Below are 57,671 nucleotides of genomic sequence, written 5' to 3' on the forward strand. Positions count from 1 at the left end.
GCAAGTGATACAAGAGCCGTTGAGAGTAGTGAAGCTCCTTCTTTTTTATTGATAGGGTTGTTTTTATGTTTGTTGGCTATGTTAATTGGCTGGTTTCCTCGCTTCATTGCTTGGCCATTGGCAGTTCTTATCGGTATATCAGGACTAGCGACGACGGTGCGATCCGTTATGCTGTATCGGGAACGTAGGCATCAGCGATCTTCAAAGTAACCTGCTCGTGGCTGTGGTGACAAATCCTTCTAGTTTAGTGTGCGGCTTCCCAATTATTGCCGGTTCCTACCCGAGCGACTAATGGGATTCTTAATTTTGCCACACCAGCAAAGAGGTGCGGCAATATGTTTTGCATCGCCTCTAACTCTGCTTCAGGTACCTCCACTACCAATTCATCATGTACCTGCATGATCAGCCGGGATCTCATGTGATAGTTTTGCAACCATTTTTGTACAGCGATCATGGCTAATTTCATTAAATCGGCTGCTGTGCCTTGTATGGGTGCATTAATAGCAGCGCGTTCGGCACGCGTACGACGATTGTAGTTTGCTGAATCAAAATTGGTTTGATAAATACGTCGCCCGAATAACGTATCAACATAGCCATGTGTAGCGGCTTGTTTTTTTGTTTTTTCCATATACATGGCAACTTTCGGATAACGTATAAAGTAGCGATCAATAAACTCTTTGGCTTGTGCTTGTTCAATATGTAGTTGTTGAGCCAGCCCATAGGCACTCATACCATAGATTAAACCGAAGTTAATACCTTTAGCATAATTACGTTGTGCTTTGGTGACAGATGTAACAGGAATACCAAATATTTCACTAGCAGTTGCTTCGTGAATATCTTGTTCCCGAATGAAGGCTTCACACAGATTATTGTCTTCCGATAGATGCGCCATGATGCGTAGCTCAATTTGCGAGTAGTCAGCTGATACAATAAAAAAACCATCAGGCGCGATGAATGCTTCTCTTACGCGACGACCAGCAGTGGTTTTAACCGGAATATTTTGTAAATTTGGATCATTACTTGCCAAGCGCCCTGTTACAACGACGGCTTGTGCATAATTGGTATGAATGCGTCCGGTTTTGGGATGAATTAATAAAGGCAGTTTATCGGTATAAGTGGATTTAATTTTAGCAAGCGTTCGATATTCTAGGATGCGTTTAGCAATGGGGTAGTCAAGCGCTAGTTTTTCAAGAGCTGATTCATTGGTGGAATAGTCACCAGTTGGTGTTTTTTTAAGCCCTGTTGTTGCGATACCGAGTTTGTCAAATAGGATAACTTGTAGTTGTTTGGGAGAATTGATATTAAAAGGTTGTTGTGCTAAGTCATGAATTTGTTTTTCTAAATCAAGCATCTGTTCGCCTAATTCATGGCTTTGTAAGGCAAGTTGTGTTTTATCTATAAGGACGCCATTACGCTCCATCGCAAATAAAATATCGGATATAGGTAATTCAATATTGTGGTAGAGCGCCTGTTGCATTGGCAATAATTTAGGCTTGAAAATGTGACAAAGCCGCAAAGTTATATCAGCATCTTCCGCTGCGTATGCTGTGGCCTTATCAATTGGTACAGCGGAAAAAGCAATTTTTTTTGCTCCTTTGCCACAAAGGGTTTCATAGGGGATAGTTTGATAATGCAAATGGCGTTTTGCTAATGCATCAAGATTATGTGGTAGGTGGCTTTCTAGGACATAGGAAGCTAGTAAGGTGTCTTCTGCAATACCTTGCAGCGTGATGCCATGGTTAGCTAATACATGTCGATCATATTTGAGATGTTGTCCTACTTTTTTGTGCAGAGGGCTTTCTAGCCAAGGTTTTAATTGATTTAAGGTACTATCCAGTGCAAGTTGTGGTGGAGCATCTGTATATTGATGCATCAGAGGCAGATAATACGCTTCATGGGTGTGATAGCTAAAACTCATACCAACCAACTGTGCCGACAAGGGATTTAGGCTGGTTGATTCAGTATCGAATCCGACAAGATCTGCTTGCATTAAATCGGTCAGTAATGTGGACAATGCTTCTTGTGTTAGGATGCACTGATAGGATGTTGATGGAATATCCGTAGCATGAGAAATAGTCTGTTCGGGTGGCTGGATTTTAGCTAATAGTGACTGAAAACCATGTTGTTGGAATAGTGTTGCCAATGCTTTATAGTCAGGTGGCTGACGATTGAGACTATCCATGCCATGGGGTAGTACCGCGGATAGGTCTATATCGCATTGGATGGTAATGAGTCGCTGAAAAAGGGGTAACTGAGTTAGCGTTTTACGTAGCGCGTTTCCGACAGCACCTTCAATAGACGATGCAGCGTTTATAATACCCTGTAAATTGCCGTAAGTTTTGAGCCACTTGATCGCGGTTTTAGGCCCACATTGCGGAACGCCTGGAATGTTATCTGCTGTGTCGCCAATAAGCGTAAGATAGTCAACGATCTGTTCAGGTAAAACGCCAAATTTTTTCTCAATACCGGCCTTGTCCAACTGTTCCGCATGCATTGTATTGATCAAAGAGACTTGTGGATTAACAAGTTGCGCAAAATCTTTGTCGCTTGTTGCAATAATTACTTGCCATCCCAATGCGGTTGCTTGTCTGGTTAATGTACCAATCACATCGTCTGCTTCGACATGGGGCAAGGTAATCACTGGCCAACCCATCGTAGAGACTAAATGATGTACGGGTGCAATTTGAACCACTAAGTCACTTGGCATAGCCGCCCGCTGGGCTTTGTAGGGCGGGTATAGTTCGTGGCGAAACGTTTTTCCCCATGTATCAAATACACAAGCACTGTGGTCAAATGCTATCGTTTGTGATAGTTGTTGTAGCATGTTAACGATACCGTACAATGCACCTGTTGGTTCATGATCAGGTGAACGTAAATCGGGCATCGCATAAAATGCTCGGTATAAATAGGAAGAACCGTCAATAAGGAGCAGAGTGTGCATAATAGGTGATTATAAAATTGGTAAGGATCGCTGTACCAGTGATACATTGTTTAGTTACTATACCCCACTTTAACGGTTCATATTGATGACAGGTTAGTATTCATGTCAGTTTACACCAGTGTGTTATCAGAAGAGCTTGTCAAATGGCTGGATTCTTACGAATTATCTGGCTCAGTGCTACTTGAGCCTATTTTAGAAGGCATTACCAACTCTAATTATTTTGTCATATTGCCTGACCGAAAGCTCGTGCTAACCTTGTTTGAGGTTATTACACAAAAAGAGGCTGTATTTTATCTTAAGTTGATGCATTATTTGACTTCACAAGGTGTGCCATGCCCCCTGCCTTTAAAAGATAAATGGGGGCATTTTGTTTCCATGCTTGCCAATAAACCTGCCTGCCTAGTGACTTATTTACCGGGTAAAGCAGTGGATCAACCTAGTGTTGCGCAATGTCAAGCTGTGGGTAAGCAGTTAGCAGCAATGCATATCACAGGCCAAGCTTTTCCCCATCGCATGATCAATTCTCGAGGGCTGGCTTGGTGGAATCAGACTGCTCAGCGTCTTTATCCATTGTTATCAACCAGTGATGCCAAACTACTTTGCGAAGAAATTGATTTTCAAAATGAACACCAAGCATTGGCGCTTCCAAAAGGTATTATCCATACTGACCTTTTTAAAGATAATGTATTGATGGATCAAGACCAAGTGGCTGGATTCATTGATTTTTATTATGCTTGTTACGATTATTTGCTTTATGACATCGCTATTACGCTTAATAGCTGGGCTGGTTTACCAACAGGTGATATTGATGAAAAAAAAGCACAAGCACTCTTAAAAGGTTATCAAAGCGTACGAACCTTACATCAAGCAGAAATAAAGGCTTTGCCAGCTATGTTACGTGCTGCTGCTTTACGTTTTTGGTTGTCGCGTTTACACGATGCGTTTTACCCGATGCCCGGTGAGATGACTCATACCAAAGATCCCACAATTTTTCGTTTCATGCTATGCAAGCATCGTTTACGTAGCAAGTTTTGGCTGTGAGATACTTTCTTTAACACTGTTTAATGGATTTTGAATATTACGATGATGACCATGGCTGACTTTTGAAATGACCAGTAAAGAAAAAACACCCACCAAATCAGCGTGCGGTTATTTTTTACATTTTTCTAACCTTTTTCAAAAATACTCAAAATCACATGAGTGAAAAATAAATATAAAACAGAAAAAATAAAAAATCCCCCATCTTGTTTTTATCGTCTATTGCATTATGTATGTGAACCAGTAAAGTAATAGCATAAGTGTAGAAAGTTGCAAATAAAATACAGATCTTTTAAAAGTCTATTTCACTGTTCCTTTTTTTTAATAATCTATTTTGCTACTAATCCAATCCGATCCTGCTTTTCGCTGACAAAGCCGAAAAAACTTTCATGACAACTGAAAATTTGACCAGCAATTTTAAATGTGTCAAGGTGATACAGGGAAACTGCAAAAAATATTTCAAGCTATACAACACTTCAATCAACATATTCCATTACTTGAAATAATTAGGGTACAGTAGTGGTATGATTGTATACCTACTTTGGTTTATATTTTTTTAGTGAAAGGTTATATGATTATGGCACATCAATTACCCGCTCTTTCTTATTCGTTGGATGGGTTAGCCCCCATACTTTCCAAAGAGACATTGGAATATCACTATGGCAAACATCATCAAACATATGTTACTAATCTCAATAATATGATTAAAGGCACGGAATTTGAAAACGCGAGTCTAATAGATATTATTAAGCAATCATCGGGCGCTGTATTTAATAATGCTGCACAAATCTGGAATCATAATTTTTATTGGAATAGTGTTTGTCCTAAAACAGGCAGTGGTGTTCCATTTGGTCAGCTTTTTATTGCTATTGAAGCAAGATGGGGCTCTTTTGAGGGTTTTAAGCAAGCATTTAATGCCTGTGCACTGGGTACGTTTGGTTCTGGATGGGCGTGGCTTGTCAAAAATCCAGATGGCAAATTAGATCTGTTGTCTACTTCAAATGCAAATACGCCACTTACTACAGACAAAAAGCCTTTATTGACTTGCGACGTGTGGGAGCATGCCTATTACATTGATTATCGTAATAGCCGACAAAATTATCTTGAAGCTTTTTGGCAAATTGTTAATTGGGATTTTGCAGAGCGTAATTTTTCTCTTTAAATATTTGTTGTTGGTATGCCACATGATCCGTCTTAGCAGGTCATGTGGCATCATGTTTAAGTATCCTTTGTTCATTTTACTAAGTATTTGGCATGTATAGTATGGATCCATTGGAAGTTAAAAAATTCGATCAATTAGCCCATGATTGGTGGGATCCATCTGGTGTTTTTTGTACGCTGCACACTCTTAATCCAGTGCGCTTGCAATATATGCAACGTTTTGTAAGTTGGTCGAATAAAACCGTATTGGATGTTGGATGCGGTGGTGGTATCTTGTCAGAAGCCATGGCTACACAGGGCGCCAGAGTAACTGGTATTGATTTATCCAGGTCATCCATTGCCGTGGCAAAACGCCATAGCCGAAAGATGACAAATTCTATTGATTACCGGTGTATGGCAGTTGAAACATTGCTTAAGATCATGCCAAAGTCTTTTGATATTGTGGTTTGTATGGAAATGTTGGAGCACACAACCGAACCACAGCATGTGGTACAGGCATGTGCTCGTTTGACCAAACCAAATGGTTGGGTATTTTTTTCAACAATTAACCGCAATTTGCCTGCATATTTGGGTGCTGTACTGGTTGCTGAATATGTGCTTGGATTATTGCCAAAGGGCATGCATCGCTATGAGCGTTTCATTACTCCTGCTGAGTTAATGGATATGGTACGCAATACGAGTTCACTCATATTGCAAAACTTATCCGGTTTATTTTACAATCCCTTTAGTCGGTATTGTCGTTTTACCGAACGACCTACCATCAATTATTTTGCAGCATTAAAGAATGGTAAATAATCTCATTATATTAAAAGATTGATTGTCCTTTTTAGCTTCTTACCCCCTGACTTAATCCCATTTCTCCCTTAAACACTTGATCTTGGTTTAATAAGATTTGCTGAAGGTTCGCTTTGATACGCATCACGGAAGATACGCCATGCTGTAATTGATAGTCTAGATTGACTTGTGTTGAAAATGGTACAGCAATGCAGTTTGTAAACATAATTGATCGCTCGTAGTATAAGTGAACTCACCTTGTGTGCAGAAGTCCTCTAGAATGGATGGAGCAATCAGGGTAAAGGTTGTATGTTCTTGGTATTGTTTTCAATAACGGTGATATGGCTCGATGATCCAAAACCATAGTCTAAGGCAACGCAGGAAATCAAGGTACCCAACTTGCTTGGCAATAGAATAATCCAACGTGCCTTTGTAAAACTGCGCTGATGAAGTGTTTGTTTTGCTAAAAGGTATCCTTATAGTGCCGATAGCCTAAATCAAAAGTAGGGCTAAAGGTTAAAACCACAAACATTTTTTCCAATTTTTTCCTCAAAGCACTCAAAGCAGTAATGCTACAACCAATCACCAATAAGTTACCCATTAATATCAGATAAATAATTTTAATTACTAATGAAGTTTTTCGAGGAAAGGGGTCATTAATAAAAAAAACTTTGGTAGCGTGGGAGTATAGTAATTTTACAGCCTCTTTTATAAGCGATTGGTAGCTGATTGTACAATGCAGTTAGGCACGCTGCTGATAGATCCAGCGCCCATTGTTACCACGACATCATTTGCTTCCACCATATCCAATATTTGATCGGGGATTGCTCGGATGGATTCGATAAAAAGTGGCTCAACTTTACCTGCCACGCGAATCGCTCTTGCTAAGGCTCGGCTATCCGACGCAATAAGTGGCATTTCGCCTGCCGCATATACTTCAGTTAATATCAAAATATCGGTACGTGACAACACGTGCACGAAATCTTCGAATAAATCTCGTGTACGTGTATAGCGGTGCGGCTGAAAAATTAGGATTAAACGTCTGCCAACAAAAGCATGCCGAAGCGCTAAAATAGTTGCCGAAATTTCAGTAGGATGATGACTATAATCATCGATCAACGTAAAATACCCGTTGTGAACTGGTAAGTTGCCATAGGATTGAAAACGTCTACCCACTCCTGAGAAGCTTTCAAGCCCAATTTTAATGATCTGTTCATCAACGCCACACTCTAAACCCACTGCAACGGCTGCTAGTGCATTCAGTATATTATGGTGCCCTGGCATATTGAGTGTTACAGGAAAACAGGGATCTTTTTGGTTGTCAAATAGACCTTGTATTACTACATCAAAACGTGTTTGCATACCTATTGTACGGATATTTTTTGCACATAAATTCGCTTGGCTATCTATACCATAAGTTGTGATCGGTTTTGCTATACTGGGTAATATTGATTGAATATGTGGATCATCTAAACAGAGTATTGCGCGTCCATAAAATGGCAAACGGTTCAAAAAATCAATAAAAGCTTGTTTGAGTTTATCAAAATCATGGTGATAGGTTGCCATGTGATCTGAATCAATGTTTGTTACAACAGCAATAACTGGCGTTAAATATAAAAACGATGCATCCGATTCATCCGCTTCCACTAACATAAATTCTCCAAGCCCTAACTGTGCATTGGACCCAGCTGCCAACAGTTTTCCACCAATGATGAAAGTCGGATCCAAATTGGCTGCTGCTAATACCGACGCGGCCAGACTGGTAGTTGTTGTTTTGCCATGCGTGCCTGCAATCGCAATGCCCTGCTTAAAACGCATTAATTCGGCTAACATCATGGCGCGTGGTACAACGGGAATGTGTGCATGGATTGCTGCGCATAATTCAGGATTAGTTGGCTCAATAGCGCTAGACACCACAACTACATCCGTAGGTTCCAAAAGTGTTGTTCGATGACCAATCACAATGTGAGCGCCCATTTTAATCAACCGCCCAACCAATGGACTATCTGAAATATCCGAACCCGATATGGTATAACCCAGCTTTAGCAATACTTCAGCAATGCCGGACATGCCAATACCACCGATGCCGATAAAATGGATATGTTTAATTTTATGTTTCATCATCAAAACTTTGTAATTAACTAAAGCGCTCTGTCATCTTTATCTGATTTTGCAATATCAACCAAGCATCGCTTAGCCTTTTTTCTAAGGCGGTAATAAGGATTCACAAATATCGGCGATGCGCTCGCACGCATTGATTGAGGCAATGCTACGTGCCGCATTGGCCATTTTTAGGCATTGTGCTCGGGTTAGTTTGTTGAGCCATTGCGCCACATTGTGTGGTGAAAATTCTCTCTGCGGTACAATATGCGCCGCACCTGCAAGAGACAGTAATTGGGCGTTACGTGTTTGGTGATCATCTGCTGCAAAAGGATAGGGCACCAATAAACTCCCTACCCCTGCTGCCGCTAATTCTGCAACAGTTAATGCACCTGCTCGACATAACACAATATCAGCTTTGGCGTACTCATCTGCAATATGATCAATAAAAGCACGGCAGTCTGCCTCAATGTTCAATTGTGCATAGCGATTATTGAGCGCATCAATTTGTTGAACACCTGCCTGATGTACAACATGTAAACGTTGCGCGTCAGGCAATAATAAGGCAAGCGCTTGCGGCAAAACGTCATTGAATATTTGAGCTCCTAAACTACCGCCGATCACCAGTAGGCGCAAAGCGCCTTCCCTAGCCTGAAAACGCTTGTCTGGATTGGGCAGTCTTGCAATAGCTGATCTAACCGGATTACCCACGCAACCTTCAGGGTCAGAAAATACGCCTGGGAAAGCATATAACGTGCGATGGGCAAAATAAGATAATACTTTGTTAGTCAAGCCAGCAACGGCATTTTGTTCGTGAATCACGAGGGGCTTACCCATTAAACGTACTGCAACAGCACCTGGAAATGCCGCATACCCGCCAAAACCAATGGCTACATCAAATGGGCGTTTGATAAAAAGCTTTTGTGCATCGTAAATTGCTCGCGCAACAGTAAATGGTGCGAGACATTGTCGCATCAAACCATTGCCTCGTAAGCCGTGAATTGTGATGGTTTCTAGTTCAATACCATGCTGAGGGATCAGATGATTTTCCATTCCCATTTTGCTACCCAGCCATACCGTTTTCCAGCCACGATTACGTAATGTTTCGGCAACCGCTAAACCAGGAAAAATATGTCCACCAGTGCCACCCGCCATAATCATCGCCGTGTAGGTTTTCATGATGAAACCTTGTAGTATCCATGCATAATGCGTTTATTTTCCCAATCCACCCTCAATACTATACAAAGCGCCACTAAATTAGCAACGAGAGCTGATCCACCAAATGACATCAATGGCATCGTCATACCTTTTGTTGGCAAAATTCCCATGCTAACGCCCATATTAAGAAACGCTTGTAACCCAATCCAAATACCAATGCCCTTAGCAACCAAAGCACCATAATAACGCTCTAGCTTTCTGGCTTGTTCTCCAATACGAAAAGTGCGCCATACAATCCATGCATAAGTTGTAATCAGCAAGCAAACCCCAATCACACCAAATTCTTCAGCAATGACAGCCATAATAAAATCCGTATGTGGTTCAGGTAAATACGCTAATTTTTGTATCCCACCACCTAATCCCATGCCAGACCACTTGCCTAATCCAAAGGCAATAAGCGAGTTGGTTAACTGATAACCCTTATCATAAGGGTCATCAAAAGGCGCAATAAATCCTAATACCCGACGCATCCGATAAGGTTCAATCAGGATAAGCAAAATTAATGTCACGAGTGCCAACAGTATTGAACCACTAAATACCCAACCATTTACACCGCCTAAAAATAGTAAACAAAAGATGATGACTATAATAACAACCAATGCACCAAAATCAGGTTCGAGTAAGAGTAATACCCCAATAAGCAACATCGGCGCAATGGCTGGCAAAAACCCTCTTTGGATATTATCCAATACCGTTTGTTTTCGTATCAAATAACTTGCTGTATAAAGAACACAAGCAAATTTCATCAATTCAGAAGGCTGAATGTGAAACCACAATAATGTTATCCAACGACGTGAACCATTGACTGTGTGCCCGATACCTGGCACCAAAACCAATACAAGCAATAACAACGCAACGCCAAAAATAGGCGTTGCGTATTGTTCCCAAATCCGTAATGGTACGCAAAACGCAATCCAACCGATGGTCATTGCTATGACAATGGACACGGCATGGTAATATAGGTAGTAGTAAGGATTACCAGTATGAGAAAAATGTTCAGCAACAGCAATTGAGGCAGAATACACCATCGTTAGGCTAAATAACAAAAGACCAAGCACAACAAAAGTCAGGGCTTCATCATATTTTTTAGTGTGGACAAGTGGTGGTTTTGTCCATATTTTTTTTAGCAGGTTGTACATATCGGTTTCAGGGATGACACCGCATCACGGAAGACTTGTGCACGATGGGCATAGTTATTAAACATATCAAAACTAGCACAAGCAGGAGAAAGAAGAACCGTATCACCCGCTTTGGCTAAGTTGGTAGCTACCCATGTTGCTTCTTCCAATGTTTGGCAATGTTGAATAGGTAAGCGAAGCCCTGCAATGGCTTCATGAATCTTCTGCGCATCTTCTCCAATTAATACAACCGCTCTGCCGACCTTTTGCAATGCGTTGTTGAGTAGGGAAAAGTCCTGCATTTTGCCTGCTCCTCCTGCGATCAGCACCACCTTTTTTGGCATACTCAATAGTGCCGCTTCGGTAGCAGCAACGTTGGTACCTTTTGAGTCATCAATGTAAGTTATCCCATTGATTTGATCAACCCGTTCAATGCGATGTGGCAAACCGCGAAAAGTTTTGAGACCAGTAAGTAATGGCGCACGAGGCAAGCGTAGTGCCTCACACAACGCTAAAGCAGCCAAAGCATTAGCCGCGTTATGTTTACCCAGCATTAGCAGTGCTTGCGTTGATAATAGAGATATGCCATCTGCTATGAGCACATCCCCTGCTGATACATGATAGTCCGCGTTTTGCCGCAGAGAAAATTGACGGATAACCCGCCCTTTTCTTTGCATCGCAAGACATAATGGGTCATCGGCATTAATTACCTGTACGCCTTGTCCATTAAAGATATGTGCTTTACTTGCCGCATAATGTAATAAGTCAGGATATCGATCAAGGTGATCTTCAGCAATATTCAACACAACTGCTGCATCAGCGTTTAAGGACTGTGTGACATCCAACTGAAAACTTGATAGTTCCAATACCCAATATGCTGGCATTCTGCCTTGCAGTTCTTTATCCCACAATGCCTTCAATATCGGCAACCCAATATTGCCTGCAACGACTGTATCACACTGGCAAATCCGACAGAGATGACCCACCCATTCTGTAACCGTACTTTTACCGTTTGAACCTGTAATTGCAATTACTTTTCCCGAAACATGATGCGAAAAAAGCCGTGCAAATAATTCAATATCGCCAAGAATGCTACCACCTTTTTGGCGAAAAGCCATGATATCTGGGTTAGCAAGCGGCACCCCTGGACTAACAAGCACATAATCGGCTTGTTGCCAGTAACGATCTGCTAAGCGTTCTGTGTAAAGTGGTACGTTGGGTAATAACTGGGCAAATAACTCGCCTTTTGCTGGTATTTTTTGGTGATCAAACGCTACGACCTCTGCACCATGTTGTACGAGGTAAAAAGCACTTGCTAAGCCTGTATCTCCTAAACCCAGTACAATAAATTTTTTTCCAGCAAGCATGATTTATCGCAGTTTTAATGTTGTTAAACCGATTAGCACCAAAATCATGGTGATAATCCAAAAACGGACTACAATTTGTGTTTCTGTCCATCCCTTTAACTCATAGTGATGGTGTAAGGGTGCCATTTTAAAGATACGGCGACCCGTCAATTTAAAAGCGGTTACTTGTAAAACAACAGAAACCGCTTCTATTACAAATAATCCACCCATAATCAATAGCACAATTTCCTGACGCACGATCACAGCTACTACGCCTAGTGCAGCACCAAGTGGCAATGCGCCAGTATCGCCCATAAAAACTTGAGCCGGATAAGCGTTAAACCATAAAAATCCCAAACAAGCACCACAGATCGCTGCACAAAAAATTACCACTTCATGTGCGCCGGGCACGAAGGGCAATTGTAGATACTGAGCAAAAACAGTATGCCCTGCAACATAAGCAAATATTGCAAAACCAGCCGAAACTAAGACGACAGGTAGTGTTGCTAATCCGTCTAATCCATCGGTCAGATTAACAGCATTTGATGTACCAACAATCACTAAATAGGTTAATAAAAAAAAACCACAGGCACCCAAAGGATAGTTAATATGCTTGAAAAAAGGCACAATAAATTCGTAGGAGGCAGGTAATTTTGCGGTATAAAAAAGAAATATAGCAGCGACAATAGCCAAAACAGATTGCCAAAACATTTTGGCATAAAATGATAGTCCACTGGTATGGTTATGCTTAATTTTGTGCCAATCATCGTAAAAACCTAATGTACCCATACCAAAGAGTATAGCAAGCAATAAAGCAATATAATGATTCCCTAAGTCAGCCCATAGCAAAGTGCTTACCACAATGCATAACAAAATCAAAGCACCGCCCATGGTTGGTGTGCCCGTCTTGACAAGATGCGATTGTGGGCCATCTGTACGAACAACTTGACCGACCTTAAATAGGGTCAGCTTACCAATGACATGCGTTCCCAATAATAGCGAGATAAAAAGAGCCGTTAAGCAAGCCATAACTGCCCGCAATGTCGTATAGTTTAGTACACCAAGACCGCGTATTTGCCCACCCCATAAATTCGCTAACCATAAAAACATCGCCGTTCACCTAGTGTATCGTTCGTTGGGAAAAATATTGCACGACACGTTCCATTTTCATGGCACGCGAACCCTTGACTAAAACCGTACTTTGTTGATTAATCAATACTTCTAAACCCTGACATAAGGCTTTAATTGTCTCAAAGCAAAGCGCATTTTTGCCAAATGCTTTGGCAGCGCTTTGTGATAAAGTACCCAGTGTCAGTAGGTAATCGATCCCTTTTGCTTTGGCATAATATCCAATATCTTCGTGTTGTTGTTCAGCTTTTTCGCCTAATTCAGCCATATCACCCATGACCAAAATACGCGGTGTGCATCCGTTTGATGCTAATACATCAATTGCTGCTTTCATCGAATCCGGGTTAGCATTATAGGTGTCATCAATCCACAATCCACTGGCCATCTGCATACTATTCAAGCGTCCTGGCGTACCTAAAAATAATGATAATCCTTGTGTAATGGTCAACAAAGGAACCTGCATTACGAACGCTGCAGTTGCCGCAGCTAATGCATTATAAATATTATGTGCGCCTGGCATACGAAGCGTTACTGATGATATGCCTTGTGGCGTAACTAGGCTAAAGGTGCTGCTTAGCCCATTTAATTTGATATGGTCAGCATATACATCACCCTGATGTAACCCAAAATGGTAGCAAGTGTGCCCTTGTGCTTTGTGATCAAACAAAGTGGTATAGGGGTCGTCAGCAGGCATAATCGCAATACCAGAGCTATCTAGGTTTTCAAATATTTCAGCTTTTGCTGTTGCAATATCTCGTAGACTTGAAAAACCACCGCTCATGTGCGCATGTCGGGCATTTAAAACCATGGCAATTGTAGGATGAGTCAATTGTGCTAAATAAGCAATTTCCCCCGCATGACTCATGCCCATTTCAATCACCGCATATTGATGAAATGACGTCAAACCCAACAAGGTAAGTGGCAACCCAACATGGTTGTTAAAATTGCCTGGCGTTGCCCATACTGCATCGGCGCTACTTTGCACACTTAAAATTGACGCTAACATATTTTTAACTGTAGTTTTCCCGTTAGACCCGGTAATACCTACAACAGGTATTGCATGTAATTTTCGCCATTGTTGAGCCATACGACCCAATTCATGGTAAGTGTCAGCCACTGGTAATACAAACTTATCAAAGCAAGAGTAGCCTTGATTAACCATCGCACCGATTGCACCTTGTTTGAAGGCTTGTCGAACAAAATCATGGCCATCAACATGCTGTCCTTTTAGCGCGACGAAAAAATCCCCTGTTTGCAATATACGTGTATCCGTAACAATTTTTCTGACAGGCTGATCCCAAGCAATGTGACTACTGACTTGATCATGTGCAATCAAACGCGCAATCCATCCCATCGTCATCATGACTGCGTTCCCTGATACAATAATTGTTCAGCAATGTTAAAATCGGAAAAAGGCAGTTTATGGCCACCGATATCTTGGTGCTGTTCATGACCTTTTCCGGCAATCAGCACAATATCCTTTGCTGTTGCATGACGAATCGCCCACTCAATTGCCAAGGCACGGTCAACTTCAATATGCGACACATGATGCATACCCGATACAATATCTTGCACAATATGTTCTGATACTTCAGTGCGTGGGTTATCACTTGTTACAACAGAAACATCAGCATTTTTTTCAACAACGTGACCCATCATGGGTCGTTTGCCATGGTCTCGATCCCCACCACAGCCAAAGACACAGTACAGCTTGCCCTGTTCTGTCCGTAATTCAGATAATGATTTGAGGGCTGCTTGTAATGCATCGGGTGTGTGTGCGTAATCAATCACCACGAGTGGTTTATTTCCTCCACCCAATCGCTGCATACGACCACAGACTGGCTCCATAAGGCTGAGCACATCACGCGCTTGAGATAATGGCACATCATCCACACACAATGCAGCAAGACAAGCGAGTATATTGGAAATGTTAAAGCGCCCAATCAAGGAATTAGCAAGTTGAATATCACCCCATGGTGTATGAATATCAAGTACCATTCCCCCTTTAGAGACGTGGCAAGCAGTCAGATGAATATCACCTTGTTCCAGACCATATGTTAATAATTGCACAGCTTGTTGCTTAAGTTGTGCAGCTAATTGATAACCAAACTGGTCTGCTACATTAATAATGGCATAACGCAAGCTTTCCCAATAAAATAGCAGGCTTTTTGTGTAACCATAAGCTTGCATAGTTTGATGGTAATCAAGATGATCCCTTGTCAAATTTGTAAAAATCGCTGTTTCAAATGGCACACCATTCACGCGCCCTTGATCTAGAGCATGAGAAGAAACTTCTATTGCTACAACTTTTGCTGATTGATGTGCAAAATGTGCTAATAATTGCTGCATGGTAATTGCGTCCGGCGTCGTATACGTGGTGTTGGACAATTGGCTTAAAAAACCATTACCTACTGTACCGATAAGCGCTGCTTTCTTTTCCAAGATACCATAGGCTTGTGCTAACCAATGTGTAATGGAAGTTTTGCCATTTGTGCCTGTTACGCCGATGATCCGCATGGCTTGGCTAGGATAATGCAATATATCTGCAACAATCATGCCAGCTTGTTGAGCAAGCTGCTTAACAGGCAAGTGATCAACTAACCAATTGGAGTTCCAACAAAAACCAGCATCATCTTCCCAAAAGACAACCGATGCACCTTGTCGAACCGCTTCGGCAATGTAATGTCTACCGTCAGTATGATGACCTTGATAGGCCAAAAAAAGATCACCCTGCTTGACCAATCGGCTATCTGCCGTTACATGATTAACTTTATGGTAAAAAGGTCGGTAACGGGTCAAGTCGCATATCGGTAGCGGTTGTAAGCGACTTTTCACATGCTTCCTTTCTTTGTCAACAAGCTAGTCAGCAACAGTCAGTAGATTATTTATAGACATATCAGGCGCTACGTCAAAACTACGCAAACAGCCATTCATAATGCGCGAAAAAATAGGACCTGCCACTGTTGTGCCGTAATAAAATCCAGCATGTGGCTCATCAATCATGACCGCGACAATAAAACGCGGTTTTGATAAAGCGGGCGCAAAACCGATAAATAAACTAGCATGTTTGTTGGGTTGATAGACACCGTTTTCAAGCTTACGTACCGTACCCGATTTTCCGGCTACGTGGTAACCCGATATTTGTATACTAGGCTGCCCAACAATGGTCAGCATTTGTCGCATTTGTCTGGCTGTACTATTAGCAATGACTTGCTCTCCCTCAGCTGGCATCGATACCTTAGCAAAAGAAACGGGCATTAACTTACCGCTAGTTGTAAAAATGGTATAGGCTCTGGCCATTTGTAATAAACTGGCCGCGACACCATACCCAAAAGACATCGTTGCTTGTTCTATAGGTCGCCAATTAACTGGGTTGCGTAGCCTGCCTGCGCTTTCCCCTGGAAAACCTGAATCCAATGAACGACCAAAACCGACGGTATGATAAAAATGCCACATCTCACGTGAACTAAACATGAGTGCAAGTTTGGAAACACCAACATTAGAGGATTTTTGTACAATGTTAGCCACATCCAAGCTGCGATGGGTTTTAACATCCCGCACCACAGCGCCATTAATAGTGTAGCTATTGGTATTCAGTACAGTATGTGGCGTTACTTTTCCGCTATCAATAGCCTTTGAAACCAAGATTGGCTTAATGGTTGAGCCTGGTTCTGTAAGATCAGTAATTGCACTATTGCGCCATTGTAGTGAACGCGTAGTTTGGCGATTATTAGGGTTATAAGAGGGATAATTTGCCATGGCTAAAATTTCGCCTGTTTGAGCATCCAGCACAACGACACTACCAGATTTGGCCTTGTTTTCTACTACGCCACGCCTAAGCTCACGATAAGCTAAATACTGGAGTTTCTGATCCATGGACAAGATAAGTTTTTGCCCATTTTTTGGTAATGTCACATCGGTCAAATCATCAACAATATGACCTAGTCGATCTTTAAGCACAACCCTTTTACCATTTTGCCCGGCTAGCTTATCGTTGTATGCCAACTCTAGACCTTCTTGACCTATTTTATCCACTCCTGTAAAACCGACTGCATGTGCGAATAATTCGCCGGTTGGGTAAAAACGCCGATACTCAACTTGACTGGCAATACCTGGAATACCCAATTGCATCACTCGGTTAGCAAGTTCTGGTGCAATGTGACGTTTGATGTAAACAAATTCTCGCTTTTTATCAGCCAATTTTGCCTGAATAGTGCTCGGCAAGATGTTAAGTAAATGCGCTAATCGCTTTAATTGTTGATGTGACACTTTTTCCATGCTTGACGGGCTAGCCCAAATTGATTCCACACGTGCACTCACTGCTAACAAGGCACCATTTCGGTCTGTAATAACACCACGCGTTGCATGTAAAGTCAGCTCACGACAAAAACGTGCCTCCCCCTGATTTTGTAAGAAATGCCCATTGCACAACAAAATGTAAAAAGCGCGAACCAATAACACTAAAAACAATGCGATAAAGATAAAGAGAACAATACGAGACCGTTTAGACTGTTTATCTAATGGTGCAGGCTGTTTGCCGCTATAGCGAAAGTTTGTGTAAGTATAGCTACTCATTGATCAAGCTTTTATTAGCATTAATAACAACCGTTTCTTCTTTGCTTGGTATGTGCATACCTAAACGTGTGGTTGCTGCTTTATCCACTAAGTTATGTGCTCCCCAAGTACTTTGTTCCAGCTGCAGTTGTTCATACTCTGCATTGAGTTGTTCTATTTGGTTTTGTATCCTATCTAATTGGCTATAAATGGAACGCGCTTTATGCTGTGTAGTCACTACCCAAAGTGCAAAACCAACGATAGCAATTAATAAAACACCATTCAATTTCTTCAAGCCATCTACTCTCTTAACAAAGCGTGGCTACGCCTTGCAACACGAAGTACAGCAGAACGCGCCCGCGGGTTCTGCTGTACTTCTTCTTTGCTTGCATGCTTGACACGATCAACGCAGTCCAATAATGGTTGGGCTAATTCATGACTCCTTACTTTGACCCAACGGGGTAAATGATCAGCCCGGCTATAACAACGCATGAATCGCTTAACGATGCGATCTTCGAGCGAATGAAAGCTAATCACTACGAGTTTTCCACCACACTTTAATCGCCGCACTATTTTCGGCAATACGGTCGCTAGAGAATTTAGCTCATCATTGATGTAAATTCTTAATGCTTGAAATGTCCTTGTTGCAGGATGCTGTCCTGCTTCATAATGTTTAATTTGCTTCGCAACCAATGTTGCTAACTGACCCGTTGTAGCGATAGGGGACACAGCACGCTGTTTGACAATCGCACCAGCAATAGATTTTGCAAATCGCTCTTCTCCATAAGTACGAATCACCTGCTCAATATCTGATTGCGTGGCGTTTGATAACCATTCGGCTGCCGTCATGCCACTACTCGTATCCATACGCATATCAAGCGGTGCATCAAAACGAAAACTAAATCCACGCTTTGCATCATCTAATTGCATTGAAGACATTCCTAAGTCATAAAGCGCACCATCAATTTGGTCTATACCCATACGATCTAATACCAACTCAACATGCACAAAATCACTATGTACCATATCAAATCGTCCATCTTCCTTAGACAGTGCAGATCCAATAGCAACCGCATACGGATCTTTATCTAACGCAATAAGACGTCCCGATGCACTCAATCTGTCTAATATGGATTGACTATGCCCACCATATCCAAAAGTGTTATCTAAATACACACCTGCTTTTTTGGTAATCAATGCGTTAGCCGATTCGCTACACAACACACTTTGATGGTGTAATGCCTGATCATTCATAATGAAAACTCATCCAGTGCCATGTTTAAAACTTTTCTGTCTAGAATCAAAGCCGCTTCCGTCTCCGCTTTCCAGTCTTGTGCGTTCCATAACTCAAAACGGTTACCCATTCCAACAAGTCCCACTTCTTTGTTTAAAAAAACCAATTCCCGTAAACAAGTAGGAATCAAAATACGTCCAAAACCATCCATTTCCAAGGTTTCAGCATGCCCAAGCATTAAACGCTGATAAGCTTTAAGCATAGGGTTGCCGACGGGTAACGCAATGAGTTTTTGCTCAACAAGTCGCCATTGTGATTCTGGGTAAATCAAAAGATGGTTTTTTGCTTCTAGGGTAACCACTAACGTTGGGCTAAAATTTGTCAATAACACTTCTCGATGTTTAGCGGGGATCGCTAAGCGCCCTTTATTATCCAAATTGAGAATATTTACACCGCCAAACATGTCATGAACCTCATTGACTGAAGTTGGTCAATACATGCCCCACCCTAAAAAAAGTAGTACGTGCATATTTTACCCACTTTAATCCATTTTTATCCACTTTATGCCACTTTTAGAGAATTAGGCAATATTTGTCAAGCAAAAAATAGCTCTTATGCTGAAAAAATAATGGGACGTGACATGCGAAACCATCTGTGTGCGCAAAAATAAGCATTGTCAGCAACAAGTTTTGTGCTAATTTCATCCAAATGGTATGTTGAACAACTTATGTTACAGTGTAGTCAAAATATACAAAGTAAGTAGCGCAGAAAGAAAAACTGATCAGCAATGATTGCAGTAGTTAAAAAGTACTGCATAGGAAAATCAACGTGCTGCTATTCTTGCATAACAAGCTTTTCCCAAATTATCATTTACAATGTGTCTCATCTGAATTGACTCTTAGGGTTTTTTGTTATAGTTAGCGGTTCGGGTGCATTCATTAAAACTTAAAAAAACTGAGGCTCGTTTTGGTTTATTATATTTTTACGATACGACCAATCCTCTATTACTATGTCTATTAATCTAGCAAGACGTTTTGGTGGTATTGCCAAACTATATGGCGAAGAGTGTTTGGCACAATTTGCTCAGTCCCATGTATGCGTCGTTGGTGTAGGAGGTGTTGGCTCTTGGACAGTTGAAGCGCTTGTCCGTAGTGGAATTGGCGCGATTACCATCATTGATTTGGATAATGTCAGTTAGTCGAACTGTAATCGACAGCTTTCTGCATTAGACCCGCATTTTGGCAGGGCTAAAGTAGCGGTCATCACAGAACGTATGCACGCTATTAATCCACACTGTCGTATCAATGCTATTGAAGAATTTATTAATGCGGATAACTTATCTGAATTGCTCAATGAGCGCTTTGATTACCTCATGGATGCGATAGATCACACTGCTACTAAGGCCGTTTTAGCTACTTGGTGTATTCAACAAAAACTCCCTTTCATTGTATGTGGCGGAGCGGGCGGAAAAATTCAGCCACAGTGTGTTAAAGTCAGTGATTTAAGTGCTGTGCAGGGCGATCGTCTATTGGCAAACTTGCGCTATACCCTCAGGAAATATTATGGATTCAGTCAACCGATCAAGCAACCATTCAATGTACTTTGCGTTTACTCAGATGAACCTGAGCGCCATCCATTACAACGTACATCCAATAAGGCTTTAAGTGGTTTATCTTGCTCAGGATATGGTTCCAGCATGGCTGTTACAGCTACTTTTGGTTTAATTGCTGCGGCGACTGTGATTAATACTTTAGCTGGCTATACATCGCACATAATAGCTCGGCAACACGCATGAGGAATCAACCATGACAATTAAAACTGATATGTTACAAACCAATAGCCCAATGCCTCTTATGGCGAAAGTTACTTTATCTTCACAGGAAGAAGCTTTAGAAAAAGCGCTACGCCCAAAACAATTTAATGAATATATTGGCCAAACAAAAATTCGAGAGCAGCTTGAAATATTTATTACTGCCGCTAAAAATCGTGGTGAAGCATTAGATCATGTATTGTTATTTGGACCACCTGGCTTAGGAAAAACCACTTTAGCGCATGTTATCGCACATGAACTAGGAGTGGGATTTCGCCACACATCAGGACCTGTCTTGGAAAAAGCTGGTGATCTGGCAGCATTACTGACTAATTTAGAAGCACATGACGTGCTATTTATTGATGAAATACATCGATTACCCGCTTGCGTTGAGGAAATTTTGTATCCAGCACTTGAAGATTATCAGTTGGATATTATTATTGGCGAGGGGCCTGCGGCGCGCTCTGTTAAAATTGATTTACCTCCTTTTACACTTATTGGTGCTACCACCAGAGCTGGCATGCTTACTAATCCATTAAGAGAAAGATTTGGCATTGTTTTTAGGTTAGAATTTTATGCAGAAGATGAGTTATCACGCATCGCAACACGATCTGCCAAACTGCTCGCTACGCAACTGGACAAACAAGGTGCTACGGAAATTGCAAAACGATCACGAGGCACCCCTCGCATTGTTAACCGCTTACTGAAAAGAGTGCGTGATTATGCCCAAGTCCGCGCTGATGGCATTATTACATCAAAAGTAGCCCATGCAGCACTTGCTTTACTTGAGGTCGATGAAGCCGGGCTAGACATTATGGATCGCAAGTTATTGCAGTCCATCATTGAGAAATTTGAAGGCGGACCTGTCGGGTTGGATAGCCTGGCCTCTGCTATTGGAGAAACCAGTAATACCATAGAAGATGTCATTGAGCCGTATTTAGTACAGCAAGGCTATCTGCAGCGTACTTCAAGAGGTAGACTTGCTACAGCCCGCGCTTATCAACATTTTGATTTACAAACTACAAATACAGCAACAACTGAGGATTTATTTGGCTAGCAGTGATTGGGCTTGTTATAAATCTATTGGTATCGAGTTGCCATCATACTAAGACTTATGGGTTTAATATAGCTTGCCTGACCTGCTGTACCGAATGCTTCATAGCGCCCAATACACAGGTTACGCATCGCTTCTTTAGATGGACCAAGATATTTTCTTGGATCAAACTCTTCGGGATGACAAGATAAAAAACGGCGAATGGTGCCTGTACTTGCCAACCTAAGATCTGTATCAATATTCACCTTTCTCACACCGTGCTGGATACCACGCACAATCTCTTCAACTGGTACACCATAAGTGTCGGGTATATTCCCACCAAATTCATTAATAGTTGCTAGCCATTCTTGGGGGACAGAACTAGACCCATGCATGACAAGATGTGTATTCGGAATTTTTTGGTGAATCTGTTTGATCAAATCAATTTTTAATACTTCTTGGGTAGGTTTTTGCGTAAATTTATAAGCACCGTGACTTGTACCAATAGCAATGGCCAAAGCATCCACGCCCGTAGCCTGTACAAAATCTGCCGCTTCATCCGGATCAGTAAGTAACTGGTGATAGTTGAGCGATCCGCTAGCTCCTATGCCATCCTCTTCGGTAGCGCAACCTGTCTCTAAAGATCCTAAGCAACCAATCTCGCCTTCCACTGATACACCACGAGCATGCGCAAAATTCACCACCTGACGGGTTACTTCAACATTATATGTATAATCAGCAACAGTTTTACCGTCAGCTTTCAATGATCCATCCATCATCACTGAACTAAAACCATGTTGAATGGCCTGCTCACATATTTGGAAACTGGTGCCATGGTCTTGGTGCATGACTACTGGGATATGTGGAAATGTTTCGATCGCAGCTAAAATGAGATGTTTTAAAAAAAGATCTCCTGCATATTTTCGAGCGCCTGCCGATGCCTGTAGAATAACTGGCGCATCGGTCGCATCAGCCGCTTCCATAATCGCCTGTATTTGCTCGAGATTATTAACATTAAACGCAGGCACTCCATAGCCTTTTTCCGCTGCATGGTCTAAAAGCTGTCTTAAAGATATCAATGCCATGAAGTCCTCCGAATACACTGCCAATTAATAAAATTCAAAATAGTCATTAATCATTAAACCGAGCTGATAATATCGCAATAGCAGGTAGCGTTTTACCCTCTAAAAATGCTAAAAATGCACCGCCACCTGTTGAAAGGTAACTCATTTTATCAGCCACCTTAAACTGGGTAACAGCAGCAATTGTTTCTCCTCCCCCGGCAATAGAAAAAGCATCGGATGCCCCAATTGCTTCTGCCAAAGCTCGAGTACCGTGACTAAATGGTGCGATTTCAAATACACCAATAGGACCATTCCACACAATCATTTTAGCTTGCCTAATCAATTGAAGTAACAACGCTATGCTACGCGAACCAAAATCAACGATTTTATCTTCTGGCAAGATATCAGCAATATTTTTAAGCACTGCCGTTGCATCAGCCGATATATTTTTCGTGACGATAACATCGCTCGGAAGCGGAACCAATCCATGGCGACGCTGCATATTATCCATAATACTTTTTGCTTCATTTAGATAAGCTGATTCGGCCAATGATGCGCCAATATCATAACCTGACGCCAATAAAAAAGTATTGGCAATACTGCCTCCAACCACCAATTGATCAACTTTGTCAGCCAATGCGTTGAGAATAGATAGTTTCGTTGATATTTTAGCGCCTGCCACAATTGCCAAAAGCGGGTGTGCAGGCTTTGATAAAGCAAGGCTCAGCGTGGCTATCTCTTGATGTAATAAAAAACCTGCGCAGGCAACAGGCGCAAATTTTGCCACCCCATATGTTGATGCTTCAATACGGTGTGCAGTACCGAAAGCATCGTGAACAAATACATCGCATAGCTTGGCATAGCGTTGACTTAGATCTGGATCATTCTCTTTTTCACCTATATTCAAGCGCACATTCTCCAGCATGACAACGCTGTTAGGTGCAAGCTGGATAGCTTCGGACCATTGCTGAATGATAGCAACAGGTCGCTGTAAAAGTTCACTGAGACGCTTAGCAATCGGTAATATGCTGTCTTTTGTCTTGGGTGAGCCCTCAATGGGACGCCCTAAATGGGTCATGATAATGACAGCAGAGGCATTTTGTTGTAAACAATATTGTATAGAAGGTAGGGAAGCACGAATACGGGTATCGTCACTAATGGCACCGTTGTCTTGCAATGGCACATTCATATCAACACGAATCAAAACCCGTTTGCCTGCCACATTGAGTTTTGCTAATTGCAGATAAGGCATATTGTTACCTTTGCAACCAAAAGATAGTTTGTTAGTTACACCGCAAACATCGCTTGTGCAGTATTAAGCATCTGGCAACAAAATCCCCATTCATTGTCATACCACAATAATACTTTCACAAGATTGCCACCCAAAACTTTGGTAAGGGTTGCATCAAAATGTCCCGCTTCTTTAGTATGGTTAAAATCACTCGAAACAAGTGGTAAATGATTATAGCCTAGTATTTTTTTTAGGGTGCCTTCTGCGGCTGATTGAGCAATCGCATTGACTTCTTCAACCGTAGTTACGCGTAAAGTTTCAAATGTAAAATCAACCAGCGAAACATTAATGGTGGGGATGCGCACCGCAAAACCATCTAATTTACCAACCATTTCAGGCAACACCAATCCCACTGCTTTTGCAGCACCTGTTTTAGTGGGGATCATATTTTCCACTGCAGATCGTGCTCGACGCAGGTCTTTGTGACGTATATCGGTTAATGTTTGATCATTCGTAAAAGCATGAATCGTTGTCATCAACCCTTTGGCAATACCAAGCTGATCATGAAAAATTTTAACAGCAGGCGCTAAACAGTTTGTGGTACAACTTGCATTGGATACCACACACATTGCTGGTGTTAATATAGTGTGATTGACGCCATAGACAATGGTCGCATCAACATCCGCATCGCCTGGCGCGGAAATTAAAACTTTTTTTGCGCCGCTGTCAAGATGAACAGATGCTTTGGCTTTGCTGGTTAAAGAGCCAGTACATTCCAGCACTAAATCAACACCGAGTTGTGCCCAGGGTAATGTTGTGATGTCTCGCGTTGAAAAAAATGGAATGGCATCACTATTAACCACTAATTGGTTATCAACATAACTAACTTTTTCAGCAAAGCGCCCATGTACCGTATCAAATTGCGTTAGGTGTGCATTAACCTCTAAGCTACCTGATCCGTTAATCGCAATGACATGAAATTGTTTTTGCAACTTGTACTCATAAATTGCTCGCAGAATCTGGCGACCAATTCGGCCATAGCCATTAATTGCAACACGAATCGCCATGTTAACTCCTGTTAGCGGTGAATGATTAAAACCTTCAACAATCCTATCAAATAATATCGCGCACAGCTTTTACAATATGCACAACATCCAATGCAAATTCTTTGAATAATTCAGGTGCTTTGCCTGATTCACCAAAAGATCCAATACCAATAACCGCTCCTTTTAGCCCCACATACTTTCTCCAAAAATCTGGGTGACCTGCTTCAATGGCGACGCAGGGTAAATGAGTAGGCAATACAGATTCTCTATAGATTGGATCTTGCTGGTCAAATATCGTAGTTGATGGCATCGAAACAACCCGTACAGCAATGCCCATGTTAGCCAGTTCAATTTTTGCCGATAGAGCCAACTGCACTTCAGATCCCGTTGCAATCAATACCGCTTGCAACTGATTGGCATCACTTAGAATGTAACCACCTTGTCGAATCAATTGAATTCGTTCTGGCAAGCTGTCAATAAAAGGGAGATTTTGCCGGCTAAATATCAAGCAACTAGGCTGATCACGTTGACTCAACGCTTCAATCCAAGCAACCATCGACTCAAGCGTGTCACAAGGTCGCCAAACAACCATATTAGGAATATAACGCAAGGTAGCAATTTGCTCAATCGGTTGGTGAGTGGGTCCGTCTTCACCTAAACCAATCGAATCATGCGTTAGCACAAATATTGGATTAATTTTCATTAAAGCAGCCATACGTAGAGCATTGCGTGCATATTCGCTGAACATTAAAAATGTGCCACCAAATGGCTTAAATCCACCATGCAAAGCAATCCCATTAATGATGGCAGCCATACCGAACTCTCGTACACCATAATGAATATAATTACCGCTGGGTTGTGTAGCATTTAACACCACTGCCTCTTTCCATTTGGTCAAATTAGATTCGGTCAAATCGGCTGATCCCCCTAGTAATTCAGGGAGTTTTTCGGATAAAAAAGTGATAGCATGTTGAGAAGATTTACGGGTTGGTAGTGTTTGTGCATCCCGACAAACTTGATGCAATTTTTCGTTCGCATCATTTAACCAGTAATCGGGTAATTGATCCGTTATTCTTCGTTTAAATTCTTTCGCAAGCACGGGATATATATTGTCGTATTCAGTAAAATTAACACACCAATCGTTTTCATGTTTTTTGCCCAATTGACGTGCATCCCACATATTGTAAATCTCATCAGGAATCACAAAGGGTGGATAAGACCATCCTAAGTTCAAGCGCGTATTGTTGACCTCTTCTTGCCCAAGCGGAGCGCCGTGGACATAGCAAGAACCAGCCTTGTTTGGCGAGCCATAACCAATCGTTGTTTTGCAACAAATTAGTGTAGGGCGCTTGGTTTCTTTTTTGGCTTGTTTGATAGCATGATTAATTTGAAGAGGGTCATGACCATCTACACTACGAATGACTTGCCAATGATAGGCTTCAAAGCGTTTGGCGGTATCTTCATTAAACCAACCAACAACTGGTCCATCAATAGAAATACCATTGTCATCCCAAAAAACCACTAATTTATTTAATTCAAGCGTACCAGCTAACGAACATACTTCGTGGCTAATACCTTCCATGAGGCAGCCGTCTCCTGCAAATACCCAAGTATAATGATCGACAATAGGATAATTGGGTCGGTTAAATTCGGCGGCCAATCGTTTTTCAGCCAGTGCCATTCCAACTGCATTAGCAATTCCCTGACCTAATGGTCCTGTCGTTGTTTCAACGCCAGGCGTTACCCTATACTCAGGATGACCCGGTGTTTTAGAGTGAAGCTGTCGGAAATGTTTAATATCGTCAATAGAAACGTCATAACCCGTCAAATGCAGCAAGCTATAAAGCAACATCGAACCGTGACCATTTGAAAGAATAAAGCGGTCTCGATTACACCATTGAGGATTTGATGGGTTATGTTTTAAAAAAAGGCGCCACAATACTTCAGCAATATCAGCCATACCCATTGGCATTCCTGGATGACCTGAATTCGCTTTTTCCACAGCATCTATTGAAAGAAATCGAATTGCATTGGCTAAATCATCCCGCGTGACCATTGCACAACCTTCATAAATAATTGTGATGTGAGCATTGTTGGCATCTTATCAAATTTCGCTGCAATTGCTAATGAATTCCCATAGCTTTTATCAATAAATTTTTTAGCAAAATAGATGTTGGGGTATCGTGCGATAATAGTGTGGTTAGCAACTTATGAAGCTAACTTAAATTAAGAAGGCTCCAATTATCTTCATTTAAGATGATATCTCTCGCTCTTGTTTTAGGATAAGACTGGTAAAATTTGACTACACATTTTAGTAAACACTGCAATAATTTTCTTGGCAGCGTACAATCACCCTTTTTAAAAAACCGCACACTGAAAATTTAAGTATTCATGTTTAAAAAGATTCTTGCAATGTTGTCGGGGTTGATGTTTGGCGCCGGTCTACTTTTTGCTGGCTGCTTAACCATTGCCATCCTCATTGTTTACCCGCAACTGCCAGACCTTCATGTTTTGACAGAATACCAACCTAAAATCCCCCTTCAAATTTTCTCTGAAGATAATCAGCTTATTGGGGAATTTGGCGAAGAGCACCGTTCATTTGTCAACATTCAAACTGTGCCCAGTATGATGAAAAACGCTATCCTCGCCGCAGAGGATGAGCGTTTTTATCAGCATAATGGTATTGATTATATTGGTATATTGCGCGCACTATTTAGCAATATCATGCTCGGACATACACATTCTGGTGCCAGTACAATTACGATGCAGGTAGCAAGAAACTTTTTTTTATCTCGAGAAAAAACGTTCATTCGTAAATTTCATGAAGTGTTACTTGCTTTTAAAATAGAGCGATCCTTAACTAAAAACCAGATTTTAGAGCTGTATATCAACCAGATCTATTTGGGTCACCGTGCCTATGGCTTTTCAGCAGCAGCACGCACCTATTTTGGCAAACCATTGGATGCTTTAAGCGTAGCACAAATGGCTATGTTAGCGGGTTTACCAAAGGCACCATCGTTATACAATCCGATTACGAGCATGAAACGCGCTAAGCAACGCCAGCATTATGTTTTAGACCGTATGTATGAACTTGATTTCATTGATGAAATCACCTATCAAGCAGCACTCAAAGAGGATGTTAAGCCAATCCGATCTCCCGAAAATACCTTATTACCAGGACAGTATATTGCCGAGATGGTTCGCCAAATCATGTATGATTATTACGGGGAGAATGCTTACACAAAAGGATATCGTGTTTACACAACAATTAATAGCAAACATCAAAAATGGGCATTTGATGCGCTGCGAAATGGTTTGATGAATTTTGATCATCATTTTCCTTACCGAGGCCCTATTTCGCATATTGAATTATCTGCTTTAAGCGGTAGCAAGGAAGATCAAGAGGCATTTTTGGATCAGCAATTATCACAGTGGCTGGATGATGGTGATTTGCAACCTGGCGTGGTGTTGAGTGTTCGCCCTTCGTTAGTCAGCGTTTATTTACAAGGAGGTCAAGTTGTTAAAGTGTATGGTAAAGGACTAGCCTATGCACATTCAGCAATTGGTACCAAGGTATCTGCACAACGACGTATTTGTAGCGGTTCGGTTATATATTTGCGACCTCATCCAGGTGGTTATTGGGAAATTACACAAATGCCAGAAGTCGAAGGTGCTTTTGTATCTATGGATACAAAAAGCGGTGCGATCAAGGCTTTGATAGGTGGGTTTAATTTCTTCCGACGTAATTTTAATCATGTCACCCAAGCTTGGCGTCAACCCGGCTCAATTTTCAAACCCTTTATCTATTCTGCTGCTATCGAAAAAGGTATGACGGTTTCCACGCAAGTTAACGATGCCCCACTATCTATTCCCAAAGCCATGTCTGATGGCTCAGCATGGGAGCCCAACAATTCAGATGGACGGTTTGGTGGTCTCATGACGCTGCAAGATGGGCTGACACGTTCTCGAAACTTGGTATCAGTACGCGTACTGATGGCTATTGGGCTAGATTATAGCCGTCAATACATTCAGCGCTTTGGTTTTGATTTGCAACATCATCCTGCTTCATTATCTATCGCGCTAGGTGCCGGGTCAGTGACCCCATTACAAATGGCTGAAGCTTATGTAGTATTTGCTAACGGTGGATATCGTGTTAAAAACTATTTTATTGAACGCATAGAAGACGCAAAAGGCCAGATCTTACTACAAAGAACGCCAGAAGGAGCTGTGCGAACTGTTGATGCTAGGAATGCTTACATCATGACGCATATGTTAAGTGATGTCATGCGACATGGAACGGCAGCTAGTGCCATGAGTCTTGGTCGTCGAGATTTAGGTGGCAAAACTGGAACCACCAATGATTTTAAAGATTCTTGGTTTGCTGGATTTAATCCTGACCTTGTTGCTGTGGCTTGGGTGGGTTATGACCAACCAAGAAGTTTAGGCAGGCTTGGATTTGGTGGTATTGCTGCTTTACCCATCTGGATTCGCTATATGTCTGATGCACTTAAAGGCCAGCCAAATCGAGCCTTACCAAAACCATTGGGCATAGTTACAAAAGGCGATGGTTTTTATTATCAAGAGTATCAACAAACTAACCCTAAACTGCATATTGATAATAGGGGAGTCGTGCCAGAAGAAAAGCTCGAGCTTGATCATACAACCGATGCTCTCAATGAGTTGTTAAACAATCTTAACCTAGCGCCCGAGTTACCAGCATCAAGCTTGGCTGAAGAAATTATACCTAATACTATTGAGCCACCGCCACAATAGATGCCATTACAAATCATGCAATATTTCGCGCATCCATTGTGGCACGACTGCAAGGAGGCGACCCATCCAATCTGGCAGCTTGATGCCAAAAGTAGAGTTGAATAAGGTTGTTGCCAATTCAACTGTATGGGGACGCTTTGCACGCTGCGGTTGTATTGAGGTTGATAGCGGATAAAGATGACCTAACACATAGCCTTGCGTATCATGATGTTTGGCAATATTCAGTACCTTTTGTGCATAATCAAACCGGCTCGTTTTGCCTTGTGACGATAAGTGGTAAAGACCATAAGGAAATAAAGATGGCTCTTGCGTTTGAATATACTGTTTGAGTACCTGGCAGGTTGCTATAGCCACATCAATCGTTGCAGTGGGTACCCCAAATTCATCGTCAACAGCATATATCGCTTGATTAAGATACGCAGATTGTAAAATTATCTTAGGAAAACTCCTGCCTTGAGAATCAAATAACCAACTGGTGCGAAAAATAAGATAGCGATCGGTGTAAATGGATACTAGTTTTTCACCCGCAAGCTTACTTTTTCCGTAGACAGATAATGGATGCGTCCTATCTGTTTCAAGGTAAGGGGTGAGTTGCTGCCCATCAAACACATAGTCTGTCGAATAATGTACAAAAAGAGCACCATAATGCGTAGCCAACTGAGCCAGCACGCCAACGGCCTCTGCATTAGTCCAATGCGCCAAAGCAGCATCCGATTCAGCTTGATCCACATTCGTATAGGCTGCTGCGTTGATGATAATATGAGGTTGTATGCGACGCATGAGACAGCGCAATGCATGGCTATCCGTAATATCACATGTGATGCGATCTATTGCTGTAACTTGACCTAATAAATCCAAGTAACAACAGAGCCTCTGACCGAGCCTACCATTTTTACCGAATAAGATAATACGCGTCATACCAATTGGTTGCTTTCCTTATCCTATTGCGCAGGATAACGAGTGACTGTTTCACTTTTCAATCCGGTAATACAATAATCTCCCCATAGTGCCTGTAAAGCCGACACGGCAGATAATGCTGCAGTTTCAGTGCGTAGTACGCGAGGACCCAAGCGAACGGCTAACCAGCCATTTTGAATAGCCAATTGTTGCTCTTGCGGATCTAAGCCTCCTTCCGGGCCTACCATCATCCAAATTTTACTAGGACGCTCATCAGATGGCATAGTGGTTGCATCTGGCGATAGGAGCCATTTAGTGGATACATCACTTCTTAACCTGTTTACCCATGATGAAAAGGACTGCACAGGATAGATTGTTGGAATAATATTTCGGCCACATTGCTCACAGGCGGCAATGATAATCGCTTGCCATCTTGCTAATTTTGCCACCAAATCTTGTTGTGACTGTTTACCTATAGAGCGCTTCATGAGGAGTGGCTGAAATGCACATACACCCATTTCTACCCCTTTTTGCAGTGTAAAAACCATACTCTCTGAGCAAGAAATCCCTTGCGCCAAACCAATCCACAAGGGACATTCACGATCAATATGCTGTGGCGCACCAACCTGTGCCCAGGCTGTTTGGCGTGTTATATTTTCAAGCGTAGCGGGGTATTCGTAGCCATCTCCGCAAAATAGCGCTAATGTTTGACCAGCTTTTAAGCGTAACACATGGATATGGCGAACAACCGATTCAGGCAGTTGCCACTTTCCAATGCGAGGCGAGGTTGCAACATAGAACCTAGGCATGATAGGTTAAGTTAAAAGCTAAGCAGATTTAACAGTCTTTATTCACAGGCTGTAGTACATTTCAAACTCAATAGGATGTGTAATGGTACGCAGCAAGTTTACTTCATCAGTTTTAACTTTGATATAAGCATCAATAAAGTCTTGACTAAATACGCCACCTTGTAATAAGAAAGCGTGATCCTCAGCCAGTGCACCCAGTGCTTCTTCCAACGAGGCGCATACTGTTGGGATCTGTTTATTTTCCTCAGCGGTAAGCGTATAAAGATTCTTGCTTGTTGCTGCACCGGGATGAATTTTTTGTTTAATGCCATCCAGCCCTGCCAATAGCAAAGCGGCAAAACACAAATAAGGATTTGATAACGCATCTGGAAAACGCACTTCTACACGACACGCGCTGGAATTTGTTGCATAGGGAATGCGAATAGCAGCTGAACGGTTAGAAGGTGCGTAAGCTAACTTAACAGGGGCTTCGTAATGTGGCACAAGACGCTTATAAGAATTGGTGCCCGGATTGGTGATAGCATTAAGTGCTCTAGCATGCTTAATAATACCACCGATATAGTAAAGTGCAATATCTGACAAACCGCCCGGTTGATCGCTTGCAAACAAATTTTGCCCTTTTTTCCATAGCGATTGATGAATATGCATCCCAGAGCCATTATCTCCTACAATTGGCTTGGGCATAAATGTAGCGGTTTTGCCGTAGTGATGCGCAACGTTACGCACGATATACTTGGAAATTTGCGTCCAATCGGCGCGCTCTGTCAGAGTCGAGAATCGGCTAGCGACCTCACTTTGCCCGGCAGTACCCACCTCGTGATGATGGACTTCAGCATGAATGCCCATTTCCTCCATCGCTAACAAAATCGCAGAGCGAAGATCATGGCCACTATCCACAGGTGGCATTGCATAGTAGCCCCTTTAACATTGGGGCGATGCCCCGTATTGGCGCCTTCGTAAGATTTTCCAGAAGACCATGCAGCCTCTTCCGATTCGATTTTAACAAACGTACCCGACATATCGGTTTTCCAAGTCACGCTGTCAAAAATAAAAAATTCGAGTTCTGGTCCAAAATAACCTACATAATCTGGATCAAAGCTTCTTAAATAAGCTTCAGCGCGTTTTGCGATAGTACGCGGACAACGGTCATAACCTGCTTTAGCTTTAGCATGATTCGGATCAATGACATCACAAGTTATAAAAAGGGTTGGTTCATCAAAAAAAGGATCAATCTTGGCAGTTGTGGTGTCGGGCATAAGCAACATATCTGAGTTATTAATTTCCCGCCAGCCAGGCATGGACGAACCATCGCAAATACGTCCTTTTTGTAACCATTCTTGGAGGCTATCTTGCACGACACTTGTCGGCATAGTGACGTGGTGCATTTGACCGCACAAATCGGTAAAACGGATATCGATAAATTTGATGTTTTTTTCTTTCACTATTTTTAGTACGTCAGCAGCCGACATCACTTACCTCCTCAACATGGCTTGTTTTGGTTTAAAAATACTGCAATTTAATCTACCCGTTATCTTGCTACAAGGGAAAGCACATTGACTCATTTTCTTAACCTAGTACTGTACCAGTATTGCCTTGTAAACTCAATCATCAAAGCGTGAATCACTGAGGAACTCCAATCGATGATCGCGAATCACAGCAAATGGCTTTGGTCATGCTTGGCAAAACACAGCCATGTTGTTGGGATGTTTTTGGACAACCCAATCACTTTAAACAAATCACCCATCTCAGCATCGGACAGCAATCGCTGTATAGCGCTTACTTCTTCAAAATAATGCCCCGAGCTACTGACATGCTTCAAATCAGCCAAGTCACCCAATATACCGCCATTAATCAAAAAGTTTGCTTGTGTTGTATAACCAACTAGCGTTAAACCTTGTGCGATAGCAGTTTCAGCAATAGCGGTAAAATTAACATGTGCCGTTAAATCTACTAAGCCTGGCTGAAATAGCGGATTATCTATGACATGCTGTTTGTAATGACCAAGTAAGGTGCCATGTATCCGTTGGGGATGATAATATTCCCTCTGAGGAAAGCCATAATCAATCAATAACACAGCACCCTTTGTCAAACGCTTTGCTATATCCATTAACCAAGCACGTTGTGCAAGGCTAACTTCCGACAGATAGGATTTACCTGGCCATAGAGCTCGTGCATATTGCGCAAGCCACGCATCAGCAATCGGCTGATCAGCCCATTCAAAACGATTTTCATAAAGCTGTATGCCACGCCGTAAAACGGAAGATTCAGCCCAATATATTAATTCACAAGGCATTGCGTCCAACAATTCGTTTCCAATCAATAGCCCTGTTACTTGAGCAGGTAATTGTTGTATCCATTGAACACGAGGTTGTTGCTGATCAATGTAACATTGTAGTTTGGCTTGCTGCGTCCGGATCAATGCAGGCGATATATCCAAGATATAATACGCTTTTGGCATTGTACCCATGCTGTCTAATTCACGCAATAAATGCCAAGCCAGTGAACCGCTTCCAGCTCCGAATTCATAGAGGGTATGGTTGCAATAGGGTAAAATTTCAGCAACCTGCCTTGCTAAGATCTTGGCAAAATATGCTGTTAATTCTGGGGCAGTTGTATAGTCTCCCAATAAGTCGAATCGCTGATTATGTCGCATGTAATAACCCAAATTGGGGTAATACAGCGCCATGTCCATATAATGCGAAAAGGGAATCCAGCCGCCATGGTTTTTGATAGCGTTAGCAATGTGCTGTTGTAGCTTACCACTAGCTACCTTTTCTGAAGCGGTGACTTCGGGAAAGGTTAGGTGAGTAGATAAATAGGAGAAATCGGGCGTATCGCTTTTTGAGGGCATGGTGTTAACTATTCCCGATTAATTCATGAAGCATGGCTGCTCATCTTACCTTCATCGTATCAATAACTTCTGCAAACGAAATATGGTCATCGCTATTTAAAGTACTAAATAGCACAATATATGGTAGTTGGTGTTTTATTTAACAGCATATTATATGCTGCAAGGTATCTATATACTGCATTTTTTGGATGAGATTCATCAATTTACTTGACGTGTAAATAATAGTTAGAGACAATGTCGGCCGGTGTTGCGTTCGTGGTTGTTACAAGTGAGCAGCAAGTATGAGCGTGTTTCGGTCTCACCAGCCTCAAGTTTTATTAGGAAGTTACATGGCAACAGGTATTGTGAAATGGTTCAATGACGCTAAAGGATTCGGTTTCATTACGCCAGATGAAGGGGGCGAGGATTTGTTCGCACATTTTTCTGCAATTAACATGTCCGGATTTAAGTCCCTGAAGGAAGGGCAGCATGTCTCGTTTGACATTGTTACGGGTCCAAAAGGGAAGCAGGCTTCAAATATTCAAGCTGCCTAGTTTGTAGATATTTACAAAGAACCTTTAAAAACCCGCCTTTGGCGGGTTTTTAATCAGTATATTCCCAAAGTTATAAGATGACCTGTTCGCTATCATAGCGTCGCCGAATCCACTATAGCTGACCTTTTTTGCATCATCAATAAACCTAGCCAAATCATATGTAACCTGTTTATCGTACAATACTTATTCTACACGCTTTGCAATGTCATCAGCTGTTTTGATCCAATCGATATGTCTTAACATCATCGCGAGTTTACCTAAACGCAATGGATTGACCATTGGCCGGAACATGGATATAAGATAGCATGGTGGTAAGCTTCGTTTAATGCAACATCAAAATGATTGATCGCCCTATTTTTATCATTGTGCAGGAACCTGCCTTGTTGGCAAACACACTTGAATGACATCAACAAAGAAACGCAGCCGATGGTTTGGCCATATAATGTTTGCTTGTATGGTAAATTTAGCTTGGGCTAAACAACGATTGCTATGAATCGCTCAAGTATTTTACAGGCTCTTGAAGACGTGCAACGGCGTATCGCTAAGGCAGCGCACGCTGCATGCCGAGTACCTGAATCCATCTGTTTAATTGCGGTTAGTAAACATTTTTCAGTCAACACTATACGTGAAGCTTATGCGGCAGGTTGTCAACATTTTGGCGAAAATTATGCGCAAGAATTTAAAGCAAAAGCCATGCATTTACGTGATGACGATATAACTTGGCACTTCATTGGTAACTTGCAGTCCAATAAAACACGCATTGTTGCCGAGTATGCGCAATGGGTACATACCATTGATCGATTCAGCATTGCTAAACGTTTATCTGAACAACGCGCTGATACATTGCCACATCTGAATGTATGTATCCAAGTTAATATATCTGCGGAACCACAAAAACAGGGTTGTCCTATTGCCAATCTACTGCCGCTGGCCAAACAAATTACGACATTACCTAACATCAGGTTACGTGGTTTAATGTGTGTTCCTAACCAACATTTGTCTTGCAAGGCACTGAGCGAACAATTTGCACTGCTGCGTCACTTACATCAGCAGGTATCTGAAGCTGGTATTTTTGTAGATGTCTTATCAATGGGCATGTCGCATGATTTGGAACATGCTATTGCTGAAGGAGCTACGCATATTCGGATAGGTACAGCAATTTTCGGTCAACGCCCTAACCAAAATAAGATCACGATCACTAACTAATAAGGCATATGGATGACAAGCTGGGAATTCGGGCATGTTGTATTACGGCTTTTTGCTGACTGGCTCATACTGATGCTGATGTTACGCGGCACGCTGGTGCGAAGCAATATATCTTCGCAACATCCCATCATGCTCTTTAGTGTTGGGTTTACGCAATGGATCTTGTCTCCTTTTTTAAACTGTATCCGATTTTGCCAACCCATTTTTTGTGTGGTAATCGCTATTTTTAGCATTGCTTTATGGGTTAACATCTTCACGCTGGCTACGCATCCATTATTAGATTATGATTTTTTTGCCTGGTACACATGGATAGGCATCCTGTTACTAACATGCATTGACCTGATACGCCAGCTATGCATGTTAACCACGGTACTCATCATAGCCAGTTGGCTATTCAATTGGTTGTATCCAGTTAGCGTGTTTACTGGTGCTATCAATAATCTTGTCAAGCAACTATTAAAATGTGCGCAACCCATCCGAATGAATCGTCTATACTGGTTTGGTCTAATTGTAGTATTGCTCATACAGTTGATAGGGATGCCAGTCATTCAAGGGTTAGAAAAACAGAGTATTGCTCTACTACAATTAACCGTTAAATAAACGATAAGAAAATGGGTGTTTTTTGATAGCTATGTTGGCAATCTTATCAAGATAATTAATTTTGTATGACAAGCGGTATACAGCAAAATTTTGGTATTATAATGAGCGCCCTTTGGTAGGTTGACTGTTTGGTCGATATTGGGGAGAAGGTGCACTGCAGCATTAAACAGAGCATTGCATGGTTTGGAGGGTGGATTATGGCAAAATTAACAGAGCAAGATATCATGAACTGGGATGAAAAAACTAGCCCCTATATGAATCCGGATCATTTGGCGTTCTTCAAAGAGCGCTTACAGATATTACAAAAAGAATTGCTATCCAATGCTGACGCCACGACAGATTATCTAAAGGGGCAAAATGCAACGCCGGATCCAGTTGACCGCGCTACGCTCGAAGAAGAATATGCGTTAGAACTGCGTGCTAGAGATCGTGAAAGAAAATTGCTACTAAAAATTCAATCCGCCTTACAGCGTATTGAGGAAAATCGATACGGATACTGTGAAGACACCTTTGAACCTATTGGCATGAAAAGATTATTAGCTCGTCCCACAGCAACATTATCTGTGGAAGCACAGGAAAGAAGAGAATTAATAAAACGCCAGTATGCCGACTAGGCTATTGGATGTTACCTAAGTGCTGCGGTATAACAACGTAAAGTTGATTTAGAATATCCTAGGCATAGCACCCCTACACCTATTTGAAATAAGGAATCGGGATGGCGCTTTTAGAAATTAGCCATGTTGTGAAGCGATTTGGCGATTATGTTGCTGTTGATGACATCAGTTTATCCATCACTTCAGGCGAATTTTTTACAATCCTCGGTCCATCTGGTTGTGGCAAGACGACCTTGCTTCGCATGCTTGCTGGTTTTGAGTGTCCTGATACAGGTACTATTCGTTTGGATGGCAAAAATTTACTGACTATGCCACCAGAAAGGCGACCCGTACATACCGTTTTTCAAAACTATGCCTTATTTCCGCATATGACAGTCCGGCAAAATATTGCCTTTCCGCTTAAAATGGCAGGATGGGAAGCTGTCAATATTGACCGCCAAGTCAATGAATTGCTTGAAGATGTGCAATTACTGGAGTTTGGTAACCGCTATCCAAATGAAATGTCTGGTGGCCAATGTCAACGCGTTGCTATTGCAAGGGCACTAGTGGACAGGCCTCGCCTACTGTTACTGGATGAGCCACTCTCAGCACTTGATGCTAAATTACGTGAAGAAATGCAAATTGAGTTGATCAATTTGCAAAAGGAAGTGGGGATTACGTTCATCTATGTCACACATGACCAAGGAGAGGCACTTGCCTTGTCAGACCGTATTGCGGTCATGAATCAAGGCAAAGTTGAGCAGATGGATATTCCTGAAGAAATATATAGCTTGCCTAAAAATCGATTTGTGGCTGATTTCATTGGACAATGTAATATTCTAGAAGGTACTGTTCAAGCCATTCATGATGAGGTCATGACAGTCCATATTAAAAGCTGCGGTGCCGTACAATGTTCCACTACTCCCGGCGTTAGTATTGGTCAATTAGGATGGCTAGCTATTAGACCTGAGAAAATTAAGCTTGATAAAGAATTGCCTGAATTACCTAGAGAGGTTTACTTTAAAGGTACTGTACATGACTGCCTATATCTGGGAGATGTCACAATCTATATTGTAGAAGTTGCAGAAGGCATATTAATCGAAGCAATGCTACCTAACAATAGATTGGGCGTTGCTAAGTTCTTTGATGATAATGATGAAGTAGAAATCGCTTGGCATCATGATGCGGGGCGGTTCTTAATGGCATAACATAAGATGATATAGCCATGTTCTCACCCATTCGTTTCAGTTTATGGCATAAAGCTGCCAAATTTGGCAAACGGTATGTTGTACTACAGCGTCAGCGCCTCAATAAGCGTCTGCTATCTTGGCCGCCTCTGCTTTACCTGATTGTGTTTTTTTTAGTTCCGACGACCATCATGTTCATAGCCGCATTGCGGTATCCTGGAGAATATGGTGGGCTCGCACCTCTTCATACGTCGCAAGCAGGGCATACTGTCTGGCATGTCACGATTGAAAACTTCCAATATTTCTTTGCAGAACCGCTTTACTGGAAACTCTTTTTGACCTCATTTTATACTGCGGCACTGACGACTTTGTTATGTATTATATTGGCCTACCCGTTGTCTTGGGTCATTGCGCGCAGCAGTAAAAAATATCGCAATCTATTGCTGCTACTCGTGATCCTACCCTTTTGGTCTAGTTTCTTAGTGCGGGTTTATGCTTGGGTAATTATTTTAGGACCACAATCTGGATTTTCCTACGCCGTCAACTGGATACTTCAACAAATGGGTTTTGAGCCTATACAGATCATGTTTACATCATTTGCTGTGATGCTTGCTATGGTATATGTTCATCTGCCTTTTATGATTTTGCCGCTTTATGCCAACCTTGAAAAACATGACATGGCTTTACTGGATGCAGCACAAGATCTTGGCGCAAGCAGCTATCAGTGCTTCTGGCGTATCACGTTTCCTTTGTCGCTTCCTGGTATCTTTGCTGGCGCTATCTTAGTGTTTATTCCGTCGCTTGGCATGTTTGCTATTCCAGAGATTTTAGGGGGTACACAGTCCATGATGATTGGCAATTTCATCAAACAGCAGATGCTTGAAACAAGAGACTGGCCTTTTGGTTCCACTTTATCCATCCTGCTAACCTTGAGCATACTGCTTGTTATAGCATTGAGCATGGCTATAGCCAATTGGCAACGCCTACGTACCCAAATATACCAATTTAGAGCCCGTTATATGCAGCAAGCCATCTCAAAGAAAGTGTAGGGTTGCAATGCATCGACAACATAATTATTGGCTATACGGCATGTCAATCGGCACGTACCTATTTTTATATCTTCCCTTATGTGTTGTGGTATGGTTCTCGTTTAATAGCTCACCGCTTAACGCTGAATGGGAAGGATTTACGGGTTATTGGTATCAACAGCTCTTTCATGATGACCGACTCTTTGCCGCGACCCGTAATTCTGTTGTCATTGCCTTGGTATCTAGTGCCGCAGCAACGTTTCTGGGTACGTTAGCTGGTATTGCGATGCATCAATTCAAACTACATCTTCTACCTCTTTTGGTGTTGATTCCAATCGCTATTCCAGAATTACTGATGGGATGTAGCCTCGTCATTTTTTTTGTAGCCATTAATCAATGTTTTACTGAACTATTTAACTGGGATTTCCTAGCGCTCGGTTTCACAACAGTTATTATTGCTCACATTGCTTTTTGCATCGGATTGGTTGCCATCGTGGTATGTGCACGGTTAAAAGGTATGGATGCTAGCCTTGTTGAAGCAGCAAGAGATTTGGGCGCAACACCTTTTCAAGCTTTTCGGTTGGTTACGTTACCAGTCATTATGCCGAGTATTATCGTCAGTGCACTCATGTCATTTACTTTATCACTAGATGATTTTGTCATTACTTTTTTCACGGCTGGAGCGGGTGTCACTACTTTACCGTTAGAAATTTATACAAAAATTAGGGTTACTGCAACGCCAGAAATTAATGCTGTATCGACTTTACTGATTCTTTTTTCGCTTGTTGTTACAGTACTCGTAATGCGTATCGCACCTCGTGTTTTTCGTGGTCAAAACTAGGTAACCGTGCATGAAAAATAGTCTGTTCTTAAAGGGCAATTATGTTGTTACTAGATCCTTTCTAGGACTTGTTACGGTATTTTTTACATCGACAGTTTTAGCAAATGTCTTACATCTTTATAACTGGAATGACTACCTACCAAAGACGATTGCTCAGGCCTTTGAAACCAAATACCATTGCAAAATTTCAGAAGATTTTTATGGTGACAATGAAGAAATGCTGGCCAAACTGATGGCAGGTGCTAGAGGATATGATATTGTCGTGCCGACTGACTACGCGGTAGAAACCTTAAAAAAGCAGAAAAAAATTGTACCGCTTAATAGAGGTAAGCTACCTAATATTCGTAATCTTGATAAAAAATATTTACATCATCATTTCAATCAGTCCCGTCTATTTAGCGTACCTTACGCCTTTACCATTACGATGTTAGGTTATAACGTTACCCAATTAAAAAAGCTTGGTTTACATACAAAAATAAATACTTGGGCACTCCTATTTGATCCTACTTTGCTAAAAAAAATGAAAGGCCGAGTGACTGTGTTAGATTCACAGCATGAACTCATCGCAGCAGCCTTACTATATTTGGGTAAAAATCCAAATAGCACCAATCTAACGGATTGGCTTGTTGCCAGCCAAGTCATCATTAAAGCCAAACCTTATTGGGCAGCATTTAACAACCAAAGCTACATGAAAGAATTGGCCGTTGGTAACATTTGGGTGGCCATGGGCTACTCAAGTGATTTTTATCAAGCAAAACGTTATACAGAAAGGACTAAAAGAGCTTTTCAAATTGACTTTGGACTACAAAAAGAAGGAAATGTGCTGGCAATGGATAGCTTTGTGATCTTGTGTCACTCAGCTAACGAATCTTTAGCCTATCAATTTATTAACTTCATGCTAGAAGGTAAAAATGCAGCTGCTCTCACCAACCAATTAGGTCTAGGTAACCCCAATAAAGCAGCGCTTCCTTATATTGACTATCACGTTAAAAAAAATCACGCCATTTTACCGAGCCAAGCACAAATGCAAAATCTGTACCAGTTACCTGAACTCAATATGACGCAAAGGCGTCAACTGAATCATCTTTGGTCAAAAATTAAACTACGCTAGTTATACTATTTTTTTTAAGGGCTTGTACCAAGGTATCAACTAACCGCTCTACTTGCTGCCAGTTTGTATAAACCACTTCTTTATTGGTATTTGTCTCGCCTCCTGTGAACCACATCATACATCGGATCAGTTGCTTATCTAACCAAGTGTATCTTGGGTACCGTAAAGCGCCAGCAACAGCCTCACATAGAGTTGGATGCCACTTGGTGCGGCGCAGGAATTTTTTCAAATAGATGTTGTGATCTGGCAATTGTCTATTTGGTTTTCTTGCTACCAAACACACACCCAAAAAAGCTGTTAGTTTGGTATTTAAGAGAATGCGATGAGTTTTCACAAACTGGATGACACTCTCATGAAAGTGCCCATAGCGAATAGCAGCTGCAATCAGTACAGCGTTATAATCCGCTAAAACAATAGTCGGTAACTGATTGAAATCAAACAAATCAAACGCACAACCTACACGCTTGAGTTGTGCTGCCACCTTGTTTGCAATTTCTCGCGTATGCCCATCATAAGTCGAATACAACAAAAGTATTTTAATCATCCTGGTTCCAGCTAAAAATAAGGTTTTTCTGTTCTATTAATGCGATAGTTGATAGTCAAATAGATACTTGACTTTTATTTAGGTTACTTGACCAGGACAACTCAGAGGCAACCGCCACAGAAGGTTGTGCAAAGCACAGCCAGGCTAACAACAAATTTTTTACAAAGCAATTTTACAAAGCAACGTAATGAAAGCAACGCACCACCATCTTACTGAGTTAAATTTTACAGGAGGCACTAACTAACCATCATAAAATGATCCCACTTTTCTACATTTTAAGAGAAATGTAGAATAAAAAATAGAATACGGCAACAATATTTTTTATTAAAAACTCTTTGCATGGCATACCTGTATTTTTTTATCCTTATGGCGTTCTTGATCTGTAAAATAGCGTCCATTATTAATGTATTGAATGCTCAACCTTATGCTAACAAACTTGATCCATCAAGACCATAATCATAGGTATCAGCGACATCGCTACACCGCTCCAAGCTGGCTAATTGATCAGACTTATCTGATCTTTCATATCACATCCGATATGGTGAAAGTCACTGCAAAGCTTGCGTTACGACGCAACCTAAATACCCCTGTTGCGCCTTGTGTACTGGATGGCTCTGCGACATTGCTCGCTGTTGCACAAGATGGCAAAACATTGGATGCATCGTGTTATCAATTAACGAAGACACAATTGATCCTTACGCAGGCAACTGACAATTTTACTTTGGAAATTATCACAGTCCTTCATCCTTGGAAAAATACACAGCTTATGGGGCTTTATGCTTCAGGTAATCATCTCTTTACACAGTGCGAACCGGAAGGTTTTCGTGAAATCACCTACTATCTTGATCGACCCGATGTGTTATCAAAATTTACCACGATGATTATTGCGAATAAACAGCAATATCCTGTTTTGTTAAGTAATGGCCATAAAATTGATACAGGCAATCTTGATGAGCATCAGCACTGGGTTACTTGGCATGATCCATACCGTAAACCAGCTTATTTGTTTGCTCTAGTAGCGGGCCAATTGGTCGTGACTCAAGATACATTCATCAAAAAGGATGGTAAAGCGACACAGTTAGAGATATGGACTGAAGCATCTGATCGACACAAAGTTGCTTATGCGATGTCATCACTTAAAAAAGCGATGACATGGGATGAAGCATACTTCAATTTGATGTATGACTTGGATATTTACATGATTGTTGCTGTCAAAGACTTTAATATGGGTGCTATGGAAAACAAAGGGCTCAATATTTTTAATACCAAATATGTGCTTGCTGATCCATTCACCGCTACAGATGATGAATGCATTGATATTGCTAAAGTTATCGGGCATGAATACTTTCACAATTGGACGGGTAATCGGGTTACTTGTAGAGATTGGTTCCAATTGTCCTTAAAAGAGGGCTTGACCGTCTTTCGTGAACAATTATTCGGTGAAACACTCAGTGACCCAGCTGTTTCACGCATTAAAGATGTACGAAAGTTGCGCCTTTTACAATTTGCAGAGGATAGTGGCCCTACATCACACCCCGTTCGCCCAGATACCTACATAGAAATTAACAATTTTTATACGGCTACCGTTTATGAAAAAGGTGCTGAAGTGATTCGAATGTGTCAAACCCTTTTGGGGCAAGCAAACTTTAAACGTGGTTTGGCACTCTACCTTCAACGCCACGACGGTCAAGCAGCAACTTGTGAAGATTTTATTGCTGCTATGTCGGAAGCTGGTCAAATAGATCTTAAGCAGTTTAGTTACTGGTACGAACAATCCGGTACTCCTCAAGTCAGCGTGAAGACCTGCTATCGCCCTCGACAACAAACATATACCTTAACCGTTACACAACATACGCCCGCTACGCCGGATCAACGCACAAAAAGATTGCTTCATATTCCGCTAGCTATTGGTTTGATCAGTCAAACTGGCCAAGCGCTGCCTCTGTATTGCAACCAAATCACTCAGCAGGGCAATACTGATTGCGTGTTATTTATTACAAAGGCTGTACAACGCTTTGAATTTAAAGCGATACCCTGCGAACCAGTACCTTCTTTATTAAGAAATTTCTCAGCGCCAATAAAGCTTAATGTTAACTGGAAGAACGAACACTTAGCATGGCTAATGATGCACGATAGTGATGGCTTTGCACGATGGGAGGCTGGTCAATTATTAGCAAAACGACTGCTGTTAGCCTCCTATACCAACACAGCAGAAATCCATGTTATCTTTGAGATGCTCATTGAAGCTTGGTCGTTTGTACTCAGCCACCAAAATATTGCGCCTGATTACAAAGCGCTCTTGCTAAGTTTACCTAACCAAAAAGAAATGCTTGAGTGGTTAGACCATGCCAACCCCCAAAAGATACATTGCACAATTCGAACTTTATCAGCCAAACTTGCTCAGACGTTTTGTGACAGATGGTGGCAGATTTTTGAGCAAACTACTCGTGCGCTCAAGCAAGTTTCAGCACAAGCAGTAGGCTTAAGAGCACTAAGAGATCTGTCGCTTGCTATGTTAAATGATGTACCACAATACAAGCAGGCCATCAAAGCGGCTAAACAGCAGTTTATATTAGCTGAAAATATAACTGATCAAATGGGTGCACTGCGCGCTTTAAACCACATCGATTGTATCGAACGCAGCACTTGTCTGGAAGCATTTAGTCAACGCTATATACAAGATGCTTTAGTCATGGATAAGTATTTTCATTTATTGGCAGCTAGCACACTGCCCAATACTTTAACTCAAGTCAAGCAAGCCTTTAAACACCCTGCTTTTGCTCAAAGGAACCCCAACAAAATATTGGCGTTGCTGGGTACATTAGCGAGTAATGTTCCTATATTTCATGCCGCCAATGGTAGCAGTTACCGTTTTGTTGCTCGAAAAATTGTCCATATTGATCGCTTTAACCCACAAGTAGCCAGTTATCTTGTCAAAGGTTTTAGCTGCTTAAAAAAAATGGAAACCAAGTATCAACAACAAATGGCTTTGCAGTTACAGACTATACTTGCTGTGCCAAAAATATCTAAAAATGTGCGAGAAATTGCCGAAAAAATCATGGCTGTTTATGAATAATGCCACACGTATTGCGCTGGGATTGGAATACAATGGCCAACTTTTTGCAGGTTGGCAACGCCAAACGCATCAGCAAACACTGCAAGGTAGCCTTGAAGCTGCTTTATCCATCATTGCACAAGAAAAAATTACAGTACATGCTGCTGGCAGAACGGATACGGGCGTGCATGCTACACGACAAGTTGTTCATTTCGACACTTTTGCACATCGTCCATTGAACGCTTGGGTTCGTGGTGTCAATCGTTATCTGCCACCTAACATCGCCATTCAATGGGCTCAACACATGCCAAGTGATTTTCACGCTCGCTTCAGTGCGCTATCACGCCAATATAGCTACTGGCTACTTTGTCGCCCAACGCGCCCTGGTTTTTTGCATGGCCAAGTGGGCTGGTGTTTTCAGCCATTGGATATACAAAGTATGCAACAGGCAGCCCAAATTTTCATTGGTCAACATGATTTTTCCAGTTTTCGGTCTAGTGCATGTCAAGCTAAATCTCCTATTAGAACCCTATACCAACTCACCATTGTTCGGCACGACCATTTATTTTGCTGTACCTTTAAAGCCGATGGTTTTTTGCATCATATGGTGCGCAATATAATGGGCGCCTTAATTTATGTTGGAAAAGGTGTACTGACTTATCAGCATCTACAGAGTTTATTGGCCAGTAAAAAACGATCCGGTGCCCCACCTACCTTCATGCCTGATGGTCTTTATTTAACCGATGTCTATTATCCCAAGGTTTTCAAGTTACCTAAAACTGCCGCACCCTCCAAAGTTTTTGCTCTTTTAAAACACGCAAGATAAACAATCCAATAAACCATAAGCCAAACCCTATTAAATAGTGGACAGAACTAAAATAGTCTGTACAATGAACAAGCTTTTACGCTCTAAACGGCATAGTTGCTTGGATTGCTTAAGGAATGGGTATGAGCTGGCTAGACAAGATCTTTCCTCCAAAAATTAAACGTAATCAACTAAAAACTTCGGCTGTACCGGAAGGTATTTGGAGTAAATGTGAGGCTTGTGAAACGGTCTTGCATCATACTGATTTGAAGGATAACTTGTACGTTTGCCAGCACTGCGGTTACCACCATCATTTATCAGCAAGAATGCGTATTGATTACCTGTTAGATCCAGATTATCGACGCGAAATCGGTCAACATATTACTTCTGTGGATATTTTGCGTTTTAAAGATAGGAAACGCTATCCTGAACGTTTAAAAATGGCCAGTATCGAAACTGGAGAGAGCGAAGCTATCGTTATTATGCAAGGTCAATTGCTGGGTTTGCCAGTTGTTGTTGCTGCTTTTGAATTTAAATTTATAGGCGGGTCAATGGGTTCTGCGGTTGGCGAGCGATTTGTTGAGGGTATTCGCCAAGCAGTAGCTGATCATATCCCATTTATCTGTGTTGCAACATCGGGTGGTGCGCGTATGCAAGAAGGGCTCAGTTCATTGATGCAAATGGCCAAAACTAGTGCCGCCCTGCAACTCCTTACTGATGCTAAACTTCCCTTTATCTCAGTAGTTACCGATCCGACTATGGGTGGTGTATCTGCTTCCTTTGTCTTTTTGGGAGATATTATTATGGCTGAACCCAATGCGTTAATCGGTTTTGCTGGACCGAGAGTGATCGAGCACACAGTGCATGAAACGCTCCCAGAGGGTTTTCAAAAGGCTGAATTCTTGCTGGGAAAGGGAGCTATTGATATGATCGTGGATCGTAGACGCATGAAGACATGTATTGCCAATTTGATCTCGTTGCTCATGCACCAGCCCAAAGCGTTTTAGGGGGGGGGTGTGGGATTTGTGAAATTCAAAAAAGATTGTTTATTGCCTGTTTTAAGAGAGAGCCTGTCGCATTTTTTGTATGGCGGATGTGTAGTTCTTGGCACCAAAAATAGCTGAACCAGCAACGAAAGTGTCAGCACCAGCCGCAGCAAGGGTTACGATGTTATCGTCTGTAACGCCACCATCAACTTCTAGCCATATATTGTTTTGTTGTGCGATGGGCAAAGCTTGTATGCGTGCCTTAGCTTGACGAATTTTTTCAACTAGGAAGGGAATAAGCTGCTGACCACCAAAACCTGGATTGACAAGCATGATTAAAACAACTTCGAGTTGATCAAGCGTGTGATCTAAATAGGTCAGTGGTGTAGCCGGGTTAAAAGCCAGCCCAGCTTTACATCCACATTCATGAATCAAGCGAATCGTGCGGTCAATATGATCCGTAGCTTCGGGATGAAAAGTAATGATGTGAGCTCCTGCTTGAGCAAATTGTTGAACCATTTCATCAACAGGGCGAACCATTAAATGAACATCAATAGGGGCATTGCAGTAGGGTTGAATAGCTTGACATACCATTGGTCCGAAGGTTAAATTCGGCACATAATGGTTATCCATGATATCCAAATGAATGCAGTCAGCACCCGCTTCTAAAACAGTTTGAACCTCGTGACCGAGACAAGCAAAATCGGCAGATAATAAACTGGGTACAATGCGCATCATGGCTGACTTTTTTCTGACCAAAAACCAGTATAAGTGTCCATTTTAAGTTATCCGGCAACCTATGCGTTAACTATATTAAGGATTATGGGCAAAATTTGTAATTTGCACGTCACGCGTTCGTTAAAAAAACAGGTTCTGGCTCAAGCACAATACCATAGCGTTGCGCAACAACTTCTTGTATATAGCGGGTGAGCTTGCCCACATCTTGTCCGCTAGCTTGCCCCTTATTAATCAAAATTAAGGCGTGATCCTGATGAACCGCTGCATCGCCCACCCGATATCCTTTTAATCCAGCCTGTTCAATGAGCCATCCGGCAGCCAATTTGATTTGGTTATTTTCAAGAGGGTAGGTAGGTAAATGGGGATAAGTTTTCAGTAAAGTGTGGGCGTGTTGTGAGCTGACCACAGGGTTTTTGAAAAAACTTCCTGCATTGCCGAATTGTGCCGGATCAGGCAGTACTTGGCGACGTAGAGTGATGATGGCTTCGGCGACCTCAAAAGGTGTTGGAGAGCGACTAGCAATACCCATTTTTTGCAATTGTTGACGAATCTCACCATATGCTGTTGTCGTTTTAGGACAGGTCGTTAATCGAAATCGCACGGCAATAACGAATAGTGTTTGACCTGCTGTGGTTTTAAATAAACTATTTCGGTAGCTAAAGCAACAGTCATGATGAGATAGAATAAGAGTTCGGTTCTTCGGGTCGGACAAATCAGCGCAAACAACACTATCAATACAAGAAGACACCTCAACACCATAAGCACCTATATTTTGGATAGGTGCAGCACCAACTGTTCCGGGAATTAAGCTGAGGTTTTCCAGTCCAAACCAGCCTTTGGTTAGTGTGTATCGAACCCACTCATCCCAAGATTCACCCGCTGCGACTTCTACACAAACAGTATCTTTATCAGCAGATAACCAACGGATACCTTTTAGCTCGTTTTTGATGATCGGTCTGGTAAGTACTAAATCACTCAGAATTGTATTACTGCCTTGCCCCAGATAAAAAGGTGCAGCACGATAGACACCTTCTTTTTTGAGCTTAATCAAGGTATCCCATGAGGTTAAGCGTAAGAAGTATTGTGCGTAAGCACAAATACGAAATGTATTATAGGGCTGTAGACAAACTTGTTCTTCAAAATGGTTAAGCATAGCTCAATTAATTTTTTCTCGTCTAGTCACGTAAGATAAATAGATAAACAAGGCTATCGATGCGGTCAATAGACCTGCGACTATACCAATCCATGTGCCCTGCCAGCCGATAGTCAATACATGGCCGAACCACTGATTCAACGGAGTGGGTAACGCTAAGCAATAGGCCAAGGGAATACCTATACCTAAATAGGTGATAAGGTGAATAAATAAGGCGTTCATTGTTTTTTTATAGCCACGTAATGCCCCCGAGGCTACAGTCTGTACATCATTAAAAGCAAGAAATAAGGCACCCAGCCATAGCAGTGATGCGCCTATCGCGATGACCGATGTATCGTTACTATACAGATCCATAATTGGATAGCGCATGATCCAAATAACAATACTAAAAATCAAAGCGAGCATGAGGCTAACAAGTAATCCTATACCACAAAGCGCCCTTGCATCCTGCAATTGATTTTGACCAATTTTTTCACTAATACGTATTGAAAGCGCAATAGAAAAACTCTGCGGGAGCATGTAGAGAATGCTGCAAAAATTAATGACGATGTTTTGGCTAACAACATAGGCTGCACCAAAATGTGTGCCAATCACTGTGGCAGCTGTGATAAGGCATATCTCCAAAAGGTAGGAAAGCCCAGAAAAAAATCCGATGCGTAAGAGGTGAAAGATAACTTGTATATGTGGTCGGGCAAAGCAACGAAATAATCCAAATGGTTTATAACCAGTGTGCCGGCTAATATAAAATAATATGAAAGCACTATTAAACCAATAAGTTATAGCACGACCTGCAGCACAGCCACAAACGCCCATCTGTGGTGCATTCCATAGACCGTGTACCAAAATATAATCCAAGAGAATATTCACGAAAAGTCCGCATAGGTTGGTCATCATAATAATTTTTGTGCGGGATAAACTGGCAGTATATTCAGTTGCTGCAAGGTAAAGCATAGAGCCAGGTAGTCCTAGCATGATCACGTTTATAAATAAGACAGTTTCGTTGATGATGGATTGTGGCATATTGAGGTAGCGATCAAGCAACTGCGTCATGCCGCTGAGTAACAAGATACCCACCACACTTAACAGCAATCCGTACCACAGTGCTTGTTGCCCTACCTGACCTACTGAATATGGTGCGACTTGTTGACCGTATTGGCGAGCGACAATAGCACTAACGGAAGAAATAGCACCCAATAACATCACCCAGACAGTAAAAAAAATGGTAGAGCCAATGGATAAAGCAGCAGTTGCCTCTTGACCGAGTGGGCTGATAATTAAAATCTCAGCAAATCCAATGGAAACTTGGATACCTTGCGCAAGGAACATTGGATAGGTTAAGCAAAAGAGTGTCTTGGCTTCCTGATAACAAGTATGAGTAGGTAATTGTCGCAGACCAAACAGCACGGTATTGATCCTTATGTATCAAGCCAATTTAATTGTTCAGCTTGATATTCGAGCTGAAGCGCTTGGATGATTTCATTGAGTTCACCGCTTAAAACAGCTTCAAGCTTGTAAAGCGTTAAATTAATGCGATGCTCAGTGACGCGATTTTGGGGATAATTATAAGTACGTATACGCCCTGAGCGATCTCCTGATCCAATCAGGTTTTTGCGCAATGTTGCTTCTTTTTGTTGACGTTCTTGTTTGGCCATGTCGTCAAGCCTTGCTGCCAAAACAGCCAATGCGCTGGCTTTATTACGATGTTGAGAGCGATCATCTTGACACTCAACAATAAGACCTGAAGGTAAATGGGTAATACGCACAGCACTATCTGTTTTATTAATATGTTGTCCGCCAGCACCGCTTGCACGAAAAGTGTCAATGCGCAAATCGGCAGGATTAATGCTTGTTTGTGTTGTTTCATCTGCTTCAGGTAGTACTGCAACGGTACAGGCTGATGTGTGAATGCGTCCTTGGGATTCGGTCGTTGGAATACGTTGCACGCGGTGCCCGCCTGATTCAAACTTCATTTTGGCGTAAACATACGATCCGGTGATATGCATAATCACTTCTTTATAGCCACCTAGATCTGATGCGCTAGACGAAATCACATCAATTTTCCAGCTATTTTTTTCAGCAAATGTGACATACATTCTCAACAGATCCGCCGCAAAAAGCGCTGCTTCATCACCACCTGTACCAGCTCTAATTTCCAAAAATATATTGCGTTCATCTTGTGGATCACGAGGAATAAGCAAGATATTCAGTTGTTGTATCAGCGACTGTTCGTGCTGTTCTGCGACTTCCAATTCTGTTTGTGCAAACACTTGTAGTTCTGGATCACTAAGCATCTCTTGTGCAGCAGATCGATCCGATTGAATGCTTTGCCATGCCCGAAAAGCTTTAACAAGAGGCAAGAGCTCTGCATATTCACGTGTTAAACGGCGATATTGTTCAATATTTTTTGTGATGGTTTCACCCGCCAAACATGTAGCGACTTCTTCAAGGCGTTTTTCTGATTGCATCAATTTTGCAAGCATAGCAGGTTTTATAGACATGGTATAGAGAATATGTAAGTGATTAAAACGGCAATTGAATGTGAATTATCCGATAAAAGTCAGTAAGATGGCTACGATGACAGGATATATTACGATAATAAGGGAACATAGTACTGAAATATGCACCCTTAGTTAATTATTTAAATAGGGGGATATTATGGTTTTAAATCTAGCCGCCATTCGTCGAGAGTACGCAAAGCAGCGCCTATCGCCTAGATCCTGTTTGGCTAATCCGCTGGCACAGCTAGAAAAATGGCTCCATGAAGCGGTACATGCCCAAGTATTTGATCCGACAGCGATGATACTGGCTACGGCTAGTGGTAGTGGCATGCCATCGGCTCGCGTTGTATTACTCAAAGGCATTGAACAAGGTAAATTAATTTGGTTCACTAATTATATGAGCCGTAAGGGACAAGATATCGCCGAATATCCTTATGCAGCGCTTGTCTTTTTTTGGCCAGAGATGGAGCGCCAAATTCGTGTGGAGGGATCTGTTGACAAATTACCTGAATCTGCTTCAGATGCGTATTTTGCAAGTCGACCTTATCGAAGTCGATTAGGCGCTTGGGCCTCTGATCAAAGTGCTGTCATAACAAGCAAATCAGCACTGCTTAAGCAAGTTGTACGATATGGTATGCGCTATCCCGTAGCGATTCCTCGCCCGCCAAACTGGGGTGGATACCAGTTAACAGCGATGCGGGTTGAGTTTTGGCAGGGAAGGCCAAGTCGTTTGCATGATCGGGTATGCTATACGCAACATGCAACAGATGGTTGGAAAAAGGTGCGCTTAGCACCGTAAGTGCTGTTGGTTATTTTGCAAGGTTGATTTAGGATGCAGTGGTCGTGCGAAGTTTGGCGGTCTCAGTCAGTAATACAGCGCCAAATTCTTTCTTGAGCGTTTGAGCGAAGGGATCATTTTCTAGCAAATCACAGGCTTGTTGTTGTATTTGTTGACGTTTTTCGAGCAGATTGCATGCTGTAGCATATTGTGGATCGCTTGTTCCGAGTGTTGGGGTGTGAGTAGACGCAAGCGGGATATCGGGATTTTGTAGAGTTTTTGTATTTTGTGCAGTTTCGTTGCAAGGGTTTATTCTAGAGGCAGTTCGAGTGGTTGATGACACTACTTGTGGTTGGTTTGGTTTGTCCTCTATTCCTTGGAAAGCACAGAGTCGCAGTAATGTCATTAAAAACCCGGTTGCCTCGTCAGGAGCTAAAGCAAGATCGCGTCTACCATGTATCACAATTTGATAGTAAAGCTGGAGGTCTTCAGGGGACAATTGTCGTGCAAGTTCTAGCAATTGATTGCGGTTGATATCGTCCTCTACCGGAGCATGTTGGATACTTTGTAATAAAGCGATTTGGTGTAACGAAGCTGCCATAGCCCATAGTGTAGCACTGGGACTAACTCCTTCTATCAGCAAAGCTTCGCCCAATGCGATGAATTGATCGCTTTGGTGAGTAGCTAGATATGTTAAGAGTGTTAGCAGCGATTGGTGGTTGGCTACGCCTAGCATGGTGCGGACACTTTGTTCATCCAAACCTGTTGGATGATAAGCGATGGCTTGGTCTAATAAAGAGAGTGCATCACGCATTGAACCTTCTGCTGCTTGTGCCAAAAAGGTTAGGGCATTTGCTTCATAGGCCATAGCTTCATTGTCTAAAATATGACTTAGATGTTGGCTGATCTGTTGTACGGTCATGTTGCGTAGTGGCAACATTAAACAGCGACTGAGAATGGTGATCGGTAGTTTATTCGGATCTGTCGTTGCCAAAATAAATTTAACATGCCCGGGCGGCTCTTCCAAGGTTTTTAGCATCGCATTGAAAGCGGATTTAGAAAGCATATGCGCCTCATCGATGAGGTAAATTTTAAAACGTCCGATAGACGGTGCATATTGCGTGTCTTCCAAGATTCCGCGAATGTGGTCAACGCCTGTATTGGATGCTGCGTCAATTTCTAATAAGTCAATAAAGTTGCCTTGGTCAATTTGTAAGCAAACCTGGCATTGACAGCATGGCTTCGCACTGATGCTTTGTTCACAATTTAAGCTTTTAGCTAAAATGCGTGCTAGGGTTGTCTTTCCTACGCCACGAGTACCTGTTAATAAGTAAGCATGATGAAGACGGTTGCTATTTAATGCATTGGTTAATGTTTGTGCAACGTGTTCCTGACCCACTAGGTGATCAAAATTTTTTGGACGCCATTTTCGTGCGAGAACTTGGTAGCTCATAGCCAAAATAAACTGGTTTGATATAAAGCAATGATTGAGTATCCTATCTAAGAATATACCTGAAGATGACGAAAAATGCGAAATTATTGGTGAGATTATGCGATAATCCAAATCGTTTTTTGAGCCGGCTCCCTATCTTCCTGGAGTAACCATCATGTCAGAAGAAAAAAGTAAAGCGTTGGATGCTGCGCTTTTGCAAATTGAGAAGCAATTTGGTAAAGGCTCAATCATGCGTATGAGTGACAGCCAAATTAATGAAGATCTCCAAGTAATTTCTACAGGTTCACTGGGGTTAGACATTGCACTAGGTATTGGTGGTTTGCCAAGAGGAAGAGTGGTGGAGATTTACGGTCCTGAAGCATCGGGTAAAACGACGTTATGCTTGCAGATCGTTGCGCAAGCTCAAAAAAATGGAGGTACCTGTGCTTATATTGATGCAGAGAACGCATTAGATTTGGCGTATGCTCAAAAATTGGGTGTGCGGGTTGAAGACTTGCTCATTTCGCAGCCAGACACAGGTGAGCAAGCACTTGAAATTTGTGACATGTTAGTTAGATCCGGGGCAACAGACCTAGTTATCATTGATTCTGTTGCAGCATTGGTGCCCAAAGCAGAAATTGAAGGAGAAATGGGGGATAGCCATATGGGTCTGCAAGCGCGACTCATGAGTCAAGCGCTCCGTAAGCTAGCTTTTAACATCAAGCACACCAATACCTTGGTAGTTTTTATTAACCAAATTCGGATGAAAATTGGTGTCATGTTTGGTAATCCTGAAACAACCACAGGTGGCAATGCATTGAAATTTTATGCATCAGTGCGACTAGATATCCGACGCATCGGTACCATTCATCGAGATGATGAGGCAATTGGTAGTGAAACACGGGTTAAGGTGGTCAAAAATAAAGTAGCGCCACCTTTTCGTCAGGTTGAGTTTGACATCATTTATGGTGAAGGTATTGCCAGAGAAGGTGAAATTATTGATCTTGCAGTGAAGTATGGTTGTATGGAAAAATCAGGCGCTTGGTATAGCTATGAAGGTCAAAAGATTGGTCAAGGACGAGATAATGCAAGAGCATGGTTAAAAAGTAATCCTGACCTTAGGCAAGCAATTGAAACGAAGATTTTCAAGGAAGCAGGGGTTAGCACAATCCACACGGTTGATCAGCCTGCATAAAAAGGCTGTAAGTATAAAGTTGGCCATTTGAAAGTACGATGAAAACGCTCCGTCAACGAGCCTTTGCATTATTGGCACGTCGCGAATATTCGCGTAGTGAACTTATACAACGATTAAGCGATAAAAAAACCGATCGAGTCGTGGTTTTAGCTTTACTTGATGAATTAGTAAGTAAGGGTTGGCAGTCTGATCAGCGCTTTGCCGATGAATATGTGCGAACCCATCGCCATAAATATGGCAAGCAGCATCTTGTTCAAGTGCTTAAACAACATCAAATCACCGATACGGTGTTGCAACAGGTAGATTTTGGGGACGAACGTTGCTACGCCTTGGCATTATGGCGAAAGAAGTTTGGTAATTTGCCCAGGACAGCTACAGAGAAAGCCAAACAGATCCGTTTTTTAATCACACACGGATTCAGTTTATCTATCGCATCAAAAATCGTAAACCAAAAAACGCTGTCAGAATTCGAAGTCGAGTAGTCAAATGGTGCGCATAACGGCAATTTAGGAAGCCATGGCCTTGATTCGCGCTGCTAAGCGGATTTTATGGCGTGTGGCTTTATTTTTATGAAAAATACCTTTATCAGCAATGCGATCCATAGTGCTTACAGCTTGTCGATACAGGCTTTCTGCGGCCACTTTATCAGATTTTTCGATGGCTTTGGTTACCTTTTTAACAGCTGTACGAAACGCAGCGCGCAGGCTCATATTATGCAGGCGCTGTTTGATGTTTTGGCGGGCACGCTTGCGAGCTTGTGCGCTATTGGCCATAAAAACAATCTCCCTAAATTTAATACTTTATCCTTTGGAACCGCTCATCATAAAGTTTTTGGGAAGATTTTGCAACTGACATCTTTTACGCGGTACACTCTGTACATTCTAGTTCAAATCAGTACATACCATGAATTTGCTTAAAGCGTTGACCATGATGAGCAGCATGACCCTTATTTCTCGTATATTTGGGTTTATTCGCGATATGGTATTGGCTAGCACTTTTGGGGCGGGTTTGGCGATGGATGCTTTTACGGTAGCTTTTAAGTTACCTAATCTATTACGGCGTTTATTTGCGGAAGGGGCTTTTTCACAATCTTTTTTGCCAGTACTTATGGAATACAAGCAAATCCAAGACCTTGCTACTACACGACTATTTGTATCTAGAATTTGTGGCTTATTAAGCTTGGTGTTAGTTGCAGTTACAATCATTGGTATACTCGTTGCGCCTTGGATTATGTGGATTTCAGCACCTGGTTTTAGTGCTAATCCGCAAAAGTTTGATCTTGCTGTCCAGCTTTTACGGATTACTTTTCCCTATATTTTATTTATTTCTCTAGCGTCTTTAGCTAGCGGGGTTTTAAATGCTTGGAATCAGTTTTCTATACCTGCTTTTGCGCCGACTTTGCTAAATATATCACTTATATTGTGCGCTCTATTTTTAGCTCCTTACTGCCATCCACCTATTTTGGCTTTATCGTTAGCTGTTTTTGTGGGTGGTTTACTGCAGCTTTTGTTTTTATTGCCTTATGTTCAGCGTATTGGGATGTTAGTTATACCTTGCTTTGACTTCAAAGATAGTGCGATATGGCGTGTTGTCAAGCAAATGGGGCCTGCTATTTTTGGTGTGTCAGTTGCTCAATTATCTTTAGTGATTAATACCATTTTTGCTTCATTTTTGCCATCAGGTAGTATTTCATGGATTTACTTCGCAGATCGCCTAATGGAGCTACCCGTTGGTTTATTGGGTGCTTCACTTGGTATACTACTTTTGCCGTTGCTTTCCAAGCATGCAGTTAAAAAGGATCTGCTGGCATTTAGTCAATTACTGGATTGGGGGCTACGGTTATCCTTATTATTGGCGTTACCAGCAAGCGTTGGTCTTGCTATATTGGCTTTGCCATTAATTCAGACGCTATTTATGTACGGTCAATTTACGCCTGTTGCTGCATACATGACGCAACAGGCGTTGGTAGCCTATGCAGTCGGTTTGGTGGGCATTGTGTTAGTTAAAGTGCTTGCTCCAAGTTTTTATGCAAATAAGGACATTAAAACACCCGTTAAAGTTGCTATTTTTAGCTTAATCATGATACAGCTGATGAACGGGATATTGATTTGGCGTTTACAACATGCTGGTTTAGCGTTGTCCATTGCATTAGGTGCTTGTCTTAATGCAGTGATACTTTTATTGTTGTTGCTCAAGCATAAACATTATATTCCCCAACCAGGATGGGGGAAGTTTTTGGCAAAGTTAGCCCTATCTGCACTGACTATGGCAGTGACATTACTATTTTTACAATATATATTGCCTTGTCACTGGGAGGGCGATTTTATAGAGCGCGTATTATGGCTAGCGCTGCTTATTGGTGCAGGGATGGCGGTTTATTTTTCAACTTTATTTATAGTGGGGATTAAGTGGTATCATTGGATCCATAAGGGGTAGTTATCCTAAAAAATATACATCCAGTCTATACCGTACACTTTCTATCATGTTACTATTGTCCTTGATCAACTTGATTTAAGGTAGGGGGGAGTAAAGTTATGTCAAATGGAACTTATTTTTCAAGTGACCAAACCGTTGCATTAGCAAGCCGTGCTGGTTTTATTCGGCAAAGCTACCTTTATTTGTGCGTTGCGTTAGCGGGGTTTTTGGGATTATCTGCACTGCTTTTTGCCTCTGGGGCAGGCTATGCTCTGTTAAAGTTACTAGGGGCAAGCCAATGGGGTTGGTTATTGGTATTGGGTGCTTTTATGGTGGTTGGCATCATGGCTACCCGACTAGCCGATCAAGGTGAGCGCCACGCCCAACAATTATTGGGGCTAGGTATTTATGTATTAGCTCAAGCCATTATCTTTTCGCCTCTGCTAGCAATTGCTGCAGTTATTGATCCGACAGTGATTCCAACGGCAGGGATTGTAACGGCTATGTTGGTAGCTGGCCTTACCTTTACCGCATTCACGACTAAAAAAGACTTTTCTTTCCTAGCGCCCATTTTAACTATCGCTGGATTTATAGCATTAGGGGTGATTGTTTGTGCCATCCTATTTGGTTTTGAATTGGGTGTCTTATTCTCGGGTGCTATGGTTTGTTTTGCGGCAGGCTGCGTTTTGTTTGATACATCACGTATTATACACCACTATCCAGCCGATCGTCCTGCTGGTGCTGCTTTACACTTATTTGCTTCCATTGCGCTGATGCTTTGGTATGTCATCAGCTTATTGCTTAGAATGCGAGAGTAAACAAGCCAAGTCTTGTGCTTGTTGGGCTT

49 protein-coding genes and 2 pseudogenes (1 of these 51 running past the window's edge) are annotated in these 57,671 nt (G+C 41.9%); 23 read left to right on the top strand and 28 right to left on the bottom strand.

The window, feature by feature from the left end; all coding sequences use genetic code 11:
* Positions 1-210, top strand: the 3' portion of a protein-coding gene (locus IPK86_01390) for a cardiolipin synthase B (protein QQS16869.1). It extends 1,251 nt beyond the left edge of the window; 210 of the gene's 1,461 nt are visible here — the last part of the coding sequence; its start codon lies off the left edge, out of view; it ends in the stop codon at positions 208-210.
* Between the two features lie 34 nt (positions 211-244).
* On the opposite strand, the gene polA is transcribed toward IPK86_01390, so the two are convergent.
* Positions 245-2,941 carry a DNA polymerase I gene (gene polA / locus IPK86_01395; GenBank protein QQS16870.1) on the bottom strand — a complete coding sequence of 899 codons (2,697 nt, stop codon included), beginning with the start codon at positions 2,939-2,941 and terminating at the stop codon, positions 245-247.
* A 102-nt stretch (positions 2,942-3,043) separates the two neighbouring features.
* Between polA and IPK86_01400 the strand changes: the two genes are divergently transcribed.
* The 3 genes from IPK86_01400 (at position 3,044) to ubiG (ending at position 5,935) form a co-directional block, all read left to right on the top strand.
* Positions 3,044-3,982 carry a homoserine kinase gene (locus IPK86_01400; GenBank protein QQS16871.1) on the top strand — a complete coding sequence of 313 codons (939 nt, stop codon included), beginning with the start codon at positions 3,044-3,046 and terminating at the stop codon, positions 3,980-3,982.
* A gap of 574 nt (positions 3,983-4,556) precedes the next feature.
* A complete protein-coding gene (locus IPK86_01405) occupies positions 4,557-5,141 on the top strand; it encodes a superoxide dismutase [Fe] (protein ID QQS16872.1) in 585 nt (194 codons plus the stop codon).
* Positions 5,142-5,233: 92 nt separating this feature from the next.
* Positions 5,234-5,935 carry a bifunctional 2-polyprenyl-6-hydroxyphenol methylase/3-demethylubiquinol 3-O-methyltransferase UbiG gene (gene ubiG, locus IPK86_01410; GenBank protein ID QQS16873.1) on the top strand — a complete coding sequence of 234 codons (702 nt, stop codon included), beginning with the start codon at positions 5,234-5,236 and terminating at the stop codon, positions 5,933-5,935.
* Between the two features lie 31 nt (positions 5,936-5,966).
* Here the strand turns inward: ubiG and IPK86_01415 are convergent, their stop codons facing one another.
* The 12 genes from IPK86_01415 to mraZ form a co-directional block, all read right to left on the bottom strand.
* Positions 5,967-6,140, bottom strand: coding sequence for a hypothetical protein (locus IPK86_01415; protein QQS16874.1), 174 nt, complete (start codon positions 6,138-6,140; stop codon positions 5,967-5,969).
* Positions 6,141-6,622: 482 nt separating this feature from the next.
* Positions 6,623-8,035 (bottom strand): UDP-N-acetylmuramate--L-alanine ligase, encoded by a 1,413-nt coding sequence (locus IPK86_01420; GenBank protein ID QQS17028.1) that lies wholly within the window; start codon positions 8,033-8,035, stop codon positions 6,623-6,625.
* A gap of 84 nt (positions 8,036-8,119) precedes the next feature.
* Positions 8,120-9,193, bottom strand: coding sequence for an undecaprenyldiphospho-muramoylpentapeptide beta-N-acetylglucosaminyltransferase (gene murG, locus IPK86_01425; protein ID QQS16875.1), 1,074 nt, complete (start codon positions 9,191-9,193; stop codon positions 8,120-8,122).
* Positions 9,190-10,371, bottom strand: coding sequence for a putative lipid II flippase FtsW (gene ftsW, locus IPK86_01430; protein ID QQS16876.1), 1,182 nt, complete (start codon positions 10,369-10,371; stop codon positions 9,190-9,192). The genes murG and ftsW overlap by 4 nt, the downstream gene beginning before the upstream one ends.
* Positions 10,356-11,717, bottom strand: a complete 1,362-nt coding sequence (murD, locus tag IPK86_01435; GenBank protein QQS16877.1) for a UDP-N-acetylmuramoyl-L-alanine--D-glutamate ligase — start codon at positions 11,715-11,717, stop codon at positions 10,356-10,358. The genes ftsW and murD overlap by 16 nt, the downstream gene beginning before the upstream one ends.
* Positions 11,718-11,720: 3 nt before the next feature.
* The gene (locus tag IPK86_01440) at positions 11,721-12,806 is read right to left on the bottom strand and encodes a phospho-N-acetylmuramoyl-pentapeptide-transferase (GenBank protein QQS16878.1); all 1,086 of its coding nucleotides are present in this window, start codon (positions 12,804-12,806) and stop codon (positions 11,721-11,723) included.
* A 10-nt stretch (positions 12,807-12,816) separates the two neighbouring features.
* Complete coding sequence (locus IPK86_01445) at positions 12,817-14,187, bottom strand: UDP-N-acetylmuramoyl-tripeptide--D-alanyl-D-alanine ligase (protein ID QQS16879.1); 1,371 nt, start codon at positions 14,185-14,187, stop codon at positions 12,817-12,819.
* Complete coding sequence (locus IPK86_01450; GenBank protein ID QQS16880.1) at positions 14,184-15,659, bottom strand: UDP-N-acetylmuramoyl-L-alanyl-D-glutamate--2,6-diaminopimelate ligase; 1,476 nt, start codon at positions 15,657-15,659, stop codon at positions 14,184-14,186. The genes IPK86_01445 and IPK86_01450 overlap by 4 nt, the downstream gene beginning before the upstream one ends.
* A 24-nt stretch (positions 15,660-15,683) precedes the next feature.
* Entirely contained in the window at positions 15,684-17,399 is a 1,716-nt protein-coding gene (locus IPK86_01455) for a penicillin-binding protein 2 (protein ID QQS16881.1), read from the bottom strand.
* On the bottom strand, positions 17,392-17,673 hold the full coding sequence (gene ftsL, locus IPK86_01460) for a cell division protein FtsL (GenBank protein ID QQS16882.1): 282 nt from the start codon (positions 17,671-17,673) through the stop codon (positions 17,392-17,394). Before ftsL ends, IPK86_01455 begins: the two co-directional genes overlap by 8 nt.
* Positions 17,674-17,678: 5 nt before the next feature.
* A complete protein-coding gene (rsmH, locus tag IPK86_01465) occupies positions 17,679-18,632 on the bottom strand; it encodes a 16S rRNA (cytosine(1402)-N(4))-methyltransferase RsmH (protein QQS16883.1) in 954 nt (317 codons plus the stop codon).
* The gene (gene mraZ, locus IPK86_01470) at positions 18,629-19,075 is read right to left on the bottom strand and encodes a division/cell wall cluster transcriptional repressor MraZ (protein ID QQS16884.1); all 447 of its coding nucleotides are present in this window, start codon (positions 19,073-19,075) and stop codon (positions 18,629-18,631) included. The genes rsmH and mraZ overlap by 4 nt, the downstream gene beginning before the upstream one ends.
* A gap of 546 nt (positions 19,076-19,621) precedes the next feature.
* Between mraZ and IPK86_01475 the strand changes: the two are divergent.
* Both IPK86_01475 and ruvB read left to right on the top strand, forming a co-directional pair.
* A pseudogene (locus tag IPK86_01475) lies at positions 19,622-20,407 on the top strand (tRNA threonylcarbamoyladenosine dehydratase).
* A gap of 28 nt (positions 20,408-20,435) precedes the next feature.
* Positions 20,436-21,479, top strand: coding sequence for a Holliday junction branch migration DNA helicase RuvB (gene ruvB / locus IPK86_01480; protein QQS17029.1), 1,044 nt, complete (start codon positions 20,436-20,438; stop codon positions 21,477-21,479).
* Positions 21,480-21,502: 23 nt separating this feature from the next.
* On the opposite strand, the gene IPK86_01485 is transcribed toward ruvB, so the two are convergent.
* Genes IPK86_01485 through tkt form a run of 4 tightly spaced genes read right to left on the bottom strand, consistent with a single transcriptional unit; the run spans position 21,503 to position 26,852 of the window.
* Positions 21,503-22,540 carry a fructose-bisphosphate aldolase class II gene (locus tag IPK86_01485; protein QQS16885.1) on the bottom strand — a complete coding sequence of 346 codons (1,038 nt, stop codon included), beginning with the start codon at positions 22,538-22,540 and terminating at the stop codon, positions 21,503-21,505.
* A 46-nt stretch (positions 22,541-22,586) separates the two neighbouring features.
* Complete coding sequence (locus IPK86_01490; GenBank protein ID QQS16886.1) at positions 22,587-23,771, bottom strand: phosphoglycerate kinase; 1,185 nt, start codon at positions 23,769-23,771, stop codon at positions 22,587-22,589.
* Positions 23,772-23,806: 35 nt separating this feature from the next.
* Positions 23,807-24,817: a type I glyceraldehyde-3-phosphate dehydrogenase gene (gene gap, locus IPK86_01495; protein QQS16887.1), complete on the bottom strand. Its 1,011-nt coding sequence runs from the start codon at positions 24,815-24,817 to the stop codon at positions 23,807-23,809.
* A 46-nt stretch (positions 24,818-24,863) separates the two neighbouring features.
* Complete coding sequence (tkt, locus tag IPK86_01500; protein QQS16888.1) at positions 24,864-26,852, bottom strand: transketolase; 1,989 nt, start codon at positions 26,850-26,852, stop codon at positions 24,864-24,866.
* Between the two features lie 335 nt (positions 26,853-27,187).
* On the opposite strand from tkt, the gene IPK86_01505 reads away from it, so the two are divergent.
* On the top strand, positions 27,188-29,569 hold the full coding sequence (locus IPK86_01505) for a penicillin-binding protein 1A (protein QQS16889.1): 2,382 nt from the start codon (positions 27,188-27,190) through the stop codon (positions 29,567-29,569).
* Between the two features lie 6 nt (positions 29,570-29,575).
* Here IPK86_01505 and rfbD read toward each other — a convergent pair whose 3' ends face one another.
* The 4 genes and pseudogenes from rfbD to IPK86_01525 all read right to left on the bottom strand — a co-directional run bounded on the left by rfbD (position 29,576) and on the right by IPK86_01525 (position 34,126).
* Positions 29,576-30,487: a dTDP-4-dehydrorhamnose reductase gene (gene rfbD / locus IPK86_01510; protein QQS16890.1), complete on the bottom strand. Its 912-nt coding sequence runs from the start codon at positions 30,485-30,487 to the stop codon at positions 29,576-29,578.
* Between the two features lie 23 nt (positions 30,488-30,510).
* Positions 30,511-31,275: a 16S rRNA (uracil(1498)-N(3))-methyltransferase gene (locus IPK86_01515; protein QQS16891.1), complete on the bottom strand. Its 765-nt coding sequence runs from the start codon at positions 31,273-31,275 to the stop codon at positions 30,511-30,513.
* A 42-nt stretch (positions 31,276-31,317) separates the two neighbouring features.
* Positions 31,318-32,744, bottom strand: a pseudogene (gene glnA, locus IPK86_01520) (type I glutamate--ammonia ligase).
* A gap of 182 nt (positions 32,745-32,926) precedes the next feature.
* Positions 32,927-34,126: an SAM-dependent methyltransferase gene (locus tag IPK86_01525; protein ID QQS16892.1), complete on the bottom strand. Its 1,200-nt coding sequence runs from the start codon at positions 34,124-34,126 to the stop codon at positions 32,927-32,929.
* Between the two features lie 329 nt (positions 34,127-34,455).
* Between IPK86_01525 and IPK86_01530 the strand changes: the two genes are divergently transcribed.
* The 8 genes from IPK86_01530 (at position 34,456) to IPK86_01565 (ending at position 41,225) form a co-directional block, all read left to right on the top strand.
* Positions 34,456-34,659 (top strand): cold-shock protein, encoded by a 204-nt coding sequence (locus IPK86_01530; protein ID QQS17030.1) that lies wholly within the window; start codon positions 34,456-34,458, stop codon positions 34,657-34,659.
* A 489-nt stretch (positions 34,660-35,148) separates the two neighbouring features.
* Positions 35,149-35,865, top strand: a complete 717-nt coding sequence (locus tag IPK86_01535; protein QQS16893.1) for a YggS family pyridoxal phosphate-dependent enzyme — start codon at positions 35,149-35,151, stop codon at positions 35,863-35,865.
* Between the two features lie 12 nt (positions 35,866-35,877).
* Entirely contained in the window at positions 35,878-36,465 is a 588-nt protein-coding gene (locus IPK86_01540) for a hypothetical protein (protein QQS16894.1), read from the top strand.
* Between the two features lie 197 nt (positions 36,466-36,662).
* Complete coding sequence (dksA, locus tag IPK86_01545; GenBank protein QQS16895.1) at positions 36,663-37,079, top strand: RNA polymerase-binding protein DksA; 417 nt, start codon at positions 36,663-36,665, stop codon at positions 37,077-37,079.
* Positions 37,080-37,180: 101 nt separating this feature from the next.
* Complete coding sequence (locus IPK86_01550; protein ID QQS16896.1) at positions 37,181-38,266, top strand: ABC transporter ATP-binding protein; 1,086 nt, start codon at positions 37,181-37,183, stop codon at positions 38,264-38,266.
* A gap of 17 nt (positions 38,267-38,283) precedes the next feature.
* A complete protein-coding gene (locus tag IPK86_01555) occupies positions 38,284-39,294 on the top strand; it encodes an ABC transporter permease (protein QQS16897.1) in 1,011 nt (336 codons plus the stop codon).
* Positions 39,295-39,301: 7 nt separating this feature from the next.
* Complete coding sequence (locus IPK86_01560; GenBank protein ID QQS16898.1) at positions 39,302-40,114, top strand: ABC transporter permease; 813 nt, start codon at positions 39,302-39,304, stop codon at positions 40,112-40,114.
* Positions 40,115-40,124: 10 nt separating this feature from the next.
* The gene (locus tag IPK86_01565; protein QQS16899.1) at positions 40,125-41,225 is read left to right on the top strand and encodes a spermidine/putrescine ABC transporter substrate-binding protein; all 1,101 of its coding nucleotides are present in this window, start codon (positions 40,125-40,127) and stop codon (positions 41,223-41,225) included.
* On the opposite strand, the gene hemG is transcribed toward IPK86_01565, so the two are convergent.
* Entirely contained in the window at positions 41,212-41,766 is a 555-nt protein-coding gene (hemG, locus tag IPK86_01570; protein QQS17031.1) for a menaquinone-dependent protoporphyrinogen IX dehydrogenase, read from the bottom strand. The genes IPK86_01565 and hemG overlap by 14 nt on opposite strands.
* A gap of 427 nt (positions 41,767-42,193) precedes the next feature.
* Between hemG and pepN the strand changes: the two genes are divergently transcribed.
* The 3 genes from pepN (at position 42,194) to IPK86_01585 (ending at position 46,636) form a co-directional block, all read left to right on the top strand.
* Positions 42,194-44,845 (top strand): aminopeptidase N, encoded by a 2,652-nt coding sequence (gene pepN / locus IPK86_01575; protein QQS16900.1) that lies wholly within the window; start codon positions 42,194-42,196, stop codon positions 44,843-44,845.
* On the top strand, positions 44,838-45,650 hold the full coding sequence (truA, locus tag IPK86_01580) for a tRNA pseudouridine(38-40) synthase TruA (protein ID QQS16901.1): 813 nt from the start codon (positions 44,838-44,840) through the stop codon (positions 45,648-45,650). The genes pepN and truA overlap by 8 nt, the downstream gene beginning before the upstream one ends.
* 122 nt (positions 45,651-45,772) lie before the next feature.
* Complete coding sequence (locus IPK86_01585; GenBank protein QQS16902.1) at positions 45,773-46,636, top strand: acetyl-CoA carboxylase carboxyltransferase subunit beta; 864 nt, start codon at positions 45,773-45,775, stop codon at positions 46,634-46,636.
* A 51-nt stretch (positions 46,637-46,687) separates the two neighbouring features.
* Here IPK86_01585 and rpe read toward each other — a convergent pair whose 3' ends face one another.
* The 4 genes from rpe to prfA all read right to left on the bottom strand — a co-directional run bounded on the left by rpe (position 46,688) and on the right by prfA (position 50,998).
* The gene (rpe, locus tag IPK86_01590) at positions 46,688-47,353 is read right to left on the bottom strand and encodes a ribulose-phosphate 3-epimerase (GenBank protein ID QQS16903.1); all 666 of its coding nucleotides are present in this window, start codon (positions 47,351-47,353) and stop codon (positions 46,688-46,690) included.
* Positions 47,354-47,462: 109 nt separating this feature from the next.
* Entirely contained in the window at positions 47,463-48,506 is a 1,044-nt protein-coding gene (gene murB / locus IPK86_01595) for a UDP-N-acetylmuramate dehydrogenase (GenBank protein QQS16904.1), read from the bottom strand.
* Between the two features lie 3 nt (positions 48,507-48,509).
* A complete protein-coding gene (locus IPK86_01600; GenBank protein QQS16905.1) occupies positions 48,510-49,910 on the bottom strand; it encodes an MATE family efflux transporter in 1,401 nt (466 codons plus the stop codon).
* Positions 49,911-49,921: 11 nt separating this feature from the next.
* Positions 49,922-50,998, bottom strand: coding sequence for a peptide chain release factor 1 (prfA, locus tag IPK86_01605; protein ID QQS17032.1), 1,077 nt, complete (start codon positions 50,996-50,998; stop codon positions 49,922-49,924).
* A 163-nt stretch (positions 50,999-51,161) separates the two neighbouring features.
* On the opposite strand from prfA, the gene pdxH reads away from it, so the two are divergent.
* Entirely contained in the window at positions 51,162-51,803 is a 642-nt protein-coding gene (pdxH, locus tag IPK86_01610; protein ID QQS16906.1) for a pyridoxamine 5'-phosphate oxidase, read from the top strand.
* Positions 51,804-51,831: 28 nt separating this feature from the next.
* Here the strand turns inward: pdxH and dnaX are convergent, their stop codons facing one another.
* Positions 51,832-53,235, bottom strand: a complete 1,404-nt coding sequence (dnaX, locus tag IPK86_01615; protein ID QQS16907.1) for a DNA polymerase III subunit gamma/tau — start codon at positions 53,233-53,235, stop codon at positions 51,832-51,834.
* 154 nt (positions 53,236-53,389) lie between these two features.
* Between dnaX and recA the strand changes: the two genes are divergently transcribed.
* Both recA and IPK86_01625 read left to right on the top strand, forming a co-directional pair.
* Entirely contained in the window at positions 53,390-54,409 is a 1,020-nt protein-coding gene (recA, locus tag IPK86_01620; GenBank protein ID QQS16908.1) for a recombinase RecA, read from the top strand.
* A gap of 38 nt (positions 54,410-54,447) precedes the next feature.
* On the top strand, positions 54,448-54,891 hold the full coding sequence (locus IPK86_01625) for a regulatory protein RecX (protein QQS16909.1): 444 nt from the start codon (positions 54,448-54,450) through the stop codon (positions 54,889-54,891).
* Positions 54,892-54,915: 24 nt separating this feature from the next.
* On the opposite strand, the gene rpsT is transcribed toward IPK86_01625, so the two are convergent.
* The gene (gene rpsT / locus IPK86_01630; GenBank protein ID QQS16910.1) at positions 54,916-55,182 is read right to left on the bottom strand and encodes a 30S ribosomal protein S20; all 267 of its coding nucleotides are present in this window, start codon (positions 55,180-55,182) and stop codon (positions 54,916-54,918) included.
* A 130-nt stretch (positions 55,183-55,312) separates the two neighbouring features.
* Here rpsT and murJ point away from each other — a divergent pair, with 130 nt between their 5' ends.
* Positions 55,313-56,845: a murein biosynthesis integral membrane protein MurJ gene (murJ, locus tag IPK86_01635; GenBank protein QQS16911.1), complete on the top strand. Its 1,533-nt coding sequence runs from the start codon at positions 55,313-55,315 to the stop codon at positions 56,843-56,845.
* A 98-nt stretch (positions 56,846-56,943) separates the two neighbouring features.
* Entirely contained in the window at positions 56,944-57,642 is a 699-nt protein-coding gene (locus IPK86_01640; protein ID QQS16912.1) for a Bax inhibitor-1/YccA family protein, read from the top strand.
* Positions 57,643-57,671: the final 29 nt, after the last annotated feature.

The sequence above is a fragment of the Neisseriales bacterium genome (genome assembly GCA_016699915.1).
Classification (GTDB): Bacteria; Pseudomonadota; Gammaproteobacteria; order Burkholderiales; family Q3-R57-64; genus Q3-R57-64.

Excerpts from the sequence above, each read along its gene's own strand:
- polA (QQS16870.1), bottom strand. The coding sequence starts at position 2,941 with ATGCACACTCTGCTCCTTATTGACGGTTCTTCCTATTTATACCGAGCA.
- IPK86_01400 (QQS16871.1), top strand. The coding sequence starts at position 3,044 with ATGTCAGTTTACACCAGTGTGTTATCAGAAGAGCTTGTCAAATGGCTG.
- IPK86_01405 (QQS16872.1), top strand. The coding sequence starts at position 4,557 with ATGGCACATCAATTACCCGCTCTTTCTTATTCGTTGGATGGGTTAGCC.
- ubiG (QQS16873.1), top strand. The coding sequence starts at position 5,234 with ATGTATAGTATGGATCCATTGGAAGTTAAAAAATTCGATCAATTAGCC.
- IPK86_01415 (QQS16874.1), bottom strand. The coding sequence starts at position 6,140 with ATGTTTACAAACTGCATTGCTGTACCATTTTCAACACAAGTCAATCTA.
- IPK86_01420 (QQS17028.1), bottom strand. The coding sequence starts at position 8,035 with ATGAAACATAAAATTAAACATATCCATTTTATCGGCATCGGTGGTATT.
- murG (QQS16875.1), bottom strand. The coding sequence starts at position 9,193 with ATGAAAACCTACACGGCGATGATTATGGCGGGTGGCACTGGTGGACAT.
- ftsW (QQS16876.1), bottom strand. The coding sequence starts at position 10,371 with ATGTACAACCTGCTAAAAAAAATATGGACAAAACCACCACTTGTCCAC.
- murD (QQS16877.1), bottom strand. The coding sequence starts at position 11,717 with ATGCTTGCTGGAAAAAAATTTATTGTACTGGGTTTAGGAGATACAGGC.
- IPK86_01440 (QQS16878.1), bottom strand. The coding sequence starts at position 12,806 with ATGTTTTTATGGTTAGCGAATTTATGGGGTGGGCAAATACGCGGTCTT.
- IPK86_01445 (QQS16879.1), bottom strand. The coding sequence starts at position 14,187 with ATGATGACGATGGGATGGATTGCGCGTTTGATTGCACATGATCAAGTC.
- IPK86_01455 (QQS16881.1), bottom strand. The coding sequence starts at position 17,399 with ATGAGTAGCTATACTTACACAAACTTTCGCTATAGCGGCAAACAGCCT.
- rsmH (QQS16883.1), bottom strand. The coding sequence starts at position 18,632 with ATGAATGATCAGGCATTACACCATCAAAGTGTGTTGTGTAGCGAATCG.
- mraZ (QQS16884.1), bottom strand. The coding sequence starts at position 19,075 with ATGTTTGGCGGTGTAAATATTCTCAATTTGGATAATAAAGGGCGCTTA.
- ruvB (QQS17029.1), top strand. The coding sequence starts at position 20,436 with ATGTTACAAACCAATAGCCCAATGCCTCTTATGGCGAAAGTTACTTTA.
- IPK86_01485 (QQS16885.1), bottom strand. The coding sequence starts at position 22,540 with ATGGCATTGATATCTTTAAGACAGCTTTTAGACCATGCAGCGGAAAAA.
- IPK86_01490 (QQS16886.1), bottom strand. The coding sequence starts at position 23,771 with ATGCCTTATCTGCAATTAGCAAAACTCAATGTGGCAGGCAAACGGGTT.
- gap (QQS16887.1), bottom strand. The coding sequence starts at position 24,817 with ATGGCGATTCGTGTTGCAATTAATGGCTATGGCCGAATTGGTCGCCAG.
- tkt (QQS16888.1), bottom strand. The coding sequence starts at position 26,852 with ATGGTCACGCGGGATGATTTAGCCAATGCAATTCGATTTCTTTCAATA.
- IPK86_01505 (QQS16889.1), top strand. The coding sequence starts at position 27,188 with ATGTTTAAAAAGATTCTTGCAATGTTGTCGGGGTTGATGTTTGGCGCC.
- rfbD (QQS16890.1), bottom strand. The coding sequence starts at position 30,487 with ATGACGCGTATTATCTTATTCGGTAAAAATGGTAGGCTCGGTCAGAGG.
- IPK86_01515 (QQS16891.1), bottom strand. The coding sequence starts at position 31,275 with ATGCCTAGGTTCTATGTTGCAACCTCGCCTCGCATTGGAAAGTGGCAA.
- IPK86_01525 (QQS16892.1), bottom strand. The coding sequence starts at position 34,126 with ATGCCCTCAAAAAGCGATACGCCCGATTTCTCCTATTTATCTACTCAC.
- IPK86_01530 (QQS17030.1), top strand. The coding sequence starts at position 34,456 with ATGGCAACAGGTATTGTGAAATGGTTCAATGACGCTAAAGGATTCGGT.
- IPK86_01535 (QQS16893.1), top strand. The coding sequence starts at position 35,149 with ATGAATCGCTCAAGTATTTTACAGGCTCTTGAAGACGTGCAACGGCGT.
- IPK86_01540 (QQS16894.1), top strand. The coding sequence starts at position 35,878 with ATGACAAGCTGGGAATTCGGGCATGTTGTATTACGGCTTTTTGCTGAC.
- dksA (QQS16895.1), top strand. The coding sequence starts at position 36,663 with ATGGCAAAATTAACAGAGCAAGATATCATGAACTGGGATGAAAAAACT.
- IPK86_01550 (QQS16896.1), top strand. The coding sequence starts at position 37,181 with ATGGCGCTTTTAGAAATTAGCCATGTTGTGAAGCGATTTGGCGATTAT.
- IPK86_01555 (QQS16897.1), top strand. The coding sequence starts at position 38,284 with ATGTTCTCACCCATTCGTTTCAGTTTATGGCATAAAGCTGCCAAATTT.
- IPK86_01560 (QQS16898.1), top strand. The coding sequence starts at position 39,302 with ATGCATCGACAACATAATTATTGGCTATACGGCATGTCAATCGGCACG.
- IPK86_01565 (QQS16899.1), top strand. The coding sequence starts at position 40,125 with ATGAAAAATAGTCTGTTCTTAAAGGGCAATTATGTTGTTACTAGATCC.
- pepN (QQS16900.1), top strand. The coding sequence starts at position 42,194 with ATGCTAACAAACTTGATCCATCAAGACCATAATCATAGGTATCAGCGA.
- truA (QQS16901.1), top strand. The coding sequence starts at position 44,838 with ATGAATAATGCCACACGTATTGCGCTGGGATTGGAATACAATGGCCAA.
- IPK86_01585 (QQS16902.1), top strand. The coding sequence starts at position 45,773 with ATGAGCTGGCTAGACAAGATCTTTCCTCCAAAAATTAAACGTAATCAA.
- rpe (QQS16903.1), bottom strand. The coding sequence starts at position 47,353 with ATGATGCGCATTGTACCCAGTTTATTATCTGCCGATTTTGCTTGTCTC.
- murB (QQS16904.1), bottom strand. The coding sequence starts at position 48,506 with ATGCTTAACCATTTTGAAGAACAAGTTTGTCTACAGCCCTATAATACA.
- pdxH (QQS16906.1), top strand. The coding sequence starts at position 51,162 with ATGGTTTTAAATCTAGCCGCCATTCGTCGAGAGTACGCAAAGCAGCGC.
- dnaX (QQS16907.1), bottom strand. The coding sequence starts at position 53,235 with ATGAGCTACCAAGTTCTCGCACGAAAATGGCGTCCAAAAAATTTTGAT.
- recA (QQS16908.1), top strand. The coding sequence starts at position 53,390 with ATGTCAGAAGAAAAAAGTAAAGCGTTGGATGCTGCGCTTTTGCAAATT.
- IPK86_01625 (QQS16909.1), top strand. The coding sequence starts at position 54,448 with ATGAAAACGCTCCGTCAACGAGCCTTTGCATTATTGGCACGTCGCGAA.
- rpsT (QQS16910.1), bottom strand. The coding sequence starts at position 55,182 with ATGGCCAATAGCGCACAAGCTCGCAAGCGTGCCCGCCAAAACATCAAA.
- murJ (QQS16911.1), top strand. The coding sequence starts at position 55,313 with ATGAATTTGCTTAAAGCGTTGACCATGATGAGCAGCATGACCCTTATT.
- IPK86_01640 (QQS16912.1), top strand. The coding sequence starts at position 56,944 with ATGTCAAATGGAACTTATTTTTCAAGTGACCAAACCGTTGCATTAGCA.